This is a genomic window from Streptomyces sp. JJ38 (genome assembly GCF_019303475.1).
Lineage (GTDB): Bacteria > Actinomycetota > Actinomycetes > Streptomycetales > Streptomycetaceae > Streptomyces.
In genome coordinates this window covers 56,067-112,557 of sequence record NZ_JABLSI010000019.1, presented here as the reverse complement: position 1 = coordinate 112,557, position 56,491 = coordinate 56,067, and the positions used below count along the sequence as shown (strand labels likewise).

The window sequence follows — 56,491 nt, the reverse complement described above, 5'->3', positions numbered from 1 at the left end:
CGCCTGCAGCGCACGGGGCCGCTGCCCTCGGCGACGAGCACCGCGGCGTCGCCCTCTCCGCGGAGGACGGCGGACGTGTGGAAGACCTCCCAGGGGCCGGTGAAGTCCAGTTCCTCGGCATCGTCGAAGACGAGTACGCCGTACGTGGTCATGCGGAGGTCCTCTCGTTGGCGGGGTGGACGGGCTCGGGGGCGAGGGTGGACCGGAATCGCTCCCGGTACTCGGAGGGCGCGACGCCGATCCGGCGGTGGAACGCCCGGCGCAGGGTCTCGGCCGTGCCGAAGCCGTGGCGGCGGGCGATGGCCTCGACCGGTTCGTCGCCCTCGGCGAGGGCGCGCTGCGCCGCCTCGACGCGCACCCGCTCGACGTAGGTGCCGGGCGGGACGCCGAGCTCGGCGGTGAACCTGCGTTGCAGGTGACGGGGGCTCAGCCCGGCGACGGCGGCGAGCTCGGCGATGCCGTGCCGGGCGCCGGGGTCGGCGTGGACGGCGGCGAGCGCGGCCCGCAGCGGTTCGGTCGCGGGCTGGCGCGACCACAGGGCCAGGCTGAACTGGGACTGGTTGCCCGGGCGGCGGAGGAAGAGCACCAGCTCGCGGGCGGCGGCGTGGGCGGCGTCACGGCCGAGGTCGTCCTCGACGAGGGCGAGCGCCAGATCCATTCCGGCCGTCACCCCGGCCGACGTCCACACGTCGCCGTCCCGGACGAAGACGGGATCGCAGTCGACGTGGACGGCCGGGTACTCCCGGGCCAGCTGGTGCTCACGGGCCCAGTGCGTGGTGGCACGGCGCCCGTCGAGCAGCCCCGCGGCGGCGAGCAGGAACGCCCCGCTGCACACCGAGGTGACCCGGCGGGCACCGGCCGCGGCCGCGGCGATCCAGCCGACCAGTGCCGCGTCGTCCCGCGCCCGGTCGACGCCCTCCCCGCCGACGACGACGAGGGTGTCCGTCCCGGTCGGGTCGAGCTCGCCCACCCCGTGCCCGGTGTGCAGGAGCAGCCCGCTGCTCGACCGCACGGCGCCGGCGCGGGCCGAGACGACCGCGCACTCGTACGCCCCCGACCGCGCGGCGGCGTGCTGGAACACCTCGTGCGGGCCCACGAGGTCGAGCGGCTGGAAGCCGTCGAAGACCACGAAGACGATGCGGCGCTGATTCACCCCCCAACCGTCGCCCGCCCCGGCTGATGGCGTCAACGACATCCACCCCACCGTTCGCGCCATGCCGGGCGTCGTCACACCCGAGCCGTAGGGTGGCACCGTGCCCACAGCGGGGCCGGCCGCGGGGGAAACCACGGGAGCGGAGATGCGGGACGAGGAGCTGGCCGCGGCGCAGCGCGAGCACTGGCGGCGGACGTACGCCGACCACCCCGGCATGTACGGCGACGAGCCCTCCGCACCCGGCCGGTACGCCGCCGCCGTCTTCCGCGCCGCGGGCGCCCGGCGAGTGCTGGAGCTCGGCGCGGGCCACGGCCGCGACGCCCTCTTCCTCGCGCGGGAGGGGTTCGCCGTGCACGCCACGGACTTCAGCCCCACCGGCCTGGACCAGCTGGCGGACGGCGCCGACGCCCTCGGCCTGGCCGGGTCGGTGACCACGAGCGTCCACGACGTCCGCGACCGGCTGCCCCTCGCGGACGACGCGGTCGACGGCGTCTTCGCGCACATGCTGCTGTGCATGGCCCTGACCACGGACGAACTCGTGCGGCTCGTGGGCGAGATCGGCCGCGTCCTGCGCCCCGGCGGCACGTTCGTCTACACCGTCCGGCACACCGGCGACGCGCACTACGGCACCGGCACCGCCCACGGCGGCGGCATCTTCGAGCACGGCGGCTTCGCGGTGCACTTCTTCGACCGGGCCCTGGTCGACACCCTCGCCGAAGGCTGGCGCCTCGACGAGGTGCACGCCTTCGAGGAGGGCGAACTGCCCCGCAGGCTGTGGCGCGTCACCCAGACCCTGCCGGGCTGAGGGCCCGGGCTCGACGACGGAGAAGGGCCAGTGAGCACCACCGCAAGAAACCGAGACGCCAGGGGCCACCGATGAACACAACACCCGAACCGCCCGCACCCTCCGCGACGCCCGCACCCTCCGTGACGCTCGCACCCTCCGTGACGCTCGTGCACACCTGTCTGCGCGACGGCGCGGGCGGCAGCCCCACCGCCGTGGTGGTCGACGAGGAGGAGTGGCCGGACGCGGCGCGCCGCCGCGTTCCCGCGGAGAGCGGTGCCTCGCACGCCGTCTTCCTCCGGGTACGGCACGAGGCGTCCCGGGAGCCCACGGTGGACCTGCGCTTCTTCACCGCCGAGGGGGAGCTGCCCGCGTGCGGCCACGGAACGGTGGCCGCGCTGGCCTTCCTCGCCGACCGCGCCGGGCCCGGGGGACGGCTCCGGGCCACCGTCCGCACGGCGCGGCGCGCGTTCGAGGGCTGGTCCGTACGGGACGGCGACCGCGTCACCGCCGCCTTCGACCCGGGCCCGGTCGGCCTGCGCGGGCCCACCGACGACGAGCGCGAACTCGCCCTGTCCGCGCTGGGTATCCCGTCCGGACAGGCGGGGCGGGACGCGGCACCGCAGGCGTCCCGGGAGCCGGGGTGGGGCATGCGGGTGGCCGGCGTGGGCCGGGAGCGGCTGCTGGTGCCGGTGCCCACGCGTGCGGCCCTGGCGGCCCTGCGGCCGGATCTCGACCGTCTCCGCGAGGGCTGCGACCGGCTCGGCCTGCTGGGCGCCTACGTGCACTCCCCGCCGTCCGGCGCGGGCCGGCTGGCCGCGCGCATGTTCGCGCCGTCGATCGGCGTGCCCGAGGACATCGCCAACGCCAACAGCACCGCCTGTCTCGCGGCCCACCTCGCCGGGCGGGGCGTCACCGAGATCGCCGTGGACATGGGTGACGCGCTCGGCAGCCCGGCGACGATCACGGCCTCGGCGGTGCCGGGGCCGTGGGGCCCGCGCATCTGTCTGGGCGGCAGCGCCCGGATCGGCGAGGCGGCGCGGTCCGCCGGATGAACGGGCCGGTGGTGTGGGCTGGTTCACTACACGGCACAGCCCGTCGAAGGGCGCAGCGAGGCAGCCCTGGGAGCTGGGGCCCCGGGGAGCTTGTTCCCAGGGTTCGGCGATTCCGTTCCTGACACGCTGTCCGACCACTCGAGGCAGCCAGAGTGGAGATTCTCTCCGACTCGCGTGATCCGTGCCTGGGCGGCGATCCGCCCGTCAGGTCGCCGAGGCCCCCCGGAACGGCGCGAGGACGCTCCGGCCCCCGTCGACCTCCTCCGCCATCGTGTGGAAGGTGGTGGAGCAGCGGCCGAGGAGTTCGATCAGCAGGCCGCGCTCCTCGGCGGTGAAGGCGTCCCCGAGCCGGCGTTCGATGCGCACCGCGGCCGCGTCGGCGGTGGCGAGGGTCTCCTCGCCGGCCTCGGTGAGCCGGGTCTCCGTGGCGTTGCGGTGGTAGGGGTGCGGGGTCCGGACTACGAGCCCCTTGCCCTCCAGGTTGGACAGGATCGTCGCGACCGTCTGCGGCGTGACGAGGCAGAGGCGGGCCAGGGCCGCCGCCGACGCGCCCGGGTTCTGCGCCAGCACCACCAGAACCGTGTACTGGGCGACCGTCAGCCCTGCGGGTTTCAGCGCCGCCTGCTTGAGCGCGATGAGCTCCTGCTCGACCCGTTTGACGTGGTGCCCCAGGCGTTCCGTGACTGGCATCTGCATGGCCGCATAGTACTCACCGAGCACATCAACAGAGTATTGGCCTTAAGTAGAACGCAGGCTACTGTGTGAGTGCTGCTCGCCCGCCGTGAATGCCGGGCGACCGTGAAACCTGTGGGGATGCTCTATGGCGTTACAGCACACGGAGAACTCGAACAGCCGGACGCAGACGGAGGACCCGCCACCGCCCGCGGAAACCGCGGAGGCGACGGAAGCGGCCGACGCCGACGGCATGGGCTCCGCCCCGCCGCCGGACGGCGTGGACCGCCGGACCGTCCTGGTCGCCGGGGCGTCCGTAGGCGCCGGCGTGGCCGGCGCCGCCGCGCTGCTCTCCCCGGCGGAGGCCGCCGCCCGCGACCGGGACGACGACGGGGAGAGCGGCGGCAGAGGCGAACCGCCCCGCACGGCCACCGTGACCCTCACCGTCAACGGGCGCACCCGCGACGTCGACGTCGACATCCACACCAGCCTGCTGGACGCGCTGCGAGAACGGCTCAAGCTCACCGGACCCAAGAAGGGCTGCGACCAGGGTGCCTGCGGGGCCTGCACCGTCCTCGTCGACGGCAGGCGCACCGTGTCCTGCCTGACCTTCGCCGTCATGTACGAGGGCCGCGAGGTCACCACCGTCGAGGGCCTGGCCGCGAACGGCCGGCCGCACCCGCTGCAGAAGGCGTTCGTCGAACAGGACGGTTTCCAGTGCGGGTTCTGCACACCGGGCCAGATCGTGTCGGCCGCGGGGCTGCTCGCCGAGTCCCCCGACGTCCCCGCCGAGCAGGTGCCCGAGCTGATGAGCGGCAACCTCTGCCGCTGCGCCGCCTACCCCCATATCGCCGACGCCATCGCCCAAGCGCGGAAGGAGATGTGACCGTGCGGCTGTTCCACTACTCCCGGCCACGCGACGTGGCGGAGGCGGTCACCCTCCTCTCCGCGGAACCCGACGCCCGCGTCGTCGCGGGCGGCACCGACCTCGTGACCCTCGTCCGGGACGGCGTCCGCGCCCCGTCCCACCTCGTCGACATCGGCGGCCTGCCCCTCGACGAGGCCGAGTGGCTGCCCGACGGCGGCGTCCGCATCGGCGCCCTCCACCCCAACGCGCCCCTCGACTCCGCGCTGCGCGAGCGGTACCCGCTGCTGGCTCAGGCCCTCGCCTCCGGCGCCTCACCGCAGATCCGCAACATGGCCACCTTCGGCGGCAACCTCCTCCAGGGCGTGCGGTGTCCCTACTTCCGGCTGCCCGAGTACGCCTGCAACCGGCGCGACCCCGGGTCCGGCTGCGCCGCCCTCGACGGCGACAGCTCCCACCACGCCGTCCTCGGCACCAGCTCCCGCTGCGTCGCCGTCCACCCCTCCGACCTCGCCGTCGCCCTCCAGGCACTCGACGCCACCGTGCGCCTCGTGGGCCGCGGCGGACGGCGGCGCGGCATCCCCATCGACGAGCTGCACCGGCTCCCCGGCAACACCCCGCACCGCGAACACGCCCTGAGGCACGGCGAACTGATCGAGTCGGTGGAGCTGCCGGCCCAGCCGAAGGGGCGGCGCTCGCACTACCTCAAGTTCCGCGACCGGGCCTCCTTCGCCTTCGCCCTCGTCTCCGTCGCCGCCGTCCTCGACGTCCGCGGCGGGACGGTGCGGCACGCCCGCGTCGCCCTGGGCGGCGTCGCGCCCAAACCCTGGCGCTCCCGCGCCGCCGAACGCGAACTCACCGGCGCGCGGCTGACCGACGCGGCCGTCACGGCCGCCGCCGAGGCCGCCGCCGCGGAGGCCCGGCCGCAACCCGACAACGCGTACAAAGTGGAACTGCTGCGCCGCTGCGTCCGGCGGGCCCTGACCGAGGCGGGAGGCCGCTGATGGCCACGTGGGAAGAGCCGCTCGGCGCGGCGCTCGACCGGGTCGAGGGACGCGACAAGGTCACCGGACGCGCCGTCTACTCCGGCGACGTCAAGGTGCCCGGCATGGCGCACGCCGTCATGGTCACCAGCACCGAGTCCGCGGGCCGGATCCGGCGCATCGACACCCGTGCCGCCCTCGCCGCCGACGGCGTCCTCGCCGTCCTCACCCACCGCGACCGGCCCGCGTGGAAGGGCACCCCCGACATCCCCTACAGCGCCGAGCCGCGCATGCCCCTGGAGGACGGCCGCGTCCTCCACGCCGGACAGCCCCTCGCCCTCGTCGTCGCCGAGAGCCTGGAGCAGGCCCGGCGCGCCGCCGCCCTCGTCCGCGTCCACTACCGCACCCGGAAGCCCGTCCCCACCCTCGACGACGCGCTCCCCGACGCCTACACGCCCACCGGCCCCTACCTCGTCCTCGGCGACCCCGACTCCCTGCGCGGAAAGCCCGAGCGCGAACTCGGCGACGCCCCGGTCACGGTGGCCGCCGAGTACCGGACGTCCACGATCTCGCACACCCCCATGGAGCCCTCCTCCACCCTCGCCGTCTGGGAGAAGCCCGACCAACTCACCCTCTACGACTCCAGCCAGGGCGTCTTCCGCCACCGCCCCGCCATCGCCACCGCCTTCGGCCTCCCCCTCGACCGGGTCCGCCTCGTCTCCTCGTACGTCGGCGGCGGCTTCGGCAACAAGTCCTTCGTCTGGGCGCACACCTACCTCGCGCCCCTCGCCGCCCAGGCCGTACGCCGCCCCGTCCGGCTCACCATCGACCGCAAGCAGGTCTTCACCGGCACCGGACACATGCCCGAGACCCTCCAGACCGTCCGCATCGGCGCCGACCGCGACGGCCGCGTACGCGCCCTCACCCACGACAGCGTCAACCCGACCTCCTTCGTCGTCGACCGCCACGAGACGACGACGGCCTGCACCCGCGTCATGTACCCCGTCCCGCACCTGCGGACGACGACCAGGGTCGCCAAGGTCAACACCAGCACCTCCGGCGCCATGCGCACCCCCGGCGACAGCCCCGGCATGTTCGCCCTCGAGTCCGCCATGGACGAACTGGCCCACGCCACCCGCCTCGACCCCGTCGAGCTGCGCCGCCGCAACTACGCCGAGGTCCGCCCGTCCGACGGCAAACCCTGGGCCGGCAACCGGCTCCTGGAGTGCTACGACCTCGGCGCCCGCGTCTTCGGCTGGGACCGGCGCGACCACAGCCCCGGCTCCATGCGGGACGGCGACGACCTCGTCGGCTGGGGCATGGCCTCCGCCATCCGCGTCGAACACCGCGCCCGCGCCCGGTCCGTGGTCGAGATCCGGCGCGACGGCACCGCCGAAGTCCGGGCCGGCACCGTCGAGATCGGCGGCGGTACCCTCACCACCCTCGTCCAGGTCGCCGCCTCCGGCCTCGGCATCGACCCCGCCCGCGTCAGCATCCGCGCCGGCGACACCGATCTCCCCGAAACCGCGCCCACCTTCGGCTCCCGCACCTCCGGCAGCACCGGCAGCGCCGTCCACCTCGCCGCCGCCGACGCCCGCCGCATTGCCGTACGCCTCGCCGTCGCCGACCCCGGCTCACCGCTGCACGGCCTCGCCGAGGAGGACGTCGACGCCGAGAGCGGCCGCCTCTTCCACCGCGACGACCGGGACCGGGGCGAGACCTACGAGGCCCTCATGTCCCGCCACGGCAAACGCACCCTCCGCGGCGAGGGCGACTACAACCCCGCCGCCGACTCACCCCACGCCCTGTCCACCTTCGGCGCCCACTTCACCGAGGTCCGCATCGACCGCGACCTCCCCCGCGTCCGCGTCACCCGTCACGTCGCCGTCTTCGACTGCGGCCTCGTCCTCAACGCCAAGACCGCCCGCAACCAGGCCCAGGGCGGCATCATCTACGCCCTCGGCGCCGCCCTCATGGAGAAGCTCACCCTCGACCCCGTCTCCGGCCGCATGGTCAACCCCGCACTCACCGACTACCACGTCCCCGTCCACGCCGACATCGGCACCATCGACGCCCGCTTCGTCGGCCAGGCCGAAACCGACGTCAACCCGCTGGGCGCCAAGGGGCTCGGCGAGATCTGCGCCGTCGGCGTCGCCCCCGCCGTCGCCAACGCCGTCTTCCACGCCACCGGCCACCGCGTCCGCACCCTCCCCCTGACCCCGGACAAGCTCCTCTGACCCCATCGGCCCGGGCCCGGGCCGCCCTCCCCGCGCCCGGGCCCGGCCGCTGACCGCTTCCACCGAGCACGGCGGAAACGTCCCCCGGCTCCCCGGGCTCGGACGTCAGCCGTGGACGGGGGGCGCCCCCGTGGCCGTGAGAGACGACTCCCAGAGCCGGGAAGCCGAGCCGGGGTCGATGCCGTATGCGCGGACGCCGCCCTCATCCATGGGCTGACCGGGGGCAGCGACACGCGAGACATCGCAGTCCTCGAGATAGAGCCCGCCCAGGCCGTCGAGCAGCGGAGAGGTGGCCGCCCACAGGCCGGTGGCAGCACCCTGGGAAGGCGACTTGAAGTCGGCACCGATCACGTTGCCGTGCTCGTCCACCCATCCCCGGTCTACCTGCTCCCGGAGCGTCATCTCTCGCTGCAGCCCGGTCATGATCTTGCCTGGGTGAAGAGCGAAGGCCCGGATGCCGTCGTCGCGCCCGAGAATGTCGAGCTGTACGGCGAACAGGATGTTGGCGGTCTTGGCCTGCCCGTAGGCCAGCCACTTGTCGTAGCCGGTACGGAAGTGCGGGTCGTGCCAACGGATATCGGTCAGGACGTGTCCGGCGGAGCTGTTGACCACGACGCGTGCGCCGTCGGCGGCCGCCAGGAGCGGGTAGAGCTCGCAGGCGAGCACGAAGTGCCCGAAATGGTTGACCGCGAGCTGGCCCTCCCAGCCGGGCCCCACACGCCGCTCCGGGGTTGCCATGACGCCCCCGAGGGCCATCAGGAGGTCGAGCCGCTCGGCCGAGCGCCTGATCCGCAGGGCGGCGGCGCGAACGCTTCCGGGGTCGGCCAAATCCATGGGGATGATCTCGCAGCGCCCCACGTCCGCGAGCGCGGTACGGGCGAGGTCGGGTCGTCTCGCAGGAACGATGACCCGGGCCCCGGCGGCTGTCAGGCTCCGGGTGGTCTCCAGACCAAGCCCGGAGTAGCCCCCGGTCACGACGGCGGTCACCCCGGAGAGGTCGTGACCGGCCATCACGTCCACAGCCGTACTCGCTGCGGTGAAGGACGAGTCGAGAGGCTGCTGCTGAGTGGAAGTCATGTCGCCGACGCTACGATCTAGAGCAAGGTCTAGATCAAGCCCTAGACTTCGCGTCATGACGACGGCCGGACCTCCCGAGGAGACACTGAGCATCGGCGAGGCAGCCGCACGGATCGGGCTCAGCGTGCACACGCTGCGGTTCTACGAACGCGAGGGATTGCTGGTCGGGCCGGTCGAGCGCACCGCTGGCGGGCGGCGACGGTACACCACCGTCGACATCGACTGGCTGTCGATCTGTGTCAAGCTCCGCGAGTCCGGAATGCCACTGACCGAGCTCAGGCGGTTCGCCGAACTGGTGAGGCAGGGGCCGGGCAACGAGGCGGGACGCCTGCAACTCCTCGACGCCCACCAGCGGCGCGTCGAGGCACAGATCGCGGCGCTGGAGGAGTGCCGTTCCGTCATCGCCGGGAAGGTCCGCGTCTACGCCGAACACGTTGCTCACGGCAGGGCCCGGGGGCTCTGGGACCCGACAGCGAAGCACGACGGCCCCCGCGAGGCGTGAACCACGAACCGCCACTTCTCAGTGAGGCCAGGCGCAGCGGGAGCGCCAGTGATCCGGCCCGGACGACGGCGATGGGGCGGAGCCTCCAGCCACAGGCTGAGGCCGAGAACGTGGTCACTCAGTTAGCCACCCAACGCCGTGAGGGCCGGATTCCCGAGTTGGGAAACCGGCCCTCACCTGCTACTTCACAGTCGGGGTGGCGGGATTTGAACCCACGACCTCTTCGTCCCGAATGAGGTTCGGTTGGTGAGCCTGCCAGCTTCGATGGCATTTCCGCAGGTCGGAAGCGTGGTATCGGTTGGTGTCACGTGGCTTGGAGGGGACTCGGGGAGTGGGTTGGCTCCCAGATGGCTCCCAGGCTGAGTCCCGTCGACTGCCTCAATGCCAGCCAGACCCGGTCCGTGCCATCCCGTCCGCTAACGCGCTGGACGTTTGACAGCCTGTTGCAGCAGAGCCCGACCCTCCGGGCTCCCGAGAGGAAGAGCCTAACCTGCACGGCCGCCATCATCGTTTCTCCCGTTGCCCCATGCGGCCCCTCGTCAGGGGTTCACCGAACTCCTACGGCGACAGCTCAAGAGCGGAGTCGCCCGGCGGTCTCACATCTGTCCTGGCAGACCCGATCGCCGCAGGGCAGATGTGTAGGGTGCACGCGTGCTCGATGCGGGCCGTCGAGTCGTCCGTGCGGAGGAAGAGGACGAATTCGCAGCCGCCCACCATTCCGTTCTCCTTCACCAGCACCCGCAGGCTGGAGATCTGGGCCGCGCTCGTCGCCCGCTTGAGGACGATCGGTGTGGGGTGACCGGCGATGGAGAAGGTCCTGACCATAGGGGCCTGTCGCATTCCGAGCTGCCATGTGAGCCAGCTGCTGACGACGACGCCGCTACCCCGAAGGATGTCCTTGTCCACCGTGAGCCGGACGCCAAAGACGTTTCCCGCAGGATCGACGGCCATCCTCGCCGGCCGTGCCGGCTCGCTCTCCTCGATTGGGGTAGCACCTCGCGCGACCAGCTCGATCAAGCCATCCTCCGTGATGCCCACCCTGTCGTCCAGCAGGCATTGGTGCAGGCGCCACAGGGTCACCGGGTAGCGCTCGCCGACCTTCACGAAGAGAGCGTCCTTGGGCAGCGGCCCCAGTTCGGTCAGCACAGCAACGAGGGCTTCCATAGCGTTCGGATACGGAGTGACATTCAGTTGAGGCCATTCGGCCAGCGCCCACTTACCCTCCAGACGGAGCTGCACGAACCTCTCGTCCCGCCTGAGCGCCTCGGCGACGGCGGACTTCCGCCTGATCCCGGTCGGCGCCAGCAACTCCTCCGCGCGGCAGGGTTCGCCATTCGCCAGGAGGAAGAGGTAGGCCGCGTCCCTTCCGCGGGCGCGACGGCGCAGCCAAGTTCCCCCGAAGCCAGGCACCAGAGGGCTATCCGGATGTCCGAGCAGATCCAGCAAGGGGACCTCGTCCGGTACTCCGGCAGCCGCAAAGGTCACCGCTACGTCCTCCCCACGCAGCGGCGCCTCCTCCACTCCTCGCCGAAGCAGCACTTCCAGTGCGCCAGGGCTGCGGGTCCACCAGCCGCGCAGACGACCAGCCCACGTCAATGGGTGCTCAGCCCCGACCGCTTCGACAAGAGCCTCCACGGCCACCTGGTCACGTACGCCCAACAACGCCGACACCTCGGACTGGGGCACGGCCGAGCGCTCGGTGAGGGTGGTGAGCCGATCACGCCAGTCATCCACGAAGGCGTCGGCGACAAGACAGAGATGCTCCTGCGCCTTCAGGAGCAACTGGCGGACCCGTTCGCGGCTCACCTCATGCTCCTGCCCGATACTTCCGAGGGTCTTCCCGTCGGCACGATCCTCGATCATGCGACGTGACCGGGCGGGAAGCGCACCGAAAGCAGCTTGAAGCCAGTCGGCGTCCCTCGTCATGGCGGAGCCCCGTTCAGCCATCGGTAACGTGCGCGCTGATCAGACCAAGCCGCTTCGCGATCCGCTCATTGGTCGCCTTCTGCTCCGGGGTGATCTTCCGAACGAACGAGTCCACCGTGCAGATGACCCACGGCAGAGGGTCGCCGCCGGCCTGCGACGCGATGGCCGCCCACGCGAGATGCTTGAAGTCGCGCATGGGCGCCCAGGCGAAGCGCCGCTCCATCTCCTCGTCGTCCTCGTGGCGAATCGTCACGCAGAGCGGCTTGATGTCGAGCGTCTCAAGGTCGACGTTCCAGCCGTGACCGAGGGCCTTGTCGACGAGAGCGCTGACCGGAGTGGCTGGCTTGGCCACGAGCGGAGCCCACTTGCCCACCCCGTAAGTCGCCCGGATGTACTCCTTCATGGGCCTGTCCTTGAGCCACGGCCGGATGTTCTCCGGCTTCCCGATGAACGGGAGGAGCCGTCCTCCCACCTCGGGGTCGGAGGTCCACGCCTGATAGTGACGGGTGCGCTCGGTGTCCGTGAGATAGGTCCAGTTGAGGTCGGCGGCCCGCCTGTAGAGGAGACGCACGACTTCTTCTTCCAGGTCCGAGGGGATCGCATACTTGGTCATTCGATTCCAGTCGTCAGAGGGAACTGAAGGCGGACCTCGTCCGCCTTGGTCTCAAGGTCCGCCGCGTCCTGGATCCAGTGGTCCATCAGCGACCCGACGGTCTCGTCGCTGAATTGGATACGGGAGGCGTGCGGCATTCGTACGCGCAGGTGCTCGCTCTCCTGGGCCTCCAGCGATCGCCGGAGGTCCAAGGTCGCCGCCACCCTGCGGATGTCGGTCACGAAGTCGAGGACCCTCAGGGCCTCCTTGCCGGGGCTGAGTCGGAGTCCGCGGCCGAGTTGCTGGACGAAGATCCGCCGGCTGTGTGTGACCCGCAGGAAGGCGATGAGGTTCACGTCCGGGACGTCGACGCCCTCGTTGAAGACATCGACACATGTGATCACTGGCACCCGGCCGAGCCGGAACTCGTTCAGCAGGATCTGGCGTCGCTGCCGCGGGAGTGCGCTGTGCAGGAAGGACGCGTTGGCCCACGCCGCGTCGGACGAGGCGAACAACCGGGCCATGTGCTCGGCGTGCTCGATGGTCTGACAGAAGACGATGGCCCTCGGTTCCGTCGTGGTCCGCCACGCCTCACGGAAGTGCTCGATGATCTCCTCGTCGCGCTGCGGCAGGAACAGGGACTTGTTGAGGTCCTTGATCGACTGACCGTGCACGCTGGCGTCCCGGACGACGTTCCAGTCGACGTTGTCGACGTACAGCCGGTAGTCGACAGCGGAGAGGAAGCCGGCGGCCATGCCTTCCGCGATGCCCATCTTGAAGCTCGGATATCCGAAGCGGGAGGTGATGTCGAACTTGTCGCCGCGCCAGGGTGTCGCCGTCACGCCGAACTGCTCAGCATTCCCACACAGGTCGAGCAATTCCGCAAACCTGCCGGTCTCGGCCACGTGATGCGTCTCATCGATCATGATGAGGTCGGGTCGGTAGCCCACGCGTACGGCACTGAGAACGGATTCGACCGTTCCGACCACGACTCCGTCGAGGCTTTCGGGTCGGCTTTCTCCCGTGAGCAGGCGCGTGGGAACGTAATTGGGGATGTGCCGCCACATCGCCTTCTCGAGCTGCGCGACGAGGTCCTTCATGTGCGCGACGACGAGAATCCTGGCGTTCGGATTGGTCTTGAGGTGACGGCTGATGATCTCCCCGCCCACCACCGTCTTCCCCAGACCCGTCGCGAGGACGAGTAGCGCGGTGCCGTTGGCGTCGAGGTCCCGGACCACCGCGTCCGCCGCCTCGGCCTGGTACGGGCGCAGGGCGTACTTCGCGGGAACGGTCTCGGGCATGCGGTCCCCGATCGACCGCAGGGTCGCCCCGTGCCAGACGGTGATCGGCACTCCGACTCCGTTGAGCGCCACGCGGCGGGCCTCCGCCGCCGCGTTGATGTCGGTGTTGGTGACCAGGATGGCCTTGTCCGCGCGGTAGCGCGTACGCGCGCGCTCAAGGTCGTCGACACCGCTCCGGTCGACCTTCCCTCCAGCCTTCCACTTGCACTGGAAGACCCACTGCTCCCGACCGCGTACCGCCAAGAGATCCGCGCCCTGGTCGCCGGCGCCGTCGATGACACGCACGTCGTTGAAGCCGAGGTACCAGAGGGCCCGTTCGACGGCATGCGTGAGACCCACTGGCCCTCCCCTCAGCAACTCGTCCGCCGAGAGGAAGACGGCGCTCACTTCTCCTCCGCGAGGTCGTCGGCCAGCAGACGAATACTCAGCCTCGTCCGCAGCAGCTGGTCCGGAAGGCTGGCCCCGGCGTAGGTCGCCTGCGTCGCGACGTCGGAGAGGTAGCCGACCGTGCGCGCGAGGCTGAGCCGCCGCGCGGACGCGGAGGCGACACCCTCGTAGACACCCTGGAAGACGCGGTTGTCCATGAACAGCGACGGCAGCGACTCGACGAGACGAACCAGGAAAAGGGCGGGCACGTGCAGCAGGAACTCACCGCTCGCACCGAGGTCGGTCGTACGGGTGACCTTGCCGTTGGCGATCATGGTGTGCTCGGTGTGGGTGAGTTCATCGGGCGAGAGAAACTGAAACGCCTTCTCCGGCTCGCCGGCGCGGTCCAGCTCGGACGCCATCCGGCGGCGGACCTCAGCCAGCAGTTCCTTGGCCTCGGCACTGATCATCTCGGCGTCCAGAGCGCTGGCGGGCAGCGACTCCGCCCGGATCGCCGCGATGAGCTCCGAGTGGCTCCACTCCGAACTCGTCTGCACCCTGAGCAGCACGGCGATCTCCGCGAGCAGCAGATCTGCCGGGTCCGCTCCGAACCTCTGGAAGATCGGATGATCGAGGTCGAGGAACGCTACGAGAGTGTTGCCGCCGCGCTGGTCCAGCAGGACGGGAGTGGGGTGGAGGTTCTCGTCGGTCAGGCTTCCCACCGTGAGCCGACGCGCCTCGACCTCGACGAAGCCGACGCGCGGGTGGCCGAAGGAACGGCTCAAGCCCGGGTAGGTGGTCGAGTTCTCCATGTAGCGCGTGACGCGTTCCTGCCGCGTCTCCTTACGCTTCTCCGGGGTCGGCGCGGCGGGAGCGGACTCGCCGTCCTCCGGGGGCTGCGCCTGGGCACCGGGCTTCGTCTCGTCCGGACCGGTCGCGGGGGAACTCGGACTGCCGATCTCCGCGCCGTCGAAACCAAGCGCCTCCATCACGGCCGCCTCGTCGGGCTTTCCCGGGGTGACGGCGGCCGCCTTCGCGTTCTTGCCCCTGCTCTTGGTCGCCTCGTGGTCCTCGACCGCCTGCCACCAGCGCTCATCGGTCTGGTAGTCAGGGTTGCCCCGGTGGAACTCATGTCCCCACCGACGGGTGTCGTCGTGGATCGGCTTGCGGCCGTCTCCCGGGACCAGGTACCGCAGACCGGCGTCGTTACGACGGTATCCCTTGAAAAGGAGCGCGAGCGGGCTGGTGTTCTCCTCGTACTCAAGGTTCGCCGCGCGCTGGGGCAGCAGCGGCGCGACCCCCCTCACGATCTCGACGGCCGAGCGCCAGCTGCGGTCGCCGTACTCGAAGGCGTCCTTCTGGTACGTGACCGGGACGTGGTCGAGGTGGATCTCCCCGATGATGCGGCCGCCCTGGTGGGCGAGGTCCACCGGATATTCCGGCTCCTCGTTGCCCACCGCTCCGTCAGGGTTGCGCCAGGTGAACAGCTGCTTGTCCCAGCGGAGGATCTTGCGGCCGTTGCGCAGGAAGTCGATCCCATAATCGTGCTTGTGCATGTAACGCTGGATGCCGAGCCACCCGTGCACCCGGCGCTCACGAACGGTGAGCCGATCGCTCCCGCAGTCCTCGCAGGCGTCGCGATCAGTGAGCTGCCACTGTCCGCAGTCACCACAGGCGAGACCGTTCTCCAGCTTCTGGTCGATCTCGATGTAGGCGGGAATGCGCTCCTTGTTGTTGTAGAGGACCGAGCGGTCGTCTCCCCAACGGCAGTGCCGGACAGGCTTCACCTGGAAGCCGCCGACCCACAGCTCGAACGGACGGTTCAGGAAGATCCAGGAGTAGACCTGTCCCAGGATGTTACGCAGGGCCGAGCCGTTCTTCTGCAGCCATCGAGCGCGCGTGGGATGCAGGCGGCTGATGACGATACGCGTGCCGTGCTCGTTGGGATCGGCCTTCGGCTCCGTGATGTCCTCGGCCTCGAAGTCGTCCCCGATGCGGTCCAGGTCGATCTCCACACCGATCCACTCGGTGTCGCCCTGGCGCGTGGTAAGGACGCGCGTGCGCTTGCCGAGCCGCGCCGTCGAGACGTTGAACCCCATGCCGAAGAGGCCGAGCTTGTCGTGCATGTCGTTGCCCGACCAGCCGGCCCGCACGGCCCGCTCCAGCCGGTCGTACGTCATGCCGCGACCGGTGTCGGTGATCACGAGCTGGCCCTGCGCGGAGTCGGGGAGCTCGACGCTGACGCGATATCCGCCCGCCCAGGGGGTCCCGGATCGATGGATCTCCGTGAAGTCGTCGAAGGCGTTGTCGATCAGCTCCGCGATGCACTGCCACTCGTCGAACTCGATCTCACCGAGCATGCGCAGCACACGCGCGGAAGGAGTGATCTTCATACGTGGACCCCCTGTCCTCGTCTCGCGCGGGCACGCCGAAGGAAGCCCTGCCGCGGGCAGCGTTTCGGCGCGCGGCTCGGGTAGAGCCGTACGCGTGATGAAGAGGGTAGAGGGCGCCACTGACAATCGGCGGTAAGTTCCCCCTGCCACTCCATCCACTTGAGGGGTCTACGGCACGTTGCGGGATCCAGCCGCCAACCGTCGCAATCGCAAGGTCCCCCGACGATCCGCAGTGTCGGTGGCAGACGCCGACGGTCCTTGGGAGACTCCTCCCGTGATCCGTGAACCCGCCGAGGTATCCGTAGAGCCCGATGGACGCGTCGAACTACCGTTGGGGCTGTTGGCCGAGGCCGGCATCAACGTTGGGGACGACCTGCTCGCGTTCAGCGACGGCGACGGGCGTATCGTCCTGCGCCGGGCCTCCGACGCCATCGACGATCTTCTGAATCACGGAACGTTGTGATCACTCCGTGCCGCAAAGTCGCGAACGGCTGCGGCGACCCGGCCCGCCGCTTGTACGGGATCCTCGTGCTCCCAAATTCTGATGGCGCGCCATCCCGCCTCTGCCAGGAACTGGTCGGTCTGGGCATCCCTGGCCCGGTTTGCGTCGATCTTGGCGCGCCAGAAGTCACTGTTCGTGCGTGCTGGGCGGCAGTGATCGGGGCACCCGTGCCAGAAGCACCCGTCCACGAAGACGGCGACACGGGCGCGGGTGAACACGAGGTCGGCGGTTCGCCGCAGCCCGGGAAGCGGCCGCGCCGATACTCGGTAGCGCAGACCCTCGCGGTGCAGCAGTGAGCGGATACGTAGTTCCGGTGCCGTGTCGCGGCCTCGGTTCCCGCGCATTGTTGACCGCGTGGCAGGGGACGACGCCCACGACCCTTCCGGGAGAGGACGCTCTCCAACCAATCCCCGGTCCTTGGCGATCCGCCAAGCCTGTTCGAGATTCGCCGCACGCGTCAGGTGCTCCACTTCCCCGACATACAGAGCGGGCGAACGCCCGTCCTCCGACCAGCGGAGATAGGCCCTGATCCGACGAGTCCTGGGCAACAATTTCAGCGTGATCGAGGCCAGCGCGTAGTCGCCGTCTTTGCGCTTGACATAGCGGCCCTCCCGACCACCCGCGGCACGATCCTGTTCGGCGACGATCGCCTTCCTCGTCCGTCCCTGCCGTCCCCGCCAGGCCCTCTCGGGCGGCGGCTTGTCCCTCCAGCCCATTTGCCGGGATTCGGCGGCGTCGTTCATGAGCGCCGTTCCGCGTCGTCGAGGGCTTTCGCGACGGCGCTGGTGAACACCTCGCCCAGCTTCACGGGAACCGCGTTGCCCAGCTGCCTCATGCGTTCACCACGCGGGCCCGCCATGCTCCAGTCATCGCCGAATGTCATGACCCGGGCAGTCTCGCGCACGGTCATGTAGCGGTGCTCGGGGCGCAAATGGCCGGTCTTCTCGTCACGCACCAAGTTGTCGAGCTGCATGACCGACTCGCCACCGGGCACACCGTGCACCCCGGCCTTGACGGTCTTGGCCGGTCGGTCGAGTTCGTTGGGCGTGTGTCCGTCGTAGATCCTGGCTCCGGGCCACCCGACATGGTCGGGGAATCCGCCCTGTTCCGTCGTCTTGTCCAACATGCTGGTGTTGATCTTGGGGAGCCCCATTACCGCGTCTCGAAGGGTGAGCCATGGCTGGAGCTCCTCATCCCCGCTCTCGAACGACAGCTGCTCATTCGCGTAGCGCGAGGTCACCAGATCGATGACGCGCTTCGGGATCTTGGCGCCTGCCTGCTTGTGGCGGTCCCAGTAGGAGCCATCGAGGATCGTCCGCGCGAGGGCCGCATGGGAGTGGGTGCGCGCGACAGCGCGCTTGACCAGATCCGGGTCCACGCCCAGGTCAGCGCGGAACGCCAGGAGGATCACCCGGTTGCGGATCTGCGGCACCCCGTAGTCAGCGGCGTTCACGGCGTGTTGGGTGACCTCGTAGGTCTCCACCGGATCGGTGTCCTTCGCGTCGAGTCGCTCCCGCAGCGCGTGGTCGTGCTCCTGCCACGTGGCACCCCGTCGGCGCTTCACGAACGGCAGGGACAGTTCGCGCTTGATGTACTCGAAGTAGGGATTGAAGGACGGACGAAGGAGCCCGCGGACGTTCTCACAGATGACGGCCTTGGGACGAATCTCACGAACCGCCCGGAACATCTCCGGGAACATGTTCCGCTCGTCCTCGTCACCCTTCGCGACTCCCCCAAGGCTGAACGGCTGGCATGGTGGCCCGCCGGCCAGAAGGTCAACATCTCGCTCCCTGAGGAAGCGCATGTCCAACCCTCGGACGTCGCCGGTGATCAGGGGAGGGTATTGGGGCCGCTCAGCGGCGCCTGCGGCTTCGAAACCCAACGCGCGTTGCTTATCGATCTCGTCCAGCCACTTGGCCAGCACATCGGAATCGACGTCCGCCGGAAACGCCTCGAAGCGATTGCTCTCAAGCGTCTCGCACGCCCTCTTCGCGAACTCGTTCAGTAGCAGGTGCCGGAAGCCGGTGTTTGTGCTGGCTTGGACCAGCCCGCCCCCGCCCGCGAAGAGCTCCACCGACGTCCGTTGCATTTTCCACCCCTAGCAGTTCAGTGCAGCCAGAACCATACCGCGGAGTAGTGCTCATCGCGACCCATGTGCCGCAGAAACTCGTGTGAGGTCGTACGCTCCACAGCGGCAGAAGCACGAGGAGGGCGACGGGGGCCATGACGGCGACAGCAGGGGGCCGGAGGAGCCGACATTCCCCCGAAGCTTCACCCGAAGGCACTCGGCGATCAGCTCGCGGCGGATCTCGCCAAGCTGACCAGGACCCTCTTGAGTGACGTGAGCATCAAGCAGCTGTTGCAGCGCCCCGGTGTCTACCAGCTCTACCTGCACGACGATTTCGTCTACGTGGGGAAGGCCGAGAAGTCCCTGCCGATGCGACTTCGACAGCACCTCAAGAAGACTTCGGGCCGGCGTGGGATCACGCCGAATGGCATGACCTTCTCCTGTCTCTACGTGGCGGAGGACTTCTCGCCCTGGCGCCGGAGCAGTTGCTCATCAACCACCGCAAGAACCTGGGCGAGATCCCGTGGAACAACGACAGCTTCGGCAAATAGGGCTCCCGGTCAGCAGCGGGACCACACCGCTCAAGCCCACCCATTTCGACGCCCTGTAAGCCGATCGATCTCGACCGACCGGTCGAGGGCCTCGTGGCAGGCGAGACAAACCTGCTCGCCCTGTTGAAGTCGCTCAGGACGACGCTTCCGTACAACATCCGGTACGCCGAGTAGACCAGTTGCAGCGTGTCCCGCGTCCAGGGACGACCGGTTTCGGCGTCGGTCACGCCGCCCCACAGGTCGACCACCGGTCGGCCGTTCCGGTACACGCACACCGCCGCCCCGAGGTCCCCGTGCCGGGTGAAGTTCTCCTTGAACGCCGCCCGCACCGGCTCGAACTCGGGCGCCACCTCAACGTAGATCGTCGTCATGTCGGCCATCCCTGCAGTCTTGCAGTCTCTTCACCGATGCGGGCTCGTCCTCGGTGGTCAGGCGGTCGACATCAAACGGAGTCGGACAGTTCCTGCAGATGTTGGCGGCACTCGCGGACGGACGGAAAGGACTGTGCGCCTCCAGCCGTTGCAGGAGTACCGTCGTTCTGACCTGGGGCGGAGCGGGTGGTGGCAGCGGTCTTGGACTGCGCCGGACGGGAGCGAATGAGACCGAACTGACCCAGGAGCGTGGTCCTCAGGGCTTCAAGATGCACGCTGAGGCAGCCGAATCCTGAGCACCGCAGGGTCCCCACCGAACTCAGGCGGTTGCTATGCGGGACCCACGACCTCGCCGACTGCGCGGCCGATGCGATCACGGATTTCGTTTGCTGACACGTACGAGAGGGCCTGATCCAAGCACTCGGCAGCGGCAGCGGCAGCGGCAGCGAACTGGACAGCCTGCTGGCGCAGGTGGGCGTCGAGGAAGGGTACGACGGCGCCCGTGGCGCTGCACCGCGCCTCCCGTACGTACAGCACGGTGAGGGAGAAGGCCCAGCAGGCGTGAAGAAAGCCGTATAGGGGACGGGGAGTTCCCCGCCAGGGCGAGAAGAAGGTGACGTCGGCGGGAAGCTCCACGTCGTACGCGGCCAGGGTGTCGTTGAGCCAGTTGTGGGCGGCCTCGTGGATCAGGTCGCGGGCCAGGACCTCGGGGTGGGCGGTGTAGTCGGTGAAGACGGTGCCCGGGAGGCGGGTGAGGGCCCAGCTGTGGAGGGTCTCGTCGAGTCGGCGACGGTTGAGCAGGCAGATGACGGGGGCGTGCTGGGTGAGCAGGGTCCCGAAGCCGTGCTCGGTCGCGGAGGCGATGGCGGCACGAACGAGGCCAAGGACCTCGGGTGGGGCGGGGCTGGTGTCGGGGCCAACGAGGTAGTACGCGGTTTCGGAGATCTCCGAGTGGAGGAGGTCCGCGGAGCGCGGGTTGAGCACGATGTGCGGGTCGGCGGACAGGCGGGGCAGGTCTCGCGTCGTCGTCTTGCAGTACCAGGCGAGGCGGTCCGCGTCCCGGGCGCGCGCCGCGTGTTCGGCGCCTTCGAGCAGGTGGTGGGCCACGGCGTAGTCAAGGGCGGACGAGCAGAGGCGGTTGCCGAGTACGGCCGCGATGCGGCTGGTCCGGCGGTGCTGGTAGTCAGCGATGCCGTCGAGGGTGACCAGAGCTTCCGGGGAGAGAGCGCTCATCTGAGCTCCAGGGGTGCGGGACGGGGCCGGCCCCTGGATGGGCCGGCCCCGTGGCGGTCAGGAGGTGCTGGTGGGCTTGGTGGTGCCGGGCTCCGCCGTGTTGGCAAGCCAGGTCTCGGTGGCCGCGTTGGAGGTGTGCGCGGTGGTGCGCACGGTGTCGCTGTCGCGCAGGGACGCGACCGCCTCCAGGAACTCGTCGAACGTCTTGTCTTCTGCCACTGCTCGCTCTCTCCTCTGATCGGGGCCGTGGGTTGTGGGATGGGCGGGTTCGGGCGGGCTACGGGGTCCGGTCATGGTGGCGGGGCTCCCTGGTCAGAGACGAAGAGCGTGAGGAACTTGCGTACGCGGCCGGTGCGGACAGGTTCGGTGCCGTGGACGAGTTGGCTTCCGAAGACCACGAGCGTGCCGGGAGCGGGTGCGACGCTCCATCGGGTGCGGGGCATGGTTCGGAACCAGGGGGAGGACATGTCAGTCCCGTCGAGTGCGAAGCGCATTCCCTGGGCGTAACCCGATCCGATCGGTGCCTCGTCGGCGGTCCAGACGGCGTCGCTGCCCGTGGTCTCCACGTAGAACGCGCCGCCGGTGTCGTGGATGTCCGTGAGCGTGACCGTCGCGGCGGCGATCTGGCGGGGACGGGTGACGGGGTCGGGGGCGATGCCATCGGCATGCGGGGTGATGTACTGGCCGGGGCCGTACTCCAGGTAGATCCACGGCCGGTGGCCGGTGACCGATGGCAGCGCGCGCGTGATCGCGGACATGTGGAGCGTCAGGGCCTGGTCGAGGACGGTGGTCGCCTCGTACGGGATGTCGGTCATCTCGATCCGGCCGGCCGGCTCGTATACGTCCTGCGCCTCGGCGGGGGAGTGACCGGGGATCTCGTGGATGGTGGTGCGGCGGGCCGTGCCGTGCCGGTCGCGCCCGAGGGAGCCGAGCGTGTCGTCCATGACGAGGTTGAGTCGCTCGATCTCGTCCGGCTTGAGGAAGCCCTCCACAGTACGGGTGGACAGAGTCTCGGCGATGTGGATCATTGCTCGCCTCCGCACGCGCAGGGGGTGGAGGGCGGGACAGAGGCGGCTTCGGCCAGGGCCACCGTGAGTACGTGCACCGCTTGGGCGAGGTCCCCGAAGTACTCGGCCGACGTGGTGCCGGCAGCGGGCACGAGATGGAGGTCGAGCGTCGGATAGATCCTGCCGGTGCTGCGGCACGTGAGTTCGCTGCGACCGAGGACCAGCGAGCACGCCCCGGGCAGGGAGGACTCGGCTCGGCTGGCGGCGCGGCACAGGCGCGCCGCTGTACGTGCGTACTCGGCGCGGTCGCGTGGCAGGATGCCGACCGAGAGGAACCGGGACTCGGCTCCGGGGAGGTCGGCATAGGCGTGGCCCTGGCAGCTGTCATAGGTGACGGTGTTCCAGCCTGAGGTGAGCGCGTCGATGACCGGGCGGATACCGGGCTCGATGCCTTCGTGCCACTGGGGATGGTGGGGGTCGAGATCGTCTGCCTCTTGCACGCCGGGGAGGCCGACCCTGTTGATGTTGCAGTGGGCGCTGACCTGAAGGCGCGCGGGCGGACGGGGCGCCGCCGGGTCGTCCCACCGGGCCAGGAACGCCGCGACGTGGTGCATGTCGTTGGGGCGGATGGGACGCCAGTGAAGCCGGGAACAGGAGGCGCCGGGCGGGAGTTCCGGTTGGGCGAGGAGGGCGGCGACGCCGTCGATCAGGCGTATGCGGTGGTCGCAGTACGCGTCTTCGTCGCCCGCAGCGGCGAAGCGGAGGCGGACCGCCGGGCAGCCCGCGCCGCAGGTGTCGCGGTAGTCGCAGGTCGTGCACTTCGTGGCCAGGGAGCGTGCCTGTTGAAGCAAGCGAGAGCCGCCCTGGGCACTGGCCACGTCCGCCTCGGTGTGGACGTCGCCGAGGGAGTCGAGGCCGGCCTGCGGCCAGGGCAACTCGTCACAGCTTCCCAGGCGCTCATCGGGGTAGAGGGTGAGGACGTGGTCGCACTTCAGGTCGGAGAAGTGACAGGAGCGGGTGCGCAGGCCCCTCAGGCGGCGGATGACCGAGACGACCGGTTCCAGTTTGACGTGGCGGAACATGCCGCTGGCGACCCAGTGGTGGGCGGACTCCAGCACGAAGTCAGCGTACTGGCGTGGCGTGACGGCCCAGGCCGGGCCGGTGGGGCCGATGGCTCGTCGCTGGAGTGCCCGACTGGTCGGCGCACGGGATCCAGCCACCGTAGTCGACCGGGTGACCGCCGCGTCGAAGCACGGCACCAGGCTGACCGTCGTCACGGCGGGAAAGGAGGCGAGGTGCTCCATGACCTCGGAGGCCCGGCCGAGGACGTAGGGGGTGACGGCGCAGATGACGCCGACGCGGCGTTCCCGACGGCCGAGGAGTTCCAGGGCTTCGATTACTCGGGGGTACGTGGGGCGGCCGTCGTACCCGACGCGCCACGAGTTCCCAAGCGCGTCCCCGTCGAGGGAGATGCCGATCTCCAGCTCCGGACAGTGCCGCTCGAACAGGTCCAACCAGGCGTCGTCGAGCTGGAGGCCGTTGGTCTGGAGGCTCACGCGGATGACGTTCGGCTGTGTGGCGAGCGCGTCCAGGATCTCCGTGATCCGTTCCCGGCCGGCGGTCAGGGGCTCTCCGCCGTGGAGTTCGACGCTGAGCGGACGCCCGGAGAAGATCGAACCGAGGCGGTGGACCTGTGCGGCGCTGATCCGGGCGCCGCCCGGCGACTCCTTGCGCTTCTCGAAGCAGTACAGGCAGTCGATGTCGCAGGTCTCCCCGCGGAGCTTGAGGATGACGGAGACGGCCGTGTCCGGCCCGGTGTTCGACAGCGGGGCGTGGAGAGTCTTCAGGTCTATGGGGGCGGTGCGGGTGAGGGGCATCAGAGGACTCCTGAGGAGGAGAGGCGCGGTCTACGCGCCATCGGTGGAGACCATGGACAGCCACCCGAGAAGCTGTCCGCCGGTGATGGGGATGTGGACGTCGCCGCGGCGAAGGAACCACCCGTCGGCGTACCGCTGGGGCAGCCAGCCGGCGTCGGGGGCAGTCAGGTTGGGAGGCTTCTGCAGCGGGTCGTCGACGGGCCAGCAGTCCAGGAGCGCTCTGGCCACGCGTCGCTGAACCGGACGGAACCACTCCCACGTCTCCGCGCGGGCCGGGTGGATCGGCGGACCGAACGGAGCGTCGGCAAGCAGCGGCAGCCACTTGTCGCCCAGGACCGGATGGCCGGCCGCCGCGCACTCGAGCGCGGTGAGGCAGATCTCCAGCTTCCGGCACACGACGCCGACGGGTTCGGCCATGCCGTCCTCGACGAGACCGGTCAGGTCCTCGGCGAGACTCGCCGCGATCTCGGCCTGGTCGGCGACCGCCCAGCGTCGGTAGCCCCGGCGCTCCCCGGGATCGAGCACCGGATCCCAGCGTCCGGAGCCGTACGAGAGAGCGGTGCGCAGACACATGAGGTCGTGCATCGAGGCGCGTACCCGGCGGAACGATCCGAGGTCGTCGCGGCGGACGTCGAAGGAGCGGAGCAGATGACGGAGTTCCTCCGCCCGCTGCGGCGCCGCCGCCTGGAGGTCGACACGGACGCCGTCCACGATGCGCGACTCCCACGCCGGAAGGGCGCCGTCCACGATGCCGCGCAGGTCGACGTCGCTCGCCGCGTGGGCGAAGCCGCAGGCGAGGGCTCCCTCCAGCCAGACCTCGCGGGCCTCGCCGGACGCGATCAGCTCGTGGGCGACTCTGTCGGCGATCTCCCGGCGCAGTCGTGCCGATGGGTTCACCGGTGGCCTCCTTCGATCAGGATCTTGTCGTCAGCGGTGATCTCCTTGAGGAGAGCGATGGCCCATCGGTCGAGCGCGCTGCGCACGTCGGTGCGCTGGGCGCCGATGTGGGGCGAGGCCAGGAGGTTGAGCGGCGTCTCGGAGCCGGTGAGGAGCGGCAGGTGCTCCCGCTCGACCGGATCGAGGGCGAGGCCCGAGAGCCTCCCGTCTGCCAGTGCCCGCAGGCAGGCGGCGACGTCGAGGGTCTCCAGGCGCCCTGCGCAGATCAGCAGAGGGCTCTGCGGAGAGACGCGTGCGAGGAAGTCCTCGCCGATGAGATGTTCGGTCGTGGGGCGCAGCGGCAGAACGATCACGTGCACCTGCGACTGCTCCATGAGCGCTGTCTGCGACAGCTCACGCAGACCGGGAGGGTTCGACGGCCACGTGGCGAAGGCCGTGCGGTCCACGTAGGGAGCGAGGGCCCACTCGGCGGCCAGCCCCACCGGGCCCGCGCCCCAGATACCCGCGGCCAGGGTGCCGAGTGCTGCTCCCATGCACGCGTGCTTCTCGTGCTGGCCGAGCAGCAGCGCGTGCTGCCCCAGGGGGATCCGCCGGGCCAGGGCGAGGGCAGCGGCGAGGACCCACTCTCCCACGGCGCCAGCGCCGGCCTCGGCGTTGCGGTGCAGCGTGATGCCACGGCGTTGGAGGGCGCTTACGTCGATGTGGTCGATGCCGGAGCCGGTCCGTACGACGTGCCGCAGGCGGGGCAGTGCGTCGAGCTCCCGCTCGCCGAGTCGGACACCGGAACGCAGGACAACCACAGCCGTGTCGGAGGGCAGGGGCGAGTTCAGGTCCACTAAGTCGTGCACGAGAACGCCGGGCAGCGCGCGGCGGATCGCACCCGCATCCGCCGCTCCGCGCACCACGAGGACTGCGCTCATCCGAGGGACCCCGGCTTCTCGTACCGGCCAAAGGCCAGATCACCCTCGCCGACGACGACGGTCACGGGCGAAGGCGCGCCGAAGTACGCGTCGCAGGCGCGCTTCACCCCCGGGAGCCCGTCCCAGGCCCGTGGATTGACCGCCGTGTCCGCGTAGTCGTCGACGAGCGACACGCCCGTCGGCACCAGGCGGGTGACGCAGTGCGTGAGTCCCGTGAGGGTCGCGTCGTGGAAGTCGCCGTCCAGGTAGGCGAACGCGATCTCGTCGGGCAACTCCTTGGGAAGGGTCTCGTCGAACCACCCCGGATGGATGACCGGCGCCGACCTGCCCCAGGCCGCATGCGTGGCTCGCACGTCGTCCGGGGATGACCGGAGCTCGCCCGCCGACAGATGGTCCGAGTCCTCGGCGCCGGGCGCGGGCATGCCCTGGAAGGAGTCGTAGACGTGGATCTCGCGGTCGCGGTCGCCCAGCGAGTCGAGCACGCTACGGGTCCAGAGGGCCATCGCGCCCCTGTAGCAGCCGAGTTCGACCACGGCTCCCGGCAGACCGCGGGCGGTCATGTCGGCGAGTTCGTCGGCGATCACCCGGAGCCGGTCGGCACAGACCGTTCCGGAGTGCTCCCGCAACAGCCACTCCCGCAGATCCTTCAACGTCGGATCCATGAAGGTCACCACCTGTCCACGAAGGGGTCGGCGAGTTCCCCTCTCAACGCCGCCGACAGCGGGCGGTTGATCCGGGGCAGCAGGTACACGTCGCTCATACGTTCCAGCGGAACCCACTCGTAGCCCACCTGGAGGGGGTCCGGCGGTTCCGGCATGCGCGGCTCGGCGTCGTCCACCTGCTCCGCGAGGAAGTTGAACTGAACCTTCTGTACGTCTCCGAACTCGCCCTGCCACGACTCGGGGACGTACTCGACGACACACAGCAGACGCCGGGCCACGACCTGCAGGCCGGTCTCCTGCGCGACCTTGCGGTTCACGGCCTGGCGCAGGTCCTCGCCGACCTGGGCCTTGCCGCCCGGGAGGTTGTAGTGGAACCCGGCTTCGTCGTCGTACGACAGCAGCAGGACGGTGCCGTCGCGTACGATCGCCGCCTTCACGGAGACACTGATCCGAGGCAGTTCGGGCGTCAGAGGCACGACAGCGCCTCCGGTTCGCCGACGCGCATCAGGTCGCCGACCTCCGCGAGGGACCCCGCGACGGTGGAGCGGAAACTCCCTCCGCGCCGGAACTGACGGGCGGCGGTGCGCATACCCGCGAGGGCGGCACGGCTGAGCTGGTTCGCGTAGATGCAGAGGTGGAAGCCGGCCTCGTCGAGCTCGGCAGCGCTCAGGCCGGGGAACGCCGTGGGCACGCTGACCAGCGGCGCGCCGTGGCTCCACGCACGCCCGACGACCCGCGCCTGATCACCGGTCGCGTCCTTGGAGTGGATGAGGATCGCATCCGCTCCGGCCTCGGCGTACGCCTCGGCGCGGGCGATCGCCGTAGCCATGTCCTCGCCTGCGATCAGGGCCTCGGTGCGGGCCACGACCACGAGGCCGTCACCAGCGAGCTTCCGTATGCGCCCCACCTGCTCGCACAACAGGTCCCGGTCGGCGAGGCTCTGGGCCCGGTGGGCCGCGAAGCTGTTGCACTTGGGGTACGCGCTGTCCTCGACACACACTGCCGCGGCTCCGGCGCGCATCAGGTCGTACGCGAACCGCTCCGCCGTGCGCCCCGAGCCGCCCGCGTTGTCGATGTCCACGATGACGGGCAGCTCGGTGACACGGCCGAGCGAGGCGACCACGTCGGACAGGTCCCGGGGGCCCAGGACGTTGGCGTCCGGCAGCCCGGAGGCCGCGGACACCTCCAGACCGCTCACCCACAGGGCATCGAAGCCCGCCTCCGCCGCGACGTGCGCGGCGAGTGCGTTCACCGCACCGATCGCCAGGAGCGGGTGCTTCCGCTCGCTGTCGTCGAGGGCCTCACGCAGACGCGTCGCCTTCGTGTCGTCAGCCATGGATCTCTCCTCCTTCCGCATGGGCGGCAAGCGACGGCACCAGCTGCCGTTCGCGCAGTACGTCCCAGGCGGCGAGCAACATCTCGGACCGGGACCGGCGGGCGTCCAGGCGGACCACGTCGCCGAGGAGCGGGAACGCGTCGGGCTTCGTGACCACGGCCTCGTAGGTCTCGCGAACCCGGCTCTGGACGTCGTGTACGTCCCAGTCGGCCCGGACGGCGTCACCTTGGCGGGCCTGCGCCCGGCTCATCGAGACGTCGGTCTCCAGGTCCAGGACGAGCGTGAGATCGGGGGCCACGGTGAGGTGCGCGGCCAGCGTCTCGTAGGTCTCCGACGCCCTCATGCCGTGCTTCACGGCGAAGAAGGCCAGCTCGCTGAGCAGCCAGCGATCCGCGATCACGGGCCGGGCCGGTCGCTGGGGGAGCACGAGGCGATCCAGCGTGGCCCGCTTGTCCGCCGCGATCGCGGACAGGTGGGCGTCACGGTTCCCGGCGTTCGGCTGGGACTTGCCGGTGACGATGGCGGCGGCCTGGCCGGCGGCGAGGAAGTTGGTGGTGAGCACGCACAGCGGGGTGACGCCGTAGAGCCCCTCCCAGAGCCGGAACAGGCCCTTGCGCAGCGTCGTCTTGCCCGTGCCGTCGAGCCCCTCGATGACGATGAACGGATAACGGTGGTTCATTCGACCTGCCCCGCCCCCGTGCCACCGGCGTACTTGGTGAAGCGGCCCCGCCAGCGGGCCGTCGTGGACACCAGGTCCACCAGCCGCAGCTCCGCCAACTCGTCTACCAGTTGGGGCAGCTCGGGCTCGGCGCAGATGCCGGCCTCGACGGCCCGGCAGTACGCGGCGCGGAGGGCCGGGTCGTCGTCGGAGTCGTGCAGCGCCGCCTCCAGCACTCGCGTGGCCATGCCGTGGGCCACGACGCTGACCGCGGTGCCCAGGGCCTGCTCATGGAGCGGGCCCTGGTGCGGCTCCAGCGTGATGTGGTGCACCCCGCGGTGGCGGATGACCGTGAAGAAGCCCACCCACCACGCGGCGGCGGCGCTGACGGCGGTCACGGCGTCGGACCAGGCCGCCCCGGACTCCTCCGCGAGGAGGCTCTGGGCAGCGGTGTCGGCGGCGCGGTGAAGCGTCCCGCACTGGTTCCGCGACTCCGCTCCGTGCCGCTGGGGCAGCTCCCACCAGAAGCCAAGCCCGGCGTCCTCCAGCAGCGCCATCGCGGACCCGTCGCCCACCGGCAGCGGCGACGGGCGCTGGGCCAGCACGGAGATATCGGCGCCCGGCACGTCCGACAGCGCCTTCTCCTCGGCGACAGCAGCCCGCCATTCGTCGAGATGGAGATGAAGCCGCTGGGTCAGCAGCCCGTCCGCCAGCGTCTGCCAGGCATGGGCCAGCGGCGGCGACCCGGGAGGCCGGGGCGGCAGGGTCAAGGAGGTCACAGGTCGGATCCTCACGTCCGGGGAGTCGCGTCACGCGGCTCCGGTCGGTGGTGCTCCACCACGATGGCCGCCACGAAGGCCCACGCCTATGAGTGTTTATGAGCCCGACCAGCGGAACGTGTCCGCGCGGTCGCAGAGCGAGGGAGAATGCCGACCATGGTCGACAGCGGACAGCGGCGGTGCACGCGCTGCGGTGCCCTTCTCAGCCGCTTCAACGCCGGTACACGATGCGCCTCGTGCCAGGACGGGCCGACCGCCCGACGGGCCGACCCGGCCTTCTGGCGTGATCCGACGGTCCGGCGAGCCGTGGTCGCATGGGAACTCGGCCCCGTCGTCAAGCTGTTCAGGAAGCACACGGGCCTCTCCCAGGCCGGCGTGGCGCGGATGGTCAGCATCGACCAGGCCGAAGTCAGCAGACTGGAACGAGGGCTCAAACAGATCCGCGACCGACGGCAGTTCGTCCAATGGACTGATGCATTGGGAGTTCCGGAGGAACTGATCGGGCTCCTGCCCACGGCCGATCCGCACACCCCGGGCTCCACGGGACGACCGGGAACGGGGGACACCGGAGCCCGTGGGTACGCGGCGCTGCCCGAAGGGCCGGGTCAGCTTCTGTTACCCGCCGGCCGGTCCGTCTCGACGACGGCGCTTCCTGTACTGACCCTTCCTGCCGCCTCCTTTCTCGGGGACAGCCTGCGACTCGACTCCCGCCCCGAGCTGGATGCCTGGCGCACCATGCCGATGCGCGCGCTCGTCGTCGCGAACCGCACGGTGGACGGGGCGGTCCGACAGTTCGTCACCGACGCCCGACCGAGCGACGTACGCGCCGTCGCCTCAGCCCCGGTCGACATCCCCGCCGCGTACGAACTGGACGATCTGACCTACGGCATCCTGTGGGCCGTGTCTGGTTTCGAGGCGGCGCTCCTCGGCGATGACCAAGTCCTGTACAACTCGCCAGCGTCGCTCACCGCTTCCCCAGGCTCACCTCTGGCCTCTGACCACGGCCTGACCGAAGTCTCCAGGATGCTGATCGGCTCGGAGACCGCGGCTCGGTACATCCTGGGCCACCGTGACCACCTGGGCGACGCTCCTGTCTTCTGGACCAGGGAACAGCGTGGTGAGGAAGCCGCCACGTGGCTGTTCTTCCGGCACAAGTACCAGTACCTGGAACGAATGGCGCCCAGGCGTCCGGGTGGTACCAGCGGCCGGGGGTTCTGCGTCCCCGAGACGGCCGTGGCCTCCTCGCCCGCGTACGAGCGCGTTCTGCTCTTCCTCGCCATCGCGCTCATGGAGTCCTTCGGCATCCGCACCTGGGTGACCGACGACGGAGGCTTCGCTCACACCGACGGCTTCGCCCTCTCCCCGGGGCGCCGGGCCGTCGTCGCCACATGGGTACGGACCGAGGGGGCCTCCCACCTCGCGGTCACCGCGCGGCCGGGAGCCCTGCGGACGTTCGCCGATGTGACCGGCCACGTCAGCCACCGCTCGGCCACGGCGGCCGAACAGGCCGGACAGCGCCTGGCGGCGACCGCGGATTACCTCGGCCTCGACACCTCCTGGCTCGGTCGCCGGTGCGCACATTTGTCGGCAGCCGGTACGGAGCGGCTGGCCCGGCCACGCAGCCGGTTGCTCGGCCTCGAAGGGCTTGAGGCCGCCTGCCGGTTCGTGGCCGAGCAGCTGGTGATCATTCCGCGTACCCGGACGGCGCCGACCCGATAGCCTGCGTGAACCACTCGTGAGGCCGCGCTCGGCGGCGTCCGGACAGGGGAGCAGGGGATATGACGGAGTCGGTCAGGAACGTGGCGGTCCTCTCCCTCGGCGGCACGATCGCCATGACCACGGATCCCGCCACCGGAGGCGTCGTACCCGCGCTCTCGGCCCACGAGCTCCTCGCCGCGGTACCCGCCCTGGCCACGAGCGGCATCGGCCTCAAGGTTCGGGACTTCCGGCGCCTGCCCGGCGCCTCCCTGGCCTTCGAGGACCTCACCGCACTGTCCGCCGCGATCACGGCGGAGCTGGAGACCGGAGACGTCGACGGCGTCGTGGTTACCCAGGGCACCGACACCATCGAGGAGACCGCGTTCCTCCTCGACCTCTACCACGGTCACGAGCAGCCGATCGTCGTCACGGGCGCGATGCGCAACCCCACCCTGCCCGGCGCCGATGGCCCGGCCAACCTCCACGCCGCCGTCCTGACCGCAGCCGACCCCGGACTCGCCGGCGCTGGCTGCCTCGTCGTACTCGGCGACGAGATCCACTCGGCACGGACCGTCCGCAAGTCCCACACCACCAGCCCAGGCGCCTTCACCTCACCAGCAAGCGGCCCGATCGCGCGGATCGCGGAGAACCGGGTGCGGATGGTAGGCGGCCTACCGCCCCGCGGACCGCTGATCGGCGCCCCCACCCGCGAGGCGCGCGTCGGGCTCTACACCGTCACCCTCGGCGACGACGGCACCCTGCTCGACCTGTGGGACGGCAACTGTGACGGACTCGTGGTCGCGGCCTTCGGCGTCGGCCACGTCCCGGAGCGCCTCGTCGAAGGGCTCACCAAGCTCGCGTCCCGCATCCCCGTGGTCCTCGCATCCCGCATCGGCAACGGGCCCGTCCTGTCCGACACGTACGGCTTCCCCGGCTCCGAGAAGGACCTCCTCGGCCGAGGGCTCATCGGCGCCGGAGACCTCGGCCCGTACCAGGCGCGGCTCCTCCTGCACGCCCTGCTCGCCCAAGGCGCCGACGGAGCGATGGTCCGCGAGACCTTCACCACCGCCTCCGCCCGCTGATCCCACCTCATCAGGAGACACCCGCACATGCGTGCTCACGAGCTGACCGTCGGCCGTACCTTCGGCGTCACCTTCGACCACGGGGAAGACTTCTTCGAGGCACTGTCCGCCTTCTGCCGGGACAACGGCGTACGGCAGGGCTACATCCCTGCGTTCATCGGAGCCTTCACGGAGGCCGAGATCGTGGGCGCCTGCGAGAAGCTGGCCGACCCGGACGCACCGGTCTGGGCGAAGACGTACGTCACCAACGTCGAAGCGTTCGGCGCCGGTACTCTCGCCCATGACCCGGCCACCGGCGGGATCCTTCCCCACATCCATGTCTCCGCCGGCCTGAAGGCCCAGTCGGCCGACGGTCGCACGAGCCATCTCCTCAGCGCCAAGGTCCAGTTCCTCAGCGAACTGATGGTCGTGGAGGTCACGTCGCCCATCATGACCCGCCCCCGGAACCCTGACCTCTACGACGTCCCGCTGCTCACGTTCGGCTGACCGGCAGGAGCCGGCGAATCCAGGGGTGATCGGGCGCGATCACGTTGATCGCTTTCGCCAGCCAAGCGCGTGCTGGAGCGTCAAGCAGCGGCAGCACAGCTTCGAAGTCGGTCTCGTCCTTCTCCCGGGTCGCCTTGGCCTTGTAGAAGAGCTGCACCTCGGGGGCGAGATACGGGATGCCCGTCTCGCTCGTCCGCCCGAGTCGGTCGATCGGGAGCCGGATCTCCGGCGTACGCCGCGAGACCCACTGGGTGCCTTCGGCCTCGTCCAGCATGAGCTGCATGGACCAGGGCGTATTCGGCGCGCGGCGGCACCAGATGTCGTGGAGCGGTGGCTGAAGGAGCTCTCCAGGACGCCATGGTCGCAGCTCCCCCTGGCCGGGTGGGTCCGCCACGTACAGGTCCCAGCCAGCGAGGAGATCACGTACGAGGACTTGGTCGCGCCGGAGGATAAGGATGTCGAGATCACCGTGCGGGCGCAGTTCACGGCCGACCGCGAGCTCGATCGCGTATCCGCCGGCGATCCACCACGGGAAGTCCGCCTTGGCGAAGACCGTAGCCGCGCCCTCGGGGTGTTCCGGCACCCAGCGTCCCAGCACGTCAGCACTCACCCGCCCATGCTCTCAGTGTCCAGACGGGCGAAGGTGAAGCCCGGGGGTGAGTCGGCAGCCTGGCCCGGCCGCTCGCCCGCGCGCTCATAAACGCCCATGAGCATCAGGGACACCGGCGGCCATCGTTGAATGCGTGACTCGCGACCGGACTCGCGGTTGGGGGCTTGAGCCACGACCCTCCCGGGTCCGCCGACGCCCAAAGCCAGGGTGCTGCCCGCGACGGTACGCCTCTCGGCGGCGTGCTGCGGCACTGTCGCGAACCACATCAGAGCTCCGGGAGAAGGCCACCGATGTCACCCACAGGAGGTTCGCCGCCCGATGATCAGCGCGCCGTCCGCCGCTCTCGGCCTCGTGTACCGCTGGACCGACCACACCATCAACCCGACAGGCGAAGCCCGAGCGATTCTGCGATGTGTCCTCAGGGACCTGGGCCTGCCAAGCGACGTCATCAGTGACGGAGCCCTGGCGGTCTCGGAGCTCGTAGCGAACGCGCACGAGCACGCCTGCGGCCCGTACGAGGTGCGCATGCGCTCGGCTGCGGGGAGGTACATCTGCGAGATCCACGACGGGGATCCCATGCTCCCCACACACCTCTACACGGCATGCGTGTCTCCGTGGCAAGGCCGTACAGGAGAACGGGCATTGGACGAGCCGTTGATCGAACGCGGGCGGGGCCTCCGCATCGTTCACGAACTGGCCAAGGGCCAGTGGGGATTCCGCTTTACCGAGCAGGGAACAAAGGCCGCTTGGATCGTCCTGGCCATGGCGAGTTCAGCTTCGTGAGGCACCTTGTCCGAGCGGACCGGATGACGGACAGCTACCTCGGGACCCACACGGCAGCCGGTGGCTTGAACGAGCGACACGCGAAACGAAAGGCTCGGTCACCATGACAGAGAAGATCTCCCATAGCTCGGGCGAAGGGGCCGACCGCAACTCCGGCTCGGCCACCGAACGCGACGCACGGGTCATCCTGAGCAACGAGCCCGGCTCGTTCGCCTGGGGTGTCCTGGCCAAACGCCACCCGGCCCTGATCCAGCAGGTGCGAGACGCCTTCCCGTACGGCCGTCGACAGCACGAGGCGCTCGACGCCCTGCTGGAGGAGATCACCAACGGCGTCGTCGAGCCGCTCGCTCCCTCGGAGCGTGATCACGAGCAGTGGGCGGTTTGGGGGCGGGAGCACTTCGGGCGGTCGTGGTTCGACGCCCCGTTCCTGTGGGCGGAGAGCTACTTCTACCGCAGGCTCCTCGGTGCCGTCGAGTACTTCGATACGGGCCCGTGGCAGGGGATCGATCCATTCGCCCCCTTCAAGCAGGCTGAACTCCGCAGTGCGACGGTCGACGACGAACTGCGGGCCCTGGACGCGCTCGCCACCGCGTCGACCGAAGAGCGAGCGACGGCCTTGCTCCACGCCTCCCTCTGGGGCAACCGCGCCGACCTCGGCTTCCGTGTCACGGAGGGGGAGGCGGCGGCCGGCGACGCTGCAGGTGGCCTGGTGGCTGACGACAGCGCGGAGCTGTGGCAGCTCCTGCCAGCTGGAGCCTGCTCCACCGTCGCCGTGGTCGCGGACAACGCGGGGCGAGAACTGATCCCGGACCTCATCCTCATCGACCACCTCCTCGTGCATCGGCACGCCAAGCGGATCGTGCTGCACGTCAAGCCCCACCCGTACTACGTGTCCGACGCGATGACGGCGGATGTCGTCGACTGTCTCCGCCGCCTCACCCAGGCGCCGGGTACGGCCGGCAGGATCGGCGGGCGTCTCTGGGAGGCCATGGCCACAGGCCGGTTGGAGCTGCGTGCCCACCCGTTCTTCTGCGCGCCACTGCCGTACGAAGACATGCCGCAGGATCTGCGGGAGGAGTTCGCGGCGGTCACACTGACCATCCTGAAGGGCGACCTCAACTACCGGCGGCTTGTGGGCGACCGGATGTGGGACGCGACGACCCCGTTCGCGGACCTCACGGCGTACTTCCCGGGCGCGGTCGCAGCGCTCCGCACGCTGAAGTCGGACGTCATCGCGGGGCTGGAGCGGGAGACGCTGGATGCTGTCGAACGGTCGGGGTCGGCCTGGCGCACCAGCGGCACTCACGCTCTGCTCCAGGTTCGCCCGTAGACCGGGTCATGCGCCGAAGCGGGGCTCAATGCCGGCGAGCCTGTAGGCAGTGCGACGGCTGCGGCCGTCGAGGAGGACGCCCTCGGCGTCGAGGGCGATCGCCCTGTGCTGGCCTTCGGTCTTGATGGACTCGGTGAGGTCGAGCAGTCGTCCTCGCTGAGCATCGGGAACATGTCGGCGGCGAGGGTGGATCTTCAGGATTCCTTGTCGGATAGGTGGGCAGAGTTCAGCGCGCACGGCGCGCCGAGGCGGAACGGGCAGGCCGGGCCGGCTCTTGGCTGGTCGTGGCGCCGGGGGTGTGCTGGGGGAGGTCGGCGAGGCGGCGCAGGCGCCAGGTGAGGACGTCGCTGAGGCTGGTGGCGGTGTCGAGTTCCCAGTGTCGGGTGGCTTGGGCGAGGAGGGCGGCGGGGTCGTGGCCGGCGGCGGTGGTGTCGGTGAGGGTGGCGGCGAGGGCGGGCCAGCCGGTTTCGGCGACGATCTGGTCGGCCAGGTCCGGGAGGACCTGGCGCACAACGGTCGCCTGCTGTTGAAGCCGCGGTAGGGCGAGGCGCCGGCCTCGACGGTGGATCACTGCCAGCGGCTGGACTGCGGCTGCCTGGTAGACGGCGCGGAGGTGCTCGGCGGTCAGGGCGGCCGCTTCGGCCTGCTGGTCGTGGTGGCGGGCCTGGTGCCAGTGGCAGGCGGCGACGACCGCCAGGAGGAGGGCGTCGAACAGGGCTGCGAGGACGGCTCCGTCCTTCGGGGCGGGTTCACGCAGGACCGCCTTGACGGCGGCCCGGGTGGCGCGGGCTTGCTGGTGGCGAGCGCGGATGCGGGAGCGGCTGGCTCGTTCGAAGGCGGCTGCTGCCTGTACGAGCTGGGGCCGAAGATCCGCGGGTGCGATCAGGGGCAGGGCGTTGAGGGTCTCGGCGAGGGCGGCAATGTGCGCCTGCCCAGTCCCGTCGTCGATGGTTGCGAGGAGGTCGGGCGTCTGGTCGGCGGCCTGGGTGAGGCGTCGCCAGGCAGGGGACTGGGTGCGATCCGCCGTTGGTGTCGTCACAGACTCCAACCGATCGGCGATCTTGGGGTAGGAGAGATCGGGTGCGAGGGTGGAGCCGGAGAACCAGACGGGCTGGCCGTCCTTGTTGGTGTCGCCGTCGACGGCGACCTTGTACCCGCGGACATCCCCGGAGGGGAAGTACTGGATGTCCACGAGGACCCCGGAGCCTTCGAGAAGGCGGAAGAACTCCTCGGTGCTGGCGGCAGCCGCGAGGGCGGTGCGGACCGTGGTGCGCAGGCGCTCGCGGGCGGTCCGGGCGTTTCCGGTGCGGCGGGCCTTCTCCTGCTCGGCACGGGTGGGCCGCTTGGCGGCGGTCCGGTCACCGCGTACCACCTGGCGCAGGCCGTACTGCTCCTCGATAGCAGCGAGTTCGTTGTCGGCATGCAGGAAGTCGTTCCAGTTGCGGGGCGGGCGGAGGTCGCCTCGGACCTTGGTGGCGACGATGTGGATGTGATCGTCGGCGTGGCGGACGGCGACCCAGCGGCAGGCGTCGGGATCGCCTACCGGAGCGATGCCGGTGGCGTTCAGCACCCGGCGGGCGATGATGCCCCACTCGTCGTCGGACAAGACTCGGTCCTCGGGCGCGGCGCGGATCGAGCAGTGCCACACGTGGTCGTTCGGCGCCTTGTCGCCGGCCTGCTTGACCCGCAGGTCGAGGACAGCCGTGAGCTGGGCCAATGTGGCGTCGGGGTCGCGGCCGGGGTCGGGGGCGAAGCCGTCGAAGGAGGCGACGAGGTGGGGGTCGGTGTGCTCGTTCGCGCGGCCGGGCCCGTACAGGTAGTTGAGGACACCCCGGGTCTTGTGCCCGGGCTTGACGATGTTGGCGATCAATCAGGCCGCCCGGCGGTGCGTGGCGGCCACATCGGCGGCCGTGTCGATCGCAGCAACCGCCTGCTTTACCAGGGCCACGATCCGTCCGGCCTCGGCGAGCACGGACGCGTCCCCAGGGTGTGGATCGCCGCCCGCGTTCAAGCGGTGGGCGATCTGGTTCACGTTCGTGCCGATCCTGGCGACCTGCGTGCGCAGCGAGGCGAGCTCGTCAATCAGGTCATCGGCCGCTGTGCGTCGGCCGGGCAGGGCGAGGTCACCGCGGACATGCGCCATGACGACAGCGCCGACGTAGTGGGCGGCGGCCAGACCGAGCCGACGGGCCTCGGCCAGGATCAGGGGCTTCTCGTCGGCGCCGTAGCGAACATCGACACGCTCTGTACGCTGCACGCCCTGGCGGGCACGACGACGGGCGACACGGTGCACCGCGGCCTCGTCGGCGGCACGCACGACCCCCTGCCCCGGTGCGCCCTCGCGCCGGGGTGCTGCCTCCGCCACCCCCAGGGCGGAGGCTTCGGCATTGGTCCGGCCCTTGGACGGTCCAATGCCATACCTTGCTCCGCTCACTCCGCTCGGGGCTGGGATGACCGGCGGCGAGTCGTCGTGGGTGGTGGGTTCTTCCCGGTGCCGGGCGCGCATGGGGACCTCCGTCTCAGTACCTGGTTACAGGAGCAGTTGGCTGTGAGGGTCAGGGAGCGGGGGCGCTGGGCGTGGCCGTGAGTTGCTTCTTGAACTCGCGGACCACGCGTCCGGCGTCGTCGCTGGAAACGGTGTAGTCGGCATCGCGCAGGGCGTCCTCCACACGATCGCGACCGACGCTTCCGGTCTCCTCGTACATACGGCGGGTGAAGGTCAGGATGACCTCGTCGGAGGCGCGGGGTTTGCTGTCCTCCCGGCTCTTCCGGGCCGCCCGATTTCGCTTACGTCTGCCCGGGACACTGTCGGAGGCGTCGCCCGTGAGCGACGGGCGGTCTTCGGGCGGGCGGAGCCCGGGCTCCGCCCGTGAGGGCGGTGCTGGCGTCGGGCGGGCAGACTGTGGGCGGGCAGTCGGGGACAGCTGATCGTCGTGTGGTCCCGACGGGTGCGGGCGGGCAGTTTCCTCTGCCCGTGGGGCTGGTTCCGGGCGGGCGGTACGCGGGTGCTTGTGCCCGGAGTCACGGGCGGCGTACGAGGTCGGGGCGTGCCAGCGCGGCGGCAGCGTGATGGAGGCGAGGCCGAGCGCCTGCTTGCGAGTGGCGAGCTTGCGCAGCAGCAGCTCGTCCTGGCGCGGGTCGCTGTCGACGTCGGCCCGCTCCAGGGCCTCGTGGAGGCGCTCTGTCAGGCGTCGTCCCCGCCGCTTGCCGCGCTGCTGGTCGGTCATCGACTCGGCGCGCAGGATCAGGGCAACGGATTCGCTCAGGGCACGCCCGCGGATGAGCCGGGTGGCGTCCGCGTCCTGGTCGGCAATGCTCAGCCGGGCCAGCAGGCGTTCGCGCGCTTGGCGCATGAGGACGGCGACCAGGCTCCGTGAGACCGCTTCGGGTGCCCGGTGGCGCAGCTCGATGCCCATGGCCAAGTGCCACAGCATCGCGGCCATGACCGGTCCGATCAGGGCTCGCACGGTTCCGCCGACGGGACCGGACTCGGCGTAGGCGGGGATGATCTGCACTGCGGTGATCACCCACACCAGGACTCCGGGCAGCCCCGGTGCCCGTGTCGGACCGTTGAGGTTCTGGCGGGCCATCAGGGCTGTCGCGAACAGAGCCAGCTCCGCGGTGGCGAACATGAAGGCGCGCTCTACGGTGCTGCCCATGTCCAGGTAGTCGGCGGCGAACCGCCAGCTGGTGTCCGCGCTGTACGCGGTGCAGCCCAGCGCGGCCACGGCAGCGACTCGCGCTGCGACCGTTCCGCGCCATCGGCTGGCTTCGGACGGCCGACGGCGCTGCTGGCGGATCACCCATCCGGCGAGCAGGACGACGAGCAGAAGAAGCACCGCGGTGGTCGTGGGTGAGGTGGCCCAGTCCGGGAGGAGAGGGGTGTCGGTGCTCCGGGTGGCCTGGGGCGCGAAGGCGGTAGGGGACAGCGGGTTCTCCAAGGTGCGGGGAAGCAGAAGGCGCGGGTGATCGGCGCGGGAGTCGCCTGATGCCCTCGACAAGGAGGGGCCCGCGCGGTTCGGTGCAGGTGTGAGCGCGGGCGGGGCGGTCAAGCGGTGGGCGCGGTGCGGCGTCGGTCGGGGCCGGTGAGGATGACGCGATCTGTCATCTCGGCGAGGCGTGAGGCGACGCGGTCGCCGAGTGCGGTACGCAGCTCGGCGGTGGGGAGGTTGGTGGTGATGAGGGTGGGGCGCAGGTGCTCGTACCGGTGGTTGATGAGCCGGTAGGTGAGTTCCTCGGTCCACTCGCTGGTCTTGGCCGCGCCGAGGTCGTCCAGGAGCAGCAGCGGGCACCGAGCCAGCGTCTCCAGGTCGCGTTCGGCGTCGTGCCCGGTCCGCGGGCGGAGGCGAGCGTGCAGGTCGGCGGTGGTGGTGGCTTCCCAGCGCAGGCGGACGCCACGGGCGAGGAGGGCCCGGATGGCGCCGTACGCCTGGTGGGTCTTGCCGGTGCCGGTGGGGCCCGCGATCAGCAGCGACGGGCCTTCCGCGATGCCGGGCCCGCCGGGGCCGGGGCGTCCGGCATGGGCGACCTGGTCGGCCCAGGTGGTGACCTGTGGGTGGTCGGCCAGGGCGCGGCGGTAGCGGGCGGGGATGCGGGCGTCGGCGAGTTCCAGCGCGGTGATCGGCTCGTCCGGTGGCTCCTCGATTGCGGCGCTCGGGTCGATGCCGCGGTCGGCGAGGATCCGGTTGAGCCGGTCGGCGATTGGGCCGACGTGCTGGGGCGCGCGGGTGCGGGTGGCGGTCAGAGCTCTTCTCCGTAGGCGGCGGCGACGTCGGTGGGGTTCGTCCACGGCCTGTGGACAGGCGACGTGTTGGGTGTGGCGTTCATGGCTTCGTGCACCAGGCTCGGCAGGGTGCTGGGGTGCAGGCCCTTGGCACGGTGCCGTTCGAGCCCGGAGCGGATGTGCGCGGGGGTGATGCCCTCGTCGAGCAGTTTGCGCACCTGCTGGCCGAGGTGGCTCAGGACGTCCCTGGGTGGGCGATGGGTACAGGCGGCGGCGTACTCGGCGATGAGCTGCTGGGCTGAGACGGTGTCGGGTGCGGGGGCGCTTGCGCCCCCCGAAGGGGTAGTTCCTAGATCCATGTTCCTAGGTCCTAGATCCGGACGATGAGGCGTCACCGCCATCGCGGGGACTCCTCCGGGCGCTTTCACGGAGGGCTCCGTGAAGCCCTTCTGACCTGCAAATTCGTCTTCGGTGCCGAGATTCCCCGGGTGCTCCCGCGCTTCGCCGGAGCTCTCACGGAGGGTTCCGTGAGACGGCGGTGCGGGCTCTGTGACGTTGGCCGTTGTGGCGCGCTCGGTGATCTGCGTGGTGTCGGCCGGGGCGTCGTGGTGTGGGCAGGCGGGGAGACGGCTCTTGCTGGGCCGGTTGATCTTCTGATGCTGCTGCCAGGTCACGATGTGGAGGTAGCGCTTGTGGTCCGGGCCCTGGTAGCGGCAGATGAGGCCCGCGTCGGAGAGTTGGGCGAGGTCCTCCTCGACGTGGGCGGGGGTGTGGTCCGGGCGCAGAACCCACAGCTGGCCGGCGATGATCGCGGCGTGGTCGCGGTGGCGGCCCTGATCGTCGGCCTGGGTCAGCAGGCCGAAGAAGGTGCGCTCGGCGGTGATTGTGACGGCGGCGAGGGATTCGGAAACGAAGGCTTCGGGCTTGATGGTGCGAATTCGTGCCACGAGGGGCGGTCCTCACTCGGTTGCCGGTGGGCGGAGATCCCACGGCGCACCGTGGATCGGGGCGGTCGGGGCGTAAGGGCAGGGCGGTGCCCGGCTGTTGGCGCAGGGTGCACTGAGAGCCGGTCGCGATTTCTGGGGGTGCCCTCAACACAGCCACACCCAGGTCGCACAAGTCCAGCCCAATCCGGTCGCATCTCTCACGGCAGAACGGCGCCGAGAATCGAGCCGAAGAGGGTGGCGCGAAAACGGTAGGGCACGATCGGCGGCTGACCAAAAAGTGCCCAGAATGCCGAGCCAGAAGCATCACATCGCCAAGCCGTTGACGTGCTGCCGACGACGAAGTTACAACACAACACCGCACGTCAGAGACGTCCAGGGAGTTGCGCAGCATTGTGAATCCTGCCCCTTGAAGGATCGCCGGATCACCACTCGCTTGAACGGCGCCAGGCGGAACATAGACCACGATCGCCGGTTAACCAAACCGGCGAATGCACGCTACAAGTGAGCCATGACAGCACCAATATTGGAAACCGTGGCAACAGGAATACAGGGGCGCCCGAACCCTCGGAACTCTCCGCCTCAAACCCAGCCTGTCCGAAGGCCAGTTGGCTGAGCTCGTGACCGTCCACGGGTATATCCAGGCCCGACACGACGATGTCCCGCATCGAACGCGCTCAGCGCTGCTGCGACGTCGATGACCTCGCCGTCATCGAAGCTCTCCTCGCCCCGCACCTCGTCCTGCTGCCAGGACCGGGGCGCGCTCTGATGAAGCGCGTCCAGCACCGCTGACCGAGCACACCTCCACCGAGACAGGAAACACCTCCTTGCAGCGTCACGCCGCGATGCCCTCTGCCCCTGCGACCGGTCTCCCCGGCAGCGGGGCCGAAGCTGCCCGTTCTCGCCTCTACCGGCCCGAGGAGATCGCCGAGGTCCTCGGCTGCTCCGCCTGGTGGGTCAAGGACCGAGCACGGCGGCGCCTGATCCCACACACCCGAGTCGGTCGCGCCTACCGATTCACAGCCGACCATCTCGCCGAGATCGTGCGCCTCTACGAGGAGCGGCCGACCCTGCCGCCGCGGGCCGTCGCAGCGGTGGCAGGGCCGGTTTCGATGTCGGCCCCTCAAGCCGGTCCCCCGCGACCTCGCCGGTCGCCCGGTACCTCGGCACCACGCCTGCGCGCCCGTCCACCGCGTCGGACGCAGTACGACACCGTCGCGTAGCGCGCCGCCACCAACGAAGCGGAACAAGAGGAGGAAGCGGGACTTGGGTTTCGCGGAGAAGCGCGGAAACTATTGGCGCGGCCGATACAAGACCGCCCCGGGCAAGCACCTCACGGTCGTCGATGAGAACGGCAAGGCGATCCGGTTCGCCACCAAGGGCGAGGCCCAGCGCGCCGCGAGTGAGGCCGAGAACAAGTACCGGCGCGGCGACTGGCGCGATCCGGCGCTCGGCCAGGAGACCTTCGGCGAGTACGCGAACCGCTGGTACGAAGCCCAGGACCTGGCCGCCTCGACCATGCAGAACTACAAGCGCCACATCGAGGAACACCTGCTGCCCGACTTCGAGGACAAGGCGCTCGCGGGCATCCTGCGCACGGACGTCGATGCCTGGGAGAAGAAGGAGCGGGCTGCGTACGCGGCCTCCAGCGTCAAGACCTGGCGCTCCACGCTCCACCTGATCTTCGAGGACGCGATCGACGAGGGCCTGATCCCGTCCAACCCAGCGGCCAGGCGACGAGGGCGCGGCAAGCGAGCCGGCCGCTCCCGCGACCGTGGCCCGGAGAAGGTCGTCACCGACGCGCTCGGCATCCTGCTCACCGCCGAGCGAGCCGCCCTGCTCTCCGGCCGCGACGACGAGTTCGTCGCCGTCGTCCTCAAGGAGTACACCGGCATGCGCTGGGGCGAAGTCGTCGGCCTCGAGACCGCCTTCGTCCGCCCCGGCGCCGTCCGTGTCGAGTGGCAACTGTACGAACTCGACACGGGAGAACTGGTGCGCTGCCCGCCCAAGGACGACAGCTACCGAACCATCGACTCGATGGACTGGCTGTCGGCCCTGGTCGCCAACCACATCGCCCGCACCAAGCCCACACCGTGCTCCTGGCACGGCAAGACCTACGTCTTCCGGGGCCAAGGCGCGGCTCGCACCGGCGGCCACCACGGCGCGAAACTCGTAGATGTCGCCCGCCATGCCGAAGTCTCCACGGGCACCGTGTCCAACGTCCTCAACTGCCCTGACCGCGTCGCCGAAGCCACGCGAACGAAGGTGAAGCAGGCCATCGCGGACCTGGGCTTCGTGCGGGGCAGCGTCGTGCCGGAGCATGCCGCGCCCTGGCGCAGGAACGGGTTTGCAACCTGGCTGTTCACCCCGGCCGTATCCGGCTGGTACCCGAAGAAGGCACCCCAGGTGGCCCGCCCCGTACCACTGCTCGGTGAGCCGTGGCCCGGAGCCCCGGCCCGGGGACGCGGTGCCAGCGACCGGGCCGACGCCTGCTGGCTCCCGATAGCCAAGGGCCTCACCCCTCATGGCCTGCGCCACACTCACCGGACGATGATGGAGGACCTCGGTACCGAGAAGGTCCTCATGGACGAGCGCATGGGCCACATCGACGGCTCCGTTTCAGCGCGCTACGCCCACGTCACCCCGGGCATGCGCAAACGCCTCGGGTTCGGGCTGACCGAGCAGTGGGAGACGGCACTCGACGCCCGGCTGACGATGCGCCCGACGTCACCGGTGAGGGCACTCGACGCGCTGTTGCGGGCGCGCGCAGTCGCCGTCCGATAGCTTCACGGTGCCCCGTGACGTCGTTGCGGGGCACCGCTGATTCCGGCCTCTCAAGGCCAGCGCCCGGTCACCTTGCGACCTCGTGGGCCCGGTGATCAGCGGGACCATACGGGCATACGCCACCGCCTCGGGGACACGGCCAGGGCCAGCTCCACCAGCGTGCATTCCTGATCTTGCCGGGCCTTCGCGACCGGACCGAGCCAAGTTCGTCGGCTCCAGCTCATGAGGCCGTCACTAGTAGACTCAAAAGTATTGCTAGTGATGTGCCTCACGATGGCTCACTGGACGGTTGGCCGAAGGTTGCAGCTCCACCTCGCTTCGTGGGAGGCGCTCACCTGCGCTTTCTCTTCTCATCCCAGCGAACTCTTCAGGTGACCGGAGAGGATTGTTGCAGTCCAGGTGTTGGACGTACCCGCAACAACGCGTGTGGCGTTGGAGACGAGAGCCCGCTGAACATGGAGCCACGACGCCGCTTAAGGCCGTGTCCTATGTGGTGAGGCGGTGAAGTCGTTTGTAGCAGCACAGGGCTGCGGCGAGGCCGAGGAAGGCCAGGTAGTTGCGGGGGTGGCGTTCGTAGCGGTGGTTGAGGCGGCGGTAGCCGGTCAGCCAGGACATGGTCCGCTCGATGACCCATCTGCGCTGGCCGAGTCGTTCTGACGACTCGATGCCCTTGCGGGCGATACGGACGCCGATACGTTGGCCGCGGAGCCATTTCCGCAGCTCAGGTATGTCGTGGGCCTTGTCGGCGTGCAGGCGCTGGGGCTTGAAGTGACGGCCGCGGTGGGGGTCGTGTCTCGTTTGGTGCCCAAGCACCATGAGCTTCAAGGCCTGGCTGTCGTGGGTGTTGGCGGCCGAGACGCCGACGACGAGGGGCAAGCCGTTCGCGTCCGACAAGACGTGCATCTTGGAACCCGCTTTGCCCCGGTCCACGGGGCTCGGACCGGTGAGTCCGCCCCCTTTTTCGCCCTCACGTGGGCCGAGTCGAGGACGGCGCGTGACAGGTCGAGCAGGCCGGCGTCGTCGAGGCGGTGCAGGATCTCCTCGTGCAGTCGGCCCCACACTCCGGCTTTGGACCAGATCAGGAACCGGCGATGGGCGGTCGACTTCGATATCCCGAAGCATGGCGGCAAGGCCCGCCAGGCGCAGCCGCTGACCAGCACGTAGATGATCGCAGCGAACAGCTGCTCATCAGGCGTGTCCTGCGTCCCGCCGCCCTGCGGCCGCACCCGAGACCGCGGGATCAACGGCTGCGCGATCTCCCACAACCCGTCCGGAACAATCCAACTCCACGTACCCCGCCCCATGCCAAGCTCAACGACCGCCTCACCACATAGGACACGGTCTTAGAACGGCGCCCAGCTCCTGCGGGATGTTCCTGCCCGAAGCGTTTTGACCCGCTTCTCGACTTCGTCGGCCGCGCGTGGATCCGCGTCTGCGTTCTGGGAGAGCCAGGTAACCATCAACAGTTCGCGGACGCTCCGTAGCACGGTGTATCCGGACCACTGGCGGACGTCGAAGCCGTAGCCGTCCGCAAAGGCGGCGTACTCGGCCTCGGTGTGCCAGCCGAAGCTGTCGTAGTACATGGCCGTCTGCATGAGATCCCACTCGCGAGGGCCCGTTGCGAAGCCGTCAAGATCAATAACCGTTGGCCGCCCGCGAGCGTCTCGCAGGACGTTGCCGACGTTGAAGTCACCATGCAGGTGCCCTGGCGGGAGGATGAACCGCAGCTTCCCGTACTCAGCAGCCAGTTCGTCTGCCAGGTCACCGAGGTACCTTCGAGTTTCGGCGGGTATCACCGAACGCCTTAGACGGTGCTCAACCTTGTCGAAGGGACGCAGCTCGGGCAGTCGAACGCTCGGCGGCTCCAGACTGTGCAGCCTTCGTAGCAGCTCGCCCATCTCACATGTACTCGCATACCTTCCGCCATCAGCCAGCCCCTCCCAGAAGGTCACGGGGTGACCTTCCACGACGACGGGCTGCGTCGCCTCCTCGACGAGCCGCGCCGACGGGAATCCCTCAGTCGCGAGCCACCGCCCTACAGCCACTTCTCGGCGGACGGACGGAAGGCGGTCGGGGTGGCGTCCGATGCGGGAGACGACCTCTCCGCCATGGAGCTGGAACACCGCGTGGTCGCCGAGACGCAGCAGCACGACGTCCTGGGGGAGCACCCCGGCGAGCGCGCAAGCCTTCGTCAGCAGGTGCTCTGCACGTGCGGCGTCGAAGGTCCCTCGATCCCCGGTCGTCATGCCGCGTGGTCCTTCTCAGCCTTACGGAGAGCCTCCGGTACCCGCACGTTCGCACCTTGCCGGTTGGCCTTCGGCACGTCGACTCCTCTCGTGTCGCTGGTCCTCTCGCCCCAAGGGTTCCACGACGGAGCTCGCGAAATCGGACGGAACGATGAGCAACGCCAGGTGCCCCGGCGCCGAGCACTCTGGGTCACTCAACTTGTCGTAGGTCTCGATGTCCAAGTCGAAGCTGTAGCCGCTACGGACGACGCGCGGGCTCTGTGTCCACTTGAGTTGGATGTCGACCATGAGACCGCGCGAGCGGAGGGTGACGTCCACTCCGTCCTTGTCCACGTTCCAGTCGCAGATCGTGTATCCGCCCTGTGTGGCCAAGGCGTGCCCGAAGGCACGACTGACTTGTTCCTTCTGCCAGGTCGCAGCGTCCGCGACCATGCCACCCCTGGTCGCGTGATCGCGAGGACAGGCGTGCCCACTGGGTGAGGGAGGAGGGCATGAAACGGGCTCGATCCGGCGTTCCTGATACCGAGCTTCACGGGTCAGGTCGGCGACCGCACTGGGTCCGTGGTCCGGCTGCACCACGCTGTGGTCGCGGGAGACGGCAGCGTGTGGGAGAGCGCCGACCAAGATCTTCTCCCGGATTTCTCCCAAACGATCTCCAGGAACGGCTCAGGGCCACCGACTCACGTGAGTCGGTGGCCCTGACCTGTGTTCCTTCAGTCGGGGTGGCGGGATTTGAACCCACGACCTCTTCGTCCCGAAGCAATCCGGGCCCCAGGGCCGCCGCCCGGTTCCTGCCCCCTGACCTGCGCGAATCATTCGCCGACGTTCGCGGCCGTCCGCCGACGTTCGCCCCCGTTGTCACTCAGTTAGACACTCGCTAGAGGCTCGGCAGTTGCCACTTACGCGCCCGGCACACGGCAGGCGGCCGTCACTAACCGGAGCTGGCCTCGTTCCCTCCGCGCAAGCCCCGTTGACGCAAATCGTCCTGCAGCCAGTCCGGGGCCCAAGGGCCTCGGGCGTACTCCTCGGCGCACGGCGCCGGGCAGGCGTAGAGCCCCCGCCCAGGTCCGGAGCCCACCTCAATGATCTGCACCAGTATGAGTTCGAGGTGCCCCTGCCCACAGCGGATACATGTCGAAGCTACTGGTGACATCACTCACCAGCCCTGGACTACGCGCCATGCGGTGAGCTTCGTCCCGCAGTGAATCGACAACGTCTCCCCCGTACTGAACCGGATGCGCTTCGCTCCGGAGGGAAGAGACACGAGATCGCGAACCCGCATCACTTGGCCACCGACAGTGAGACGGTCTCCTCGCCGGATGGTGGCCGCCGTGACATCGAGCGCCACCTCCTTCGCTGTTCGTGCCATCACTGGCCCCCTCCGAGACGTTGATCTGCTCGTTCGTCCAGCGGCGAGAACGGCGGACTGACGTGCGCGCCGACGTACAGGTGACGCGGTCGCTGCCGCCGGCGCCGCTCTTCCCGCTCCTCCGCGGAGAGGAGGTACGCAGGAACAAGCGGCCGATCGAGCAGCGGTTCGAAGTCGATGGCAGGGGTACGGCGCGGTGCCGTCGCAGACAACCGGTGCCGACCGCCTCCGCTGACCACGTACGGACTCGGAACGGCCCGGCGGTGACGGCCGGAAGGCGGTGACAGGCTCCGGAACATGCGCCTGGCGACCCAGGCAAGGAAACCGACCACGGATCTTCTCTCCTTGAGTGGCGGAAACCGACGGCAGAACCTCTCAGCGCTGCTCGGTCTCCTCCTGGCGAAGATCGGCCCAGACGTACTGGTGACCGTTCACGCGCTCGTAGCCGTAGCGGTCGGCGGTACCAAGCGCGATAAGGACCACCCGGCAAGCCGTCTCCGTCAGCGATTCGGGTAAGTCGACCTCGATACGGAGCCGGTCGCCCGCCAAGGAGGTGCGTGGTTCTTGGCCCGTCGCAGCGGCAAGCTGTGCAGCGAGGGAGGCCGCGCGAGCAGTCGGGGAACCCACAGGTCTCCTTCGTGAGCAATCGATCACGTAACGTGGTTCTAATGAATTAGCTTGCACCTGATGGATTAGCTTGTCAACGCGGTCCGTCAGGGCCGCACAGCCGTTGATGCCGCACCCGGGGAAGCCGCAGCATGGGTCATGAGCCGCCGCCGTACATGCGTGTCGCCGATGATCTTCGCCGCCGAATCACGGCTGGTGAGTGGGCTGTTGGCGAGCGCCTCCCATCCCGCGCCAAGCTGGCCGCGGAGTACGAGGTCGGCCCGAACGTTCTGCAGAGAGCGCAGGAGCGGCTCATTGTCGAAGGGGTGCTCGAAGGCCGCGCCGGTTCCGGCACCTACGTCCGAGAGCCTCGCCAACGGATGCGCATGGTCCGCTCACGACACCGTGAGTCGCGCAACGGGAGCCCCTTCCGTGCGGACATGCACGAAAAGGGCAAGCGTGGATCATGGGACTGCCACACCGAGGCTCGCGTGCCAGCCCCGGACGACATTGCCCAGCGCCTGGCCATCAACCCCGGCGACCTCTGCGTGCGCACGGCCTACGAGTTCCTTGCCGACGGCCAGCCGGTACAGCTCTCAACGTCCTGGGAACCCATGGCGCTCACCGACCAGACGCCCATCCTCCTGCCGGAGATGGGCCCGATGGCCGGCGTCGGCGTGGTGGAACGCATGCGGTCCATCGGCGTCACGGTGGACACAGCCGTAGAAGTCCCGCGCCCCGGCCGCGCCACACGGGAGGAGGCCAACCTCCTGGGTATCAACGTCGGCGAACTCCTCCTTCGGATCGAGCGCACCTACTACGACACCACTGGCCGCCCGGTGGAGACCGCCGACGTCGTCGTGCCCGACTCCCGCTGGGAGGTCGCCTATGAAATCCACATCACTTCAGAGCCCTAGCTGGGGCTGAGCTCCGTTTTCACTCGGTTGGCACCCGCAGCGTCGCCGAGGCCCCACCGTGTCGTATGGGTGTGCGATTCTGTCGATGGTGCGGCTTGGGTGCCGCGCTTGGAGCCGTGGAGGTCGCCATGTGCGCACGCTGCTCGTTCAGGCAACCGTCAGCAGGCGCAGGGGCCTCGCCTGACGTACTAATTCGGCTCCGCACGACCAACAGCACGTGGATTCCGACTACGCTGAGCTATGTTGTGGTCAGACAGCGTCGAGGAGGTCGCGTGGGGCACCCTGCAACCTGGCAGCAGGAGCAGATCAGCCTCGCCTACATGTCTGCGGTGGCCACTCGGGCAGGGGCGACCGTCGCCAGTTGGAACGTTGACAAGGATGGTGTCGACGCAACACTTAAGCGTGACCATCAGTTGGTTGAGCTTCAAATGAAGTGCACTTCCGAGCCTCAGATATTGGCCGACGGTACGACATACGCGTTCGATCTCGACATCCCTACCTATAACAAACTCAGGGGGCCTCGTCGAACAGCACCTGGATATCTAGGGCTAGTAGTAGTCCCTCGCGATATTGAAACCTGGCTTGAGCACGACGCCGAGGCGCTGCTCATGCGTTGCCATGGGCGTTATGCGCAAATTCAAGATCTACCTGCTGCTGCTGGCAAGACGACGCGAATACACCTGCCGAGCCCCCAGAGATTTGATTCATACGGGCTCGATGTGATGTTTGACTTCGCTGACCAGAGGCTCTTCGGTTCCAATGCTTCACTGGGGGAGGCCATCTGATGATCACCTCCGACGTAGGACCTGAGGAACTCGTCACGTACCTCAGTCGTACCGGCTGGACACGCACACGCGCAGGTGCGTTGGCAGAGCTTTGGCAGGCCTCTGACGATACAGAAATTTCTGTTCTAGTCCCGCGACACGCTGAGGCTGAAGACTTCAAGCGAACGCTGGGCGTCTTTACATCTGAAGTGGCGCGTTATGAACGCCGGAAGCCAGAGGACGTGCATCGCGATATTGCACGCCAATTCCTGGACGTAACGGACCTTAGAGCAGCAGACGACGACATTACTGAGAGTACGATCTCACTTCAAGCGGGTATGAGTCTCTTCAACTCGGCAAACCGACTGATGGTCTCTGCTGCTGCTGCAACAATTCAACGCCAAGGGTACTATGGGCGATCAATGCCTAAGGCGGCGCATGCACATGCGCGCCGCCTGCGACTCGGCCAGACTCGCCCAGGGTCATACGTAATCCCGATTATTAGCAGCGCGCGTTTCGGGTACCCGATTCAGACCGAAGAGAAAGTTCCGCGCCTGCATGTCGAATCGGAGGAATCCTACTTTGACAGGAGGGTGCTTGCAACTCTTTCTCGATCGCTGGAGACTCTGGCCGAAATGACGATGATTCGAGAGCTGGCACCCTCTCGCGACGAGGTCATCGATTCAGTAGACGAGGGTGTCTCCACTGAACTTTGCAGGGCAGTGTTGGAGGTCATTGGGGCGGGGGGCATCTCCGCGTTCGATGTCTCGTTCAAATGGGCTACCGCCTCACCCTCGCCGGGGAATTTGCGGGATCAGATCAAATTCACCCAAGAGCAAGCAACGCTTATCGAGGAGGTCGGCGAAGAGCTTAAGGGTGTCGAGAAGCCGTCGGAGACCGTTCTATACGGCGTAATCCGAAAAATGTCACTCAGGAAGAACGAGCAAATCGGCCGAGTGACGCTTGAAACCCTCATCGCGGGACGACCTCGCTCTGTCTCTTTCGATCTCGATCTAGACACCTACAGGCGGGCCGCCCGCTACCATGGAGAGCGCCGTAGGGTAGTAGTAACGGGCATCCTGGATACGCCACCTGGGCGGCCTGCAACAATGAAGGTTAAGGGCTTTGGGCCTGATAGATCCGTGCTCACTCTGGACGAGGTAGAGCAACTCTGAGCCATTTCCTCTTATTCAGCGACTCAGGAGCCTAAATAGCTCTCACATGCCCGGTAGGTGTCTATTCACGACCTGGGCCTCTGACCTCAGCGCGGGGAGCTCCGAGACAGTAATGCCAGCAGAACGCAATGTCTCTACGCCTGTGCAGTCTTTAACGAATACAGCCGGTTCTTCCCATGCGATGACTACACGGGAGATCCGTGAGTGAAGAATCAACTCGGTGCACGGAAATGGACGGGACTTGCGTTCGGTGCAGGGTTCCAGAGTGCTGTAGATTGTAGCGCCAACGAGTCTGGGGTCGTCGGCAGGGAGTTTGATTAGAGCTGATTCCTCGGCGTGGACGTGGGGGTCGTTTTCGCGGGAGTAGCCGTTGGAGATTTCGTTGCCGTCGGCGTCAACGATGACCGCGCCAACGGAGAACGCGGTCTGACTGGGCGGGCATTTGTGGGAGAGTTCGATGGCTCGCCGCATCCAGCGAATGTCGTCTTCTCGGGTCATGCCGCGTCGCTTTCGTGCTTCGGGAGGTAGCGCATGAAGACCACGTCGCCGATCTGGCGGACCTCGGCCAGCTTCATGCGGCGGGTGGACTCCCAGGGGTAGTCGGCCGGGTGGAGGAAGCGGGGGGCGTCGGCGTCGCCGACGACGAGGGGGGCGACGGCGAGGTGGATTTCGTCGACCAGGTCGGCCGAAAGGAAGCCAGTGTGGATCTGGCCGCCGCCTTCAACCATGAGGCGCTCGATCCCTCGGGCGCCGAGGTCGTCCAGGACGGCGCCGAAGTCGAGGTCCTGGCCGGTCGAGACAACGTCGGCGAGGCCGGCCAGGCGCTCGCTGAGCTTCTCCTCGGCCGCGTCGGTCGTGTAGGCGACCTTCTCCCCGCCGTGGTGCCAGAACTTCAGGTCGCGGTCGAGGTCACCGCTGCCGGAGATGGTGACCTTCAGGGGGTATTCGGGCTTTCCGGCGGCGGCACGAGCGGCGCGGCGGTCGGGGCTGTTGACCAGGAGGCGGGGGTTGTCAGCTCGCATCGTGCCGGCGCCGATGAGGATGGCGTCCGACCCCGCCCGGACTTCGTCGACGCGGTCGAAGTCTTCGCCGTTGCTCAGCAGAAGCCGGGCGGAGCTCGTGTCGTCGATGTGGCCGTCAATGGACGTGGCGACGCTGAGCAGGACGTACGGACGAGGCACAGGTGGTCTCCTTGAGCGTGTTGGTCCGGGTTCTCAGGCTTGCCGGAGGACGGCGTCGTTCATGGCGTCCCTGAACTCGGCCACGCTGGGAACGCTACGCCACTGGTTCAGGTCGTTATGGAGCTGGCCAAGCGACCGGGTGATACGTGCTGAGCCGGTGTCTATCCCGATCTTCAGGGCTTGCTGCCCGAGGACGGCCGCTTGCTCGGCTTCTCCTGCTCCGGCGAGGGCCGCGGCCTCGCGCGCTAGGTACACGCCACGGTCCCGATGGAAGCCGGCGGGGAGTTCGGCGATGGCCTTCCGGAAGCCTTCCGCCGCGCTCTGGTGATCGCCGAGCAGGGCGAGGCTGTGTGCACGGTGGACTTCGATGTAGGCCGCGTCCAGCCAGACGCCCCAGGGCGAGTCGGGGTCGCTGTCCATCGACTCCCGGAGCGTGTGAGCGTGCTCGTAGGCCCGCGCCGAGGCGAGGGCGTCACCGCGCAGGGCATGACCGTGAGCTCCGAAGGTGGCAGCCACGGCGGCGAGGCGGCTCCCGGGCGGCGCCATGTCCTCGGCAGCTTCCGCTACGTCCACGGCCTCGATGGGGTCACGCATGTCGCCGGCGAGCTGGCTACGGCGGGCAAGGATGTACGTAGTGAGGTCCTGGTCGCCCGCCATGTGCGAGGTTTCCAGGGCCTCTCGTGTCCAGTGCTGAGAGGCCCTGAAGTCGCCCGTGTCCTGGTGGAGCCAGCCGCATAGCTCCGCGTACTGGGCCTGGAGCCTCAGCAGCTCCTTGCGGTCGGTGCCGCGCAGCTCCCCGCGCAGAGCCTTCATCGCCGTGAGCTGGCGCTGAACGAGCGGTATGACCTGGTGGGCGCCGAACAGGTTGTCGTTGTCGATCAGGACTCGGCGAGTCGCTCGGAGATGCTCAAGCGGGTTCATATCCGGGATCGCCGGAGTAGGCGTGAGGCTCGCAGCGGCAGCGGCCTGCGGGGTTGCCGACAGGGCCGCCGCGGTACCCAGCGCGCCGAGCAAGGAGCGACGAGACAGGGACACGAAGATGATCCTTCCGTCATCGGTACGGACGGGGACGGAAATCCCCTCCGATGACGGTGCCTGGCCGGCCGGGTCTTCTACCAGGGCCACATCGCCGTTGGACACATGAGGCCCCGGTTTGGACACATGGCCACGGACGAGTCCCTCGGCGTTGTCGCCCTCGGTGATTCGTCGGTAGATGCGGACGAGGGAACCGCCCGCGCTCAGGGCATTCTCGTAGGCGGACACCAGATCGGCGGATGCGGCCTGTTCCCCGCGCTCGACCCGGGCCATGTAGCTGGGGTTGAACAGGATCTTCTTGCTTAACTTCCCCAGCGACAGGCCCCGCTGGTTCCGCCAGGCGCGCATCTCGGCGCCAAGGTGGTGCCACGGGCTCGCGTCCGGGGTCAACTCCTTCGGCCTCTGCCCCACCGTGCCTCCCCGAGTCCTCCCCGTGTGGCCTTTGTGGCCCGTTGGCCTGGCCACATTGCATGCCTGGCGATCCGTGCTCCGGTGCCGTTACAAACGATGCACAGGCAGCAACCAGCCTACCGACGGAACGAGTAGGTGGCGGGAGAGGAGGAGAAAGTCATGGGGACGTCGACCGCGCGACGGGGCAAGGCAAGAGCGCTACGTGTCAGCGCGGTTGGCGAGCGTCTCTTCGATGCTTCGCACCCGGTCGGAGAGGTCCGTGATCTGGCTGCGGAGACGTTCAAGCTCCTGTTGGAGTGTCTGGTTGCTGGCCGGCGGCGCGCTTCGCGGATCGCGGGCGTAGCTCCCTCGCCCGGAGGTCACGATCCACCCAGCGTCGCGAAGGATGCCCAATCCCTTCTGCACCGTCGTCGGGGAGACCCGGTAGTGCCTCGCGAGGTCACGAACCGAGGGCAGCTTGCCGCCGGGAGCGATCTCCTCGCGCTGGATCTGTCCGCGCAGGTCGTCGGCTAGCTGCTCGTAGGGGAGCCGGGGGTCGTCATCAACGATGGTCACGCCTTCGAATGTACCCACGCCTTAGTACGCACTAGCACTAACCACGAGCGGGCTTGCGCGATGGCACGTGCTAGTACAAGCTGTCACGTGACGCGGCGAGCCTCGCCGGAGTCATCTGCCATGGGCTGCGGCCAACCGGCCAAGACTGCCCGCTGCCCTGGCCTTCCCTGCCCGCCCAACACCAGGAGAGAAGCTGTGAGGTATTTCGTCGGCAGCCATCAGGCTGTCACCGCGGACGACTTCGTGGAGCTGGCGCTCGGTACCCCGCCGGAGCTGTGGCTTGGGGTGGACGGCGAGAGCCCGCAGGAACGTGCGGCGCGCGAGGACGCGGCCCGCGACATCCTGACCGAGAACCCGGAGCTGATCGACGCTGTCTCGCGGATCGCGGTGGAGGCGTTGGAAGCCCACACGCCGGCGCTGCTGAACATCGTGCCGATCACGACGAGGCGCCGTGTACGCCGCCCGCAGGGGGGTTTCGCCGCATGAACCGTCGCGCCAAGACGCTTCTCGTGCTCGCCCTGGTCGCCGTCGTCGGCATGGCCTTCCGGGTGTCCTGGAATGCCTTGAAGGACGTGGCCAGCGCGGTCGGCGCGGATGCGACCGCCGCCCTTCTCTATCCGTTCGTCGTGGACGGGCTGATGGCCCTCGCGTTGGTCGCGACCCTGGTGCTGACCGGGAAGGACCGGGTCTTCGCCCTGCGGGTGCTGGCCGGGTACACCCTCGCCTCCCTGGTCCTGAACTACGTCCACGGCCTCGCCCCCAGCCTGTACGGCAGCGCCGGACGCGTACCGCTGGCGGACTGGGGTCCGGCGAACTGGGCCCTGGTGCTGCTGGCCACCTCTCTGCCGGTAGGCGCCATCTTCTTCGGCTCCGACCTGGTGGCCAAGGTCCTTCACCATCAGCCCGTCCGGCCCGTACGCGAACGCCCCGAACACGACGCCAGGGGCGCCGAGGCGGGACGTACGGGTGGGCGTACGGCGCTGGCCGGAGCCCGTACGGCGGAGCGTACGAGCCCGGTGAACACACATGCCGTGCCCCGTACGCCCGCCGCGCCCAAGGCTCACCCGCCGGAGCGTACGGGCGCCGCCCACCGGGCGTACGAGGAAGCGGTGATGGAGCGGAAGCGGCTGGAGGCCCGACAGGTGTACGCCGAGTCGCTGGCGGCCGGACGGCCGATCGGGCCGGCCGCACTCAGCAAGCAGTTCGGGCTTTCCGAGGGCTGGGCCCGCAAGCAGATCAAGGCCGTACAAGCCGAACGGAGTCGCGGCCCCGCCCTGGTCGGCGCCGTCGGCTAGGCCCCGCAGCCCACAGCACGTGACGGGCCCGGTCACGACCGACCAAAGCAGCGGCCGGGCCCGCCACCCCTTCGCATGGAAGGAAGTCTCAGTGAAGCACGCCGACAACGGCCACACCGCGCCCGGTAACGGTGCCGACGTGGTCGACCTCGACAAGGCCCGCGCCGTGCGCGAGAGCGCCGCCGCTCATGAAACGCCGACCGACCCGGGCTCGGCCGTGATGGTCGACGCTCCGGCTCCGGCCGGCCCTGGTCTGCTGGCACAGATCCGGGCGGCCAAGCGTCGCCCCGTCATCCCGGCTTGGGCGAAATCGAAGGCAGAGTTCGTCACGGCGGCCGGTTGGCTCGCCGGACACCTCGGACACACGGCCGCCTTCCACGCCGTCCGTCTCCCTGCCTACGCGGGTCGCCTGGCGGTCCAGTCGCCGCACGGGGCCGCGAAGTTCCTCGGTGGCACGCTGCGGTGGGTCTCCGACGCGGAAGGCGAGCCGCTGCGTGCGGCCGCCGCTCGCAAGGAGGACGCGGCCGAGTACCTGAAGCTCACCCGGCAGCGGGACCGACGCGTCCGCTGGCGGACCCTGGTTTCGGTCGTCGCCTCGGTCACCGGCTTCGTCTCCGCGCTGGCCCTGTACGTACTCGCCCCCGCCTGGCTCCTGGCCCTCTCCGGGGCCGTGGTGACCCTCGCTCTCGGCTGGTTGGGGGCGCCGGCCGACGCCCCGTTGATCCAGCGGGCCGTGGTCGCGCCCAAGGTGCAGAAGCTCACGAGCGACATCGTTTTGAGGTCCCTGTCCGCTCTGGGCATCGCGCAGATCAATCAGGCCATCGCCAAGGGGCGTGATCCGTTGGTCTTCACCAGCCCGATCACTCGGGACGGGCCGGGGTGGCTGGCCGAGGGGGACCTTCCCTACGGCGTGACCGTGGCGGACGTGATGGACCGCCGCGAACGCCTCGCGTCCGGCCTGCGGCGTCCGTTGGGGTGCGTGTGGCCCGAGCCGGTACCCGACGAGCACACCGGCCGTCTGCGGCTGTGGGTCGGCGATCAGGACATGAACAAGGCCAAGCAGCCCGCCTGGCCGCTGGCCGCCTCGGGTTCTGTCGACCTCTTCGCTCCCGTGGCCTGGGGCACCGATCAGCGCGGCCGGTGGGTCGAGATCACGCTCATGTACCTGGCCGGAGTCATCGGCGCCATCCCCAGGATGGGGAAGACGTACCTCCTGCGGCTGCTCATGTTGATCGCTGCGCTCGACCCGCGGGCACAGCTCTACAGCTTCGATCTGAAGGGCACCGGCGACCTGGATCCGGTCGGGGACGCGGTTTCCTACCGGCATCGGGCCGGCGACGAGGAAGAGGACATCCTCTACGGCCTGACGTCGATGCGCGAGGTGCAGAACGAACTGCGCAGGCGCACAAAGGTCATCCGGTCTCTCCCCCGGGATGTGTGCCCGGAGTCGAAGGTCACCTCGGAACTCGCCGACAAGCGCACGCTCGGCCTGCACCCGATCGTCGTCGCCGTCGACGAGTGCCAGAAGTGGTTCGAGCACCCCACGCACGGCAAGGAGCTGGAGGCCATCTGCACCGACCTGGTCAAGCGTGGACCGGCCCTCGGCATCGTCCTGTTGCTGGCCACTCAGCGGCCCGATGACGACAGCCTCCCCAAGGGCATCTCGGCGAACGCCAGCGCCCGCTGGTGCCTGAAGGTCATGTCCCACACCGAGAACGACATGGTCCTCG

Annotated in this window: 54 protein-coding genes and 1 pseudogene (2 of these 55 only partly in view); 21 read left to right on the top strand and 34 right to left on the bottom strand. The window is 69.2% G+C overall.

The genetic code is table 11. The annotated features are described in order from the left end of the window. Nucleotides 1–152: the start of a DJ-1/PfpI family protein gene (locus HPT28_RS13145; RefSeq protein WP_219091219.1), read on the bottom strand. The gene continues 451 nt to the left of window position 1, outside the view; the window shows 152 of its 603 coding nt (coding positions 1–152); its start codon is at nucleotides 150–152; its stop codon lies off the left edge, out of view. Further along, nucleotides 149–1,153: a GlxA family transcriptional regulator gene (locus HPT28_RS13140; protein ID WP_219091218.1), complete on the bottom strand. Its 1,005-nt coding sequence runs from the start codon at nucleotides 1,151–1,153 to the stop codon at nucleotides 149–151. Before HPT28_RS13140 ends, HPT28_RS13145 begins: the two co-directional genes overlap by 4 nt. A gap of 100 nt (nucleotides 1,154–1,253) precedes the next feature. Between HPT28_RS13140 and HPT28_RS13135 the strand changes: the two genes are divergently transcribed. Further along, nucleotides 1,254–1,958 (top strand): class I SAM-dependent methyltransferase, encoded by a 705-nt coding sequence (locus tag HPT28_RS13135; RefSeq protein ID WP_308119202.1) that lies wholly within the window; start codon nucleotides 1,254–1,256, stop codon nucleotides 1,956–1,958. Nucleotides 1,959–2,029: 71 nt separating this feature from the next. Continuing rightward, on the top strand, nucleotides 2,030–2,992 hold the full coding sequence (locus tag HPT28_RS13130) for a PhzF family phenazine biosynthesis protein (protein ID WP_219091217.1): 963 nt from the start codon (nucleotides 2,030–2,032) through the stop codon (nucleotides 2,990–2,992). Between the two features lie 204 nt (nucleotides 2,993–3,196). Here HPT28_RS13130 and HPT28_RS13125 read toward each other — a convergent pair whose 3' ends face one another. Next, nucleotides 3,197–3,688 (bottom strand): MarR family winged helix-turn-helix transcriptional regulator, encoded by a 492-nt coding sequence (locus HPT28_RS13125; protein WP_257578529.1) that lies wholly within the window; start codon nucleotides 3,686–3,688, stop codon nucleotides 3,197–3,199. A gap of 124 nt (nucleotides 3,689–3,812) precedes the next feature. Here HPT28_RS13125 and HPT28_RS13120 point away from each other — a divergent pair, with 124 nt between their 5' ends. The 3 genes from HPT28_RS13120 to HPT28_RS13110 are packed head-to-tail and all read left to right on the top strand — an operon-like array spanning nucleotide 3,813 to nucleotide 7,749. After that, complete coding sequence (locus HPT28_RS13120) at nucleotides 3,813–4,550, top strand: (2Fe-2S)-binding protein (protein WP_257578528.1); 738 nt, start codon at nucleotides 3,813–3,815, stop codon at nucleotides 4,548–4,550. Between the two features lie 2 nt (nucleotides 4,551–4,552). Further along, complete coding sequence (locus tag HPT28_RS13115; protein ID WP_219091291.1) at nucleotides 4,553–5,533, top strand: xanthine dehydrogenase family protein subunit M; 981 nt, start codon at nucleotides 4,553–4,555, stop codon at nucleotides 5,531–5,533. After that, nucleotides 5,533–7,749 (top strand): xanthine dehydrogenase family protein molybdopterin-binding subunit, encoded by a 2,217-nt coding sequence (locus HPT28_RS13110; RefSeq protein ID WP_219091216.1) that lies wholly within the window; start codon nucleotides 5,533–5,535, stop codon nucleotides 7,747–7,749. The genes HPT28_RS13115 and HPT28_RS13110 overlap by 1 nt, the downstream gene beginning before the upstream one ends. Before the next feature lie 105 nt (nucleotides 7,750–7,854). Here the strand turns inward: HPT28_RS13110 and HPT28_RS13105 are convergent, their stop codons facing one another. Further along, a complete protein-coding gene (locus tag HPT28_RS13105; RefSeq protein ID WP_219091215.1) occupies nucleotides 7,855–8,826 on the bottom strand; it encodes an oxidoreductase in 972 nt (323 codons plus the stop codon). A 55-nt stretch (nucleotides 8,827–8,881) separates the two neighbouring features. Here HPT28_RS13105 and HPT28_RS13100 point away from each other — a divergent pair, with 55 nt between their 5' ends. Then, nucleotides 8,882–9,328: a MerR family transcriptional regulator gene (locus HPT28_RS13100; protein ID WP_219091214.1), complete on the top strand. Its 447-nt coding sequence runs from the start codon at nucleotides 8,882–8,884 to the stop codon at nucleotides 9,326–9,328. Between the two features lie 558 nt (nucleotides 9,329–9,886). Here HPT28_RS13100 and HPT28_RS13095 read toward each other — a convergent pair. The 4 genes from HPT28_RS13095 to HPT28_RS13080 are packed head-to-tail and all read right to left on the bottom strand — an operon-like array spanning nucleotide 9,887 to nucleotide 15,906. Continuing rightward, nucleotides 9,887–11,254 carry a sigma factor-like helix-turn-helix DNA-binding protein gene (locus HPT28_RS13095; RefSeq protein WP_257578527.1) on the bottom strand — a complete coding sequence of 456 codons (1,368 nt, stop codon included), beginning with the start codon at nucleotides 11,252–11,254 and terminating at the stop codon, nucleotides 9,887–9,889. 13 nt (nucleotides 11,255–11,267) lie between these two features. Then, on the bottom strand, nucleotides 11,268–11,867 hold the full coding sequence (locus HPT28_RS13090; protein WP_219091212.1) for a hypothetical protein: 600 nt from the start codon (nucleotides 11,865–11,867) through the stop codon (nucleotides 11,268–11,270). Further along, a complete protein-coding gene (locus tag HPT28_RS13085) occupies nucleotides 11,864–13,486 on the bottom strand; it encodes a DEAD/DEAH box helicase family protein (RefSeq protein ID WP_308119200.1) in 1,623 nt (540 codons plus the stop codon). Before HPT28_RS13085 ends, HPT28_RS13090 begins: the two co-directional genes overlap by 4 nt. 44 nt (nucleotides 13,487–13,530) lie before the next feature. Continuing rightward, entirely contained in the window at nucleotides 13,531–15,906 is a 2,376-nt protein-coding gene (locus HPT28_RS13080) for an ATP-binding protein (protein ID WP_219091210.1), read from the bottom strand. A 274-nt stretch (nucleotides 15,907–16,180) separates the two neighbouring features. Between HPT28_RS13080 and HPT28_RS13075 the strand changes: the two genes are divergently transcribed. After that, a complete protein-coding gene (locus HPT28_RS13075; protein WP_046422080.1) occupies nucleotides 16,181–16,369 on the top strand; it encodes a hypothetical protein in 189 nt (62 codons plus the stop codon). Here the strand turns inward: HPT28_RS13075 and HPT28_RS13070 are convergent. The 14 genes and pseudogenes from HPT28_RS13070 to HPT28_RS13005 all read right to left on the bottom strand — a co-directional run bounded on the left by HPT28_RS13070 (nucleotide 16,354) and on the right by HPT28_RS13005 (nucleotide 28,767). Further along, the gene (locus HPT28_RS13070; protein ID WP_257578524.1) at nucleotides 16,354–17,151 is read right to left on the bottom strand and encodes a very short patch repair endonuclease; all 798 of its coding nucleotides are present in this window, start codon (nucleotides 17,149–17,151) and stop codon (nucleotides 16,354–16,356) included. The genes HPT28_RS13075 and HPT28_RS13070 overlap by 16 nt on opposite strands. Then, entirely contained in the window at nucleotides 17,148–18,482 is a 1,335-nt protein-coding gene (locus HPT28_RS13065; protein ID WP_308119198.1) for a DNA cytosine methyltransferase, read from the bottom strand. Before HPT28_RS13065 ends, HPT28_RS13070 begins: the two co-directional genes overlap by 4 nt. Nucleotides 18,483–19,191: 709 nt before the next feature. Further along, nucleotides 19,192–19,398, bottom strand: a pseudogene (locus HPT28_RS13060) (serine hydrolase); the annotation flags it as partial. A 330-nt stretch (nucleotides 19,399–19,728) separates the two neighbouring features. Next, nucleotides 19,729–20,631 carry an HEXXH motif-containing putative peptide modification protein gene (locus HPT28_RS13055; RefSeq protein WP_219091208.1) on the bottom strand — a complete coding sequence of 301 codons (903 nt, stop codon included), beginning with the start codon at nucleotides 20,629–20,631 and terminating at the stop codon, nucleotides 19,729–19,731. A gap of 57 nt (nucleotides 20,632–20,688) precedes the next feature. Beyond that, on the bottom strand, nucleotides 20,689–20,850 hold the full coding sequence (locus HPT28_RS13050; protein WP_219091207.1) for a hypothetical protein: 162 nt from the start codon (nucleotides 20,848–20,850) through the stop codon (nucleotides 20,689–20,691). Nucleotides 20,851–20,921: 71 nt separating this feature from the next. Then, complete coding sequence (locus tag HPT28_RS13045; protein ID WP_219091206.1) at nucleotides 20,922–21,659, bottom strand: 2OG-Fe(II) oxygenase; 738 nt, start codon at nucleotides 21,657–21,659, stop codon at nucleotides 20,922–20,924. Continuing rightward, nucleotides 21,656–23,515, bottom strand: a complete 1,860-nt coding sequence (locus HPT28_RS13040; RefSeq protein ID WP_219091205.1) for a radical SAM/SPASM domain-containing protein — start codon at nucleotides 23,513–23,515, stop codon at nucleotides 21,656–21,658. Before HPT28_RS13040 ends, HPT28_RS13045 begins: the two co-directional genes overlap by 4 nt. Nucleotides 23,516–23,545: 30 nt before the next feature. Continuing rightward, complete coding sequence (locus HPT28_RS13035; RefSeq protein ID WP_219091204.1) at nucleotides 23,546–24,412, bottom strand: hypothetical protein; 867 nt, start codon at nucleotides 24,410–24,412, stop codon at nucleotides 23,546–23,548. Beyond that, nucleotides 24,409–25,332 (bottom strand): D-isomer specific 2-hydroxyacid dehydrogenase family protein, encoded by a 924-nt coding sequence (locus HPT28_RS13030; protein WP_219091203.1) that lies wholly within the window; start codon nucleotides 25,330–25,332, stop codon nucleotides 24,409–24,411. The genes HPT28_RS13035 and HPT28_RS13030 overlap by 4 nt, the downstream gene beginning before the upstream one ends. After that, complete coding sequence (locus HPT28_RS13025; protein ID WP_219091202.1) at nucleotides 25,329–25,994, bottom strand: TylF/MycF/NovP-related O-methyltransferase; 666 nt, start codon at nucleotides 25,992–25,994, stop codon at nucleotides 25,329–25,331. The genes HPT28_RS13030 and HPT28_RS13025 overlap by 4 nt, the downstream gene beginning before the upstream one ends. 5 nt (nucleotides 25,995–25,999) lie before the next feature. Then, nucleotides 26,000–26,470: an NUDIX domain-containing protein gene (locus HPT28_RS13020; RefSeq protein ID WP_219091201.1), complete on the bottom strand. Its 471-nt coding sequence runs from the start codon at nucleotides 26,468–26,470 to the stop codon at nucleotides 26,000–26,002. Next, nucleotides 26,461–27,330, bottom strand: coding sequence for an isocitrate lyase/phosphoenolpyruvate mutase family protein (locus HPT28_RS13015; protein WP_219091200.1), 870 nt, complete (start codon nucleotides 27,328–27,330; stop codon nucleotides 26,461–26,463). Before HPT28_RS13015 ends, HPT28_RS13020 begins: the two co-directional genes overlap by 10 nt. Then, the gene (locus HPT28_RS13010; RefSeq protein WP_219091199.1) at nucleotides 27,323–28,009 is read right to left on the bottom strand and encodes a thymidylate kinase; all 687 of its coding nucleotides are present in this window, start codon (nucleotides 28,007–28,009) and stop codon (nucleotides 27,323–27,325) included. Before HPT28_RS13010 ends, HPT28_RS13015 begins: the two co-directional genes overlap by 8 nt. Further along, nucleotides 28,006–28,767: a hypothetical protein gene (locus HPT28_RS13005; RefSeq protein WP_219091198.1), complete on the bottom strand. Its 762-nt coding sequence runs from the start codon at nucleotides 28,765–28,767 to the stop codon at nucleotides 28,006–28,008. The genes HPT28_RS13010 and HPT28_RS13005 overlap by 4 nt, the downstream gene beginning before the upstream one ends. 306 nt (nucleotides 28,768–29,073) lie before the next feature. Between HPT28_RS13005 and HPT28_RS13000 the strand changes: the two genes are divergently transcribed. Genes HPT28_RS13000 through HPT28_RS12990 form a run of 3 tightly spaced genes read left to right on the top strand, consistent with a single transcriptional unit; the run spans nucleotide 29,074 to nucleotide 32,033 of the window. Further along, a complete protein-coding gene (locus tag HPT28_RS13000) occupies nucleotides 29,074–30,486 on the top strand; it encodes a helix-turn-helix transcriptional regulator (RefSeq protein WP_219091197.1) in 1,413 nt (470 codons plus the stop codon). Nucleotides 30,487–30,545: 59 nt separating this feature from the next. Further along, on the top strand, nucleotides 30,546–31,547 hold the full coding sequence (locus HPT28_RS12995; protein WP_219091196.1) for an asparaginase: 1,002 nt from the start codon (nucleotides 30,546–30,548) through the stop codon (nucleotides 31,545–31,547). Nucleotides 31,548–31,574: 27 nt separating this feature from the next. Further along, a complete protein-coding gene (locus tag HPT28_RS12990; RefSeq protein WP_219091195.1) occupies nucleotides 31,575–32,033 on the top strand; it encodes a PPC domain-containing DNA-binding protein in 459 nt (152 codons plus the stop codon). Here HPT28_RS12990 and HPT28_RS12985 read toward each other — a convergent pair. Beyond that, nucleotides 32,020–32,643: a nucleotidyltransferase domain-containing protein gene (locus HPT28_RS12985; RefSeq protein WP_219091194.1), complete on the bottom strand. Its 624-nt coding sequence runs from the start codon at nucleotides 32,641–32,643 to the stop codon at nucleotides 32,020–32,022. The genes HPT28_RS12990 and HPT28_RS12985 overlap by 14 nt on opposite strands. A gap of 318 nt (nucleotides 32,644–32,961) precedes the next feature. Between HPT28_RS12985 and HPT28_RS12980 the strand changes: the two genes are divergently transcribed. Further along, nucleotides 32,962–33,426 (top strand): ATP-binding protein, encoded by a 465-nt coding sequence (locus HPT28_RS12980; RefSeq protein ID WP_219091193.1) that lies wholly within the window; start codon nucleotides 32,962–32,964, stop codon nucleotides 33,424–33,426. Nucleotides 33,427–33,529: 103 nt separating this feature from the next. Further along, the gene (locus HPT28_RS12975) at nucleotides 33,530–34,756 is read left to right on the top strand and encodes a damage-control phosphatase ARMT1 family protein (RefSeq protein ID WP_219091192.1); all 1,227 of its coding nucleotides are present in this window, start codon (nucleotides 33,530–33,532) and stop codon (nucleotides 34,754–34,756) included. Nucleotides 34,757–34,982: 226 nt separating this feature from the next. Here HPT28_RS12975 and HPT28_RS12970 read toward each other — a convergent pair whose 3' ends face one another. From HPT28_RS12970 to HPT28_RS12950, 5 genes are all read right to left on the bottom strand, one after another. Next, nucleotides 34,983–36,626, bottom strand: a complete 1,644-nt coding sequence (locus HPT28_RS12970) for a relaxase/mobilization nuclease domain-containing protein (protein WP_219091191.1) — start codon at nucleotides 36,624–36,626, stop codon at nucleotides 34,983–34,985. Further along, nucleotides 36,627–37,262, bottom strand: a complete 636-nt coding sequence (locus tag HPT28_RS12965) for a MobC family plasmid mobilization relaxosome protein (protein ID WP_219091190.1) — start codon at nucleotides 37,260–37,262, stop codon at nucleotides 36,627–36,629. It abuts the gene before it with no gap. 49 nt (nucleotides 37,263–37,311) lie between these two features. Next, entirely contained in the window at nucleotides 37,312–38,595 is a 1,284-nt protein-coding gene (locus HPT28_RS12960; protein WP_219091189.1) for a hypothetical protein, read from the bottom strand. A gap of 209 nt (nucleotides 38,596–38,804) precedes the next feature. Then, nucleotides 38,805–39,500 (bottom strand): ATP-binding protein, encoded by a 696-nt coding sequence (locus HPT28_RS12955; RefSeq protein WP_219091289.1) that lies wholly within the window; start codon nucleotides 39,498–39,500, stop codon nucleotides 38,805–38,807. Further along, nucleotides 39,497–40,426: a hypothetical protein gene (locus tag HPT28_RS12950; protein ID WP_219091188.1), complete on the bottom strand. Its 930-nt coding sequence runs from the start codon at nucleotides 40,424–40,426 to the stop codon at nucleotides 39,497–39,499. Before HPT28_RS12950 ends, HPT28_RS12955 begins: the two co-directional genes overlap by 4 nt. A gap of 654 nt (nucleotides 40,427–41,080) precedes the next feature. Here HPT28_RS12950 and HPT28_RS12945 point away from each other — a divergent pair. Genes HPT28_RS12945 through HPT28_RS12940 form a run of 3 tightly spaced genes read left to right on the top strand, consistent with a single transcriptional unit; the run spans nucleotide 41,081 to nucleotide 43,207 of the window. Continuing rightward, a complete protein-coding gene (locus HPT28_RS12945; protein ID WP_257578522.1) occupies nucleotides 41,081–41,215 on the top strand; it encodes a hypothetical protein in 135 nt (44 codons plus the stop codon). A gap of 53 nt (nucleotides 41,216–41,268) precedes the next feature. Continuing rightward, complete coding sequence (locus HPT28_RS26860) at nucleotides 41,269–41,646, top strand: helix-turn-helix domain-containing protein (RefSeq protein ID WP_257578521.1); 378 nt, start codon at nucleotides 41,269–41,271, stop codon at nucleotides 41,644–41,646. A gap of 43 nt (nucleotides 41,647–41,689) precedes the next feature. Next, nucleotides 41,690–43,207: a LacI family DNA-binding transcriptional regulator gene (locus HPT28_RS12940; RefSeq protein ID WP_219091187.1), complete on the top strand. Its 1,518-nt coding sequence runs from the start codon at nucleotides 41,690–41,692 to the stop codon at nucleotides 43,205–43,207. 486 nt (nucleotides 43,208–43,693) lie between these two features. Here HPT28_RS12940 and HPT28_RS12935 read toward each other — a convergent pair. Together HPT28_RS12935 and HPT28_RS12930 are read right to left on the bottom strand one after the other, a co-directional pair. Continuing rightward, nucleotides 43,694–44,511 (bottom strand): IS5 family transposase gene (locus tag HPT28_RS12935; protein ID WP_219091186.1). Its coding sequence is split into 2 segments (ribosomal slippage): nucleotides 43,694–44,154 and nucleotides 44,154–44,511, totalling 819 coding nucleotides; the frame shifts between segments, so codons are not numbered across the junction. 39 nt (nucleotides 44,512–44,550) lie between these two features. Continuing rightward, nucleotides 44,551–45,453 (bottom strand): phosphotransferase enzyme family protein, encoded by a 903-nt coding sequence (locus tag HPT28_RS12930; protein WP_219091185.1) that lies wholly within the window; start codon nucleotides 45,451–45,453, stop codon nucleotides 44,551–44,553. Between the two features lie 2,151 nt (nucleotides 45,454–47,604). On the opposite strand from HPT28_RS12930, the gene HPT28_RS12925 reads away from it, so the two are divergent. From HPT28_RS12925 to HPT28_RS12915, 3 genes are all read left to right on the top strand, one after another. After that, nucleotides 47,605–48,345 carry a GntR family transcriptional regulator gene (locus HPT28_RS12925; RefSeq protein WP_219091288.1) on the top strand — a complete coding sequence of 247 codons (741 nt, stop codon included), beginning with the start codon at nucleotides 47,605–47,607 and terminating at the stop codon, nucleotides 48,343–48,345. A 272-nt stretch (nucleotides 48,346–48,617) separates the two neighbouring features. After that, nucleotides 48,618–49,130 (top strand): DUF4365 domain-containing protein, encoded by a 513-nt coding sequence (locus tag HPT28_RS12920; protein ID WP_219091184.1) that lies wholly within the window; start codon nucleotides 48,618–48,620, stop codon nucleotides 49,128–49,130. Continuing rightward, a complete protein-coding gene (locus tag HPT28_RS12915) occupies nucleotides 49,130–50,284 on the top strand; it encodes a hypothetical protein (protein ID WP_219091183.1) in 1,155 nt (384 codons plus the stop codon). Before HPT28_RS12920 ends, HPT28_RS12915 begins: the two co-directional genes overlap by 1 nt. A 42-nt stretch (nucleotides 50,285–50,326) precedes the next feature. Here HPT28_RS12915 and HPT28_RS12910 read toward each other — a convergent pair whose 3' ends face one another. The 4 genes from HPT28_RS12910 to HPT28_RS12895 form a co-directional block, all read right to left on the bottom strand. After that, nucleotides 50,327–50,755 carry a deaminase gene (locus HPT28_RS12910; RefSeq protein ID WP_257578520.1) on the bottom strand — a complete coding sequence of 143 codons (429 nt, stop codon included), beginning with the start codon at nucleotides 50,753–50,755 and terminating at the stop codon, nucleotides 50,327–50,329. Nucleotides 50,756–50,778: 23 nt separating this feature from the next. Then, a complete protein-coding gene (locus HPT28_RS12905; RefSeq protein WP_219091181.1) occupies nucleotides 50,779–51,465 on the bottom strand; it encodes a dihydrofolate reductase family protein in 687 nt (228 codons plus the stop codon). Between the two features lie 33 nt (nucleotides 51,466–51,498). After that, nucleotides 51,499–52,911 (bottom strand): helix-turn-helix transcriptional regulator, encoded by a 1,413-nt coding sequence (locus tag HPT28_RS12900; RefSeq protein WP_219091180.1) that lies wholly within the window; start codon nucleotides 52,909–52,911, stop codon nucleotides 51,499–51,501. Between the two features lie 198 nt (nucleotides 52,912–53,109). Next, nucleotides 53,110–53,466: a GntR family transcriptional regulator gene (locus HPT28_RS12895; RefSeq protein ID WP_219091179.1), complete on the bottom strand. Its 357-nt coding sequence runs from the start codon at nucleotides 53,464–53,466 to the stop codon at nucleotides 53,110–53,112. A gap of 195 nt (nucleotides 53,467–53,661) precedes the next feature. Here HPT28_RS12895 and HPT28_RS12890 point away from each other — a divergent pair, with 195 nt between their 5' ends. The 3 genes from HPT28_RS12890 to HPT28_RS12880 all read left to right on the top strand — a co-directional run. Next, a complete protein-coding gene (locus HPT28_RS12890; protein ID WP_219091178.1) occupies nucleotides 53,662–53,952 on the top strand; it encodes a hypothetical protein in 291 nt (96 codons plus the stop codon). Further along, nucleotides 53,949–54,761, top strand: coding sequence for a DUF2637 domain-containing protein (locus HPT28_RS12885; protein WP_219091177.1), 813 nt, complete (start codon nucleotides 53,949–53,951; stop codon nucleotides 54,759–54,761). The genes HPT28_RS12890 and HPT28_RS12885 overlap by 4 nt, the downstream gene beginning before the upstream one ends. A 91-nt stretch (nucleotides 54,762–54,852) precedes the next feature. Further along, a protein-coding gene (locus HPT28_RS12880) for a cell division protein FtsK (protein ID WP_219091176.1) crosses the window boundary here: on the top strand, nucleotides 54,853–56,491 show its 5' portion. Its footprint extends 506 nt past the window's final position; only the first 1,639 of its 2,145 coding nucleotides appear in the window; its start codon is at nucleotides 54,853–54,855; its stop codon lies off the right edge, out of view.

Bases quoted from the DNA above. Each gene is read 5' to 3' on its own strand.
- HPT28_RS12910 (WP_257578520.1), bottom strand. From the start codon at position 50,755: ATGCGGCGAGCCATCGAACTCTCCCACAAATGCCCGCCCAGTCAGACC.
- HPT28_RS13030 (WP_219091203.1), bottom strand. From the start codon at position 25,332: ATGAGCGCAGTCCTCGTGGTGCGCGGAGCGGCGGATGCGGGTGCGATC.
- HPT28_RS13105 (WP_219091215.1), bottom strand. From the start codon at position 8,826: ATGACTTCCACTCAGCAGCAGCCTCTCGACTCGTCCTTCACCGCAGCG.
- HPT28_RS13100 (WP_219091214.1), top strand. From the start codon at position 8,882: ATGACGACGGCCGGACCTCCCGAGGAGACACTGAGCATCGGCGAGGCA.
- HPT28_RS13070 (WP_257578524.1), bottom strand. From the start codon at position 17,151: ATGAACGACGCCGCCGAATCCCGGCAAATGGGCTGGAGGGACAAGCCG.
- HPT28_RS13110 (WP_219091216.1), top strand. From the start codon at position 5,533: ATGGCCACGTGGGAAGAGCCGCTCGGCGCGGCGCTCGACCGGGTCGAG.
- HPT28_RS13080 (WP_219091210.1), bottom strand. From the start codon at position 15,906: ATGAAGATCACTCCTTCCGCGCGTGTGCTGCGCATGCTCGGTGAGATC.
- HPT28_RS12885 (WP_219091177.1), top strand. From the start codon at position 53,949: ATGAACCGTCGCGCCAAGACGCTTCTCGTGCTCGCCCTGGTCGCCGTC.
- HPT28_RS13095 (WP_257578527.1), bottom strand. From the start codon at position 11,254: ATGACGAGGGACGCCGACTGGCTTCAAGCTGCTTTCGGTGCGCTTCCC.
- HPT28_RS12980 (WP_219091193.1), top strand. From the start codon at position 32,962: ATGATCAGCGCGCCGTCCGCCGCTCTCGGCCTCGTGTACCGCTGGACC.
- HPT28_RS13055 (WP_219091208.1), bottom strand. From the start codon at position 20,631: ATGAGCGCTCTCTCCCCGGAAGCTCTGGTCACCCTCGACGGCATCGCT.
- HPT28_RS13025 (WP_219091202.1), bottom strand. From the start codon at position 25,994: ATGGATCCGACGTTGAAGGATCTGCGGGAGTGGCTGTTGCGGGAGCAC.
- HPT28_RS13130 (WP_219091217.1), top strand. From the start codon at position 2,030: ATGAACACAACACCCGAACCGCCCGCACCCTCCGCGACGCCCGCACCC.
- HPT28_RS13125 (WP_257578529.1), bottom strand. From the start codon at position 3,688: ATGCAGATGCCAGTCACGGAACGCCTGGGGCACCACGTCAAACGGGTC.
- HPT28_RS12915 (WP_219091183.1), top strand. From the start codon at position 49,130: ATGATCACCTCCGACGTAGGACCTGAGGAACTCGTCACGTACCTCAGT.
- HPT28_RS13015 (WP_219091200.1), bottom strand. From the start codon at position 27,330: ATGGCTGACGACACGAAGGCGACGCGTCTGCGTGAGGCCCTCGACGAC.
- HPT28_RS12995 (WP_219091196.1), top strand. From the start codon at position 30,546: ATGACGGAGTCGGTCAGGAACGTGGCGGTCCTCTCCCTCGGCGGCACG.
- HPT28_RS12930 (WP_219091185.1), bottom strand. From the start codon at position 45,453: ATGACGACCGGGGATCGAGGGACCTTCGACGCCGCACGTGCAGAGCAC.
- HPT28_RS13120 (WP_257578528.1), top strand. From the start codon at position 3,813: ATGGCGTTACAGCACACGGAGAACTCGAACAGCCGGACGCAGACGGAG.
- HPT28_RS12965 (WP_219091190.1), bottom strand. From the start codon at position 37,262: ATGCGCGCCCGGCACCGGGAAGAACCCACCACCCACGACGACTCGCCG.
- HPT28_RS13010 (WP_219091199.1), bottom strand. From the start codon at position 28,009: ATGAACCACCGTTATCCGTTCATCGTCATCGAGGGGCTCGACGGCACG.
- HPT28_RS12990 (WP_219091195.1), top strand. From the start codon at position 31,575: ATGCGTGCTCACGAGCTGACCGTCGGCCGTACCTTCGGCGTCACCTTC.
- HPT28_RS12975 (WP_219091192.1), top strand. From the start codon at position 33,530: ATGACAGAGAAGATCTCCCATAGCTCGGGCGAAGGGGCCGACCGCAAC.
- HPT28_RS12925 (WP_219091288.1), top strand. From the start codon at position 47,605: ATGCGTGTCGCCGATGATCTTCGCCGCCGAATCACGGCTGGTGAGTGG.
- HPT28_RS26860 (WP_257578521.1), top strand. From the start codon at position 41,269: ATGCCCTCTGCCCCTGCGACCGGTCTCCCCGGCAGCGGGGCCGAAGCT.
- HPT28_RS13045 (WP_219091206.1), bottom strand. From the start codon at position 21,659: ATGATCCACATCGCCGAGACTCTGTCCACCCGTACTGTGGAGGGCTTC.
- HPT28_RS13040 (WP_219091205.1), bottom strand. From the start codon at position 23,515: ATGCCCCTCACCCGCACCGCCCCCATAGACCTGAAGACTCTCCACGCC.
- HPT28_RS13090 (WP_219091212.1), bottom strand. From the start codon at position 11,867: ATGACCAAGTATGCGATCCCCTCGGACCTGGAAGAAGAAGTCGTGCGT.
- HPT28_RS12945 (WP_257578522.1), top strand. From the start codon at position 41,081: ATGTCCCGCATCGAACGCGCTCAGCGCTGCTGCGACGTCGATGACCTC.